The sequence below is a fragment of the Streptococcus sp. SV2 genome (genome assembly GCF_030440175.1).
In the GTDB taxonomy this organism is placed as follows: domain Bacteria; phylum Bacillota; class Bacilli; order Lactobacillales; family Streptococcaceae; genus Streptococcus; species Streptococcus raffinosi.
In genome coordinates, this window is record NZ_JAQFJQ010000003.1 from 57,539 (window position 1) to 115,209 (window position 57,671).

A 57,671-nucleotide genomic window follows, 5' to 3' on the forward strand; every position below is an offset into this window, starting at 1 on the left:
TTCACTTTTTGCTGCTAGTCATGTACATGCTGATGATGTCGCTAATTGGACTGCTCGTTCAGTGGATCAAATCAAAGCCGACATCGCTGTTAGTGATAACCAACAAACTTACACTGTTCAATACGGTGACACTTTGGGTAGTATCGCAGAAGCAATGGGAATCGATGTAAATGTTTTGGCTAATATCAACCAAATCACAAACATTGACTTGATTTTCCCTGGAACAGTCTTGACAACAACTTACAACGCTGATAACCAAGCAGTTTCAGTTAAAGTTGAAACACCAGCTTCAGAAACTTCAAATGCATCTGTTGTTGCAGAGGCTAACTTGACAACTAACGAAGTAACAGTAAACGGACAAGCTGTAGCAACAACAGATTTGTCTGCTCCTGTTGATTCAGTAGACACAACGGCTACAGTTGCTCCTGCTACAGAAGAATCAACACAAGCTGTTTCAGAAGTGACAGAAGCTATCGCTTCAGCATCTGAAGCACCAGCTTACGCAGATACTGAACAACCAGTTGCCGATGCCATTGATCATGTAACGGCATCAGCAGAAGCAAAACCTGCAGAAGCCCCAGCCCCAGCAGCTGAAGAAAAACCAGCACAGCCTGCAGAAGCTCCAGCAGAGCAACCAGCAGCAACATCAGAAGCTCCAGCAGAGCAACCAGCAGCAACATCAGAAGCAGCTTCAGAAGCCCCAGCGGCTTCAGAGGCAGCTTCAGAGGCCCCAGCGGCTTCAGAAGCTCCAGCAGAGCAACCAGCAGCAACATCAGAAGCAGCTTCAGAAGCCCCAGCGGCTTCAGAGGCCCCAGCGGCTTCAGAAGCTCCAGCAGAGCAACCAGCAGCAACATCAGAAGCAGTTTCAGAAGCCCCAGCGGCTTCAGAGGCTCCAGCAGCACAACCTGCTTCAACAAACACACTTCCAACGGATCCACACCTTCAACCACAAGCTGAAGCTTTCCGTCAAGATGTAGCATCAAAATTCGGTCTTACTGATATCGGTGGTTACCGTGAAGGTGATCCTCAAGACCATGGTAAAGGACTTGCCGTTGACGTTATGGTACCAGTTGGTTCAGAAGTTGGTAATCAAGTCGCTCAATATGCTGTAGACAATATCTCAAATGCAGGTATCTCATATGTCATCTACAGACAACAATTCTACGCACCAGTAGATAATATCTACGGACCAGCTAACACATGGAACCAAATGCCAGATCGTGGTAGCGTTACTGAAAACCACTATGATCACGTTCACGTGTCATTTAATGAATAAGTCAGAATGATAAAAAGTCACGCTTGGCGTGATTTTTTTGATATAATGGATAAAAATACTTAAGAAAGAGGAACTCTATTTGCAAGAGTATTCTGTTGAAATTACCCTTAATCACCCAGATGATGTCTTGTCGCTTTTTGGAACCAATGAGCGTCATCTAAAACTCATTGAAGATAACTTGGGCCTTATCATTCATGCTAGAACAGAGCGTGTCCAAATTCTTGGAGACGATCAGGAAAGCGTTGAATTGGCACGTTTAACCATTCAAGCTCTCCTCGTTTTAGTGGAGCGAGGGATGCTGGTTAACACTTCAGATGTTGTGGCAGCTCTAACCATGGCTCAGGATGGTTCGATTGACAAATTTGTTGCCCTTTATGAAGAAGAAATTATCAAGGACAATAGTGGTAAACCAATTCGAGTGAAGACCTTGGGACAAAAGGTCTACGTTGATAGTATTAAAAATCATGATGTGGTCTTTGGGATTGGTCCAGCAGGTACAGGAAAAACCTTTCTAGCAGTTACCCTAGCTGTCACAGCACTTAAGCGTGGTCAGGTGAAACGTATTGTGCTAACCCGTCCGGCTGTTGAGGCAGGCGAAAGTCTTGGTTTCTTACCAGGAGACCTTAAGGAAAAGGTAGACCCTTACCTTCGCCCTGTCTATGATGCCCTTTATCAAATCCTCGGTAAAGAGCAGACGACCCGTCTCATGGAACGTGAAATTATTGAAATTGCGCCACTCGCTTATATGCGTGGTCGGACCCTTGAAGATGCTTTTGTTATCCTTGACGAGGCGCAAAATACGACCATCATGCAGATGAAGATGTTCTTAACGCGTCTTGGCTTTAATTCTAAGATGATTGTCAATGGGGACATGAGCCAGATTGACCTTCCACGTCGTGTTAAGTCAGGTCTTATTGATGCTATGGAAAAATTGAAGGGTATCAAGGCCATTGATTTTGTTCATTTCTCTGCCAGTGATGTCGTCCGTCACCCAGTCGTAGCTGACATCATTAATGCTTATGAAAAAGATGCACCTAAGTTTGATCTTGAGGAAAAATCAGAAGGATCAGACCAGGCTGAAGAAGTAGCATCAGGATTGACTGAATACCCAGTCATTGGTGCTGAGGATGTTAAAAAGTAGATGGTAAGAAAGAGGTTTGAGAGTTGATATTTTCAAGCTCTTTTCCTTTGCAATCCTGTCACTAGCTTTTCCCTTATTTTTGGTAAAATAGTATTGAAGAATAGGCCAATAAGGAGGGGAGAAGTATGACTAAGGCAAAAAAATGGAAGATTGGTATCATCTTATTTCTTGGACTTGTTGCGTCAGTCTTAATCGCCATAGGAGAGAGAGAATTTTGGAAGCATCAAGAGAACCATATTCCGGATGGCACCTATCAGATGGTAAAATACGAGGCTAAATCGGCATATTCCAATGAATTGATAAATTGGACTGAGCGAGGAGAGAATAATGATAGCTTATATGAGGATTTTATAGTTGTTGAGAATATGAAATCTCAATTTTATTATGTTTTTGTGGGGGATGGGGAACCTTTTGTCTCACCATTTGAGCACGATGAAAAGATCCCACAGACTTTTGACCCACGTACTGGGACTTTGAAACAGGATCTAACAGTCTCTGAATATAAAGCTCTAGTGATTTCTCATATTGATAAGATTTCTAAAAAGGGAGAGGAGTATTCAAGAGTAAAGGAAGTATCTGTCCAGAGGTGTGTAGACGATTATAAAAAAATGTTGAAGCAAAAAAGAACTTATGAAAAGCGTCCTAATGGTCTCGTTCTGACTGTTTATGCTGATGATGGACATATTGAGTCGCGTAGAACTTTTAAACGATTAAGCTCAGAGGAAGCCGAAGAACTCAAAAGTGGTTATGATAGGGATTATGAGTATGCCTTGGAGCATCATAAGGGCTGGGATCATTATGGAGATTATGCCATCTGGCGCTGATACCTAAACCGACCAAGCAGTTCTTTACTATCGAGAATCATAGCCTAACGGTTTATTAAAAAACTTACAGGCTTTATGATAATTGTCAAATACTATTTCATCATTAATTTTGGTACAATAGACTTGTAGACCAATAAAAAGGAGATTATTATGAACCAGCAAGAGTGGATTGAGTACTTTGAATTAGTCAACGGTCGCAAACCAAGTCCAGCAGAATTAGCTCAAGCTCAAGCAGCAGGGGAGTTTATTCTTGAGCGACCTAATGTCTTTGGAGCAACTGGACAGGCTAATGAGCCAAGAAAAATTAAACCAGCTGAACCTGTTATTTCTATGACGCAACAGCCTCAGTTTGCCCAAACAACAGCAACCTTCCAACAAGCCATGCCAGTGAAAAAAGGAATGTCAAAAAAAGCTAAGATTATTCTAGCATCAGTCTTGGGTGCTGTGGCAGTGATTTTACTTTCTGTTGGTGGCTATTCATTATGGCGTTATCAGTCAGGAAAAATTGTAGATGGGACCTATGAAGTCGTTTCTCTCTCTCGTTATGATGAAGACAAAGATAAAATGGTTGATGGCTTAGATGAATACAAGGACGAAGGTTTGGACGTGCAGTCTTTTGTAATTGTAAAGAATAATCAATCTAGAACCTACAATTTATTAGAGAGTGACAATAAATCATATGTTAGTTTGATAGACTATGAGATGGATGTTCCTCAGGTATTTGATCCGTGGAATAAAACACAAAGTCAAGTTTTAAATGCGGATCAAGTCGAAGATGCCACAAAAGACTTCATGAAAAAGATGAGAAAAGACTATTCCTTCTATACCAAAGAGGCAGCTGACAAAGTCGTTAAAAAAACAACAAGAGAATATAAAGATACCTTGAAGGAAAAACGTACTTATGTCAAACATGGTGATGAATACACTCTGACTACTTATGATAAAAAAGGAAAGCTTGAGTCACGTATTACCCTTAAACGTTTAAGTAAATCTGATGCAGACAAACGTTGGGATGATTATAAAGACGCTGTCAAGGATTATAAGAAAGAGCTGAAGTCTTATAGCGATCAATACGATGACTTCAAAGACTATTATGGTTATGGTTACGGTAGTGATTATGGAAGTGACTATGGAAGTGACTATGGTTACGGCTATAGTGACGACTATGGTAGCGATTCAAAATCAAACTCTAGCAGTAGCAGTAAAAAGAGCGTTGATAGAATTTAACATTCATAAGTCTAATAAAGCAGTATCAGGCCTAAAGTCAGGTACTGTTTTTCTTTTTATGAAAATAGTCAAATAGATTTTTGGCATTTTTCTGGTAAAATAGGAGTATCAATGAAAAAAGGGGACTTTTATGAACGAAACAGAATGGTTAGATTATTTTGAAACAATCAATAATCGCAAACCAAGCGAGGAAGAAATTCAACAGGCTAAAGCTAACGGTGAATTTGTAACTTCAGAGCCTGTGGCAGAGAACAGCCAGCCACAAGTTCAGGTGAGTGGGCCAGTGACTGGACAAGGGACACCAGTTGTGGCACCTAAAAAAGGCTTATCTAAGAAGGTTAAAATTATTATTGCTTCTGTTATTGGAGCAGTTGTACTACTTGCCCTTTCTTTTGGTGGCTATGCCTATATCCACCTACAGGGAGGTAAGATCTCAGAGGGAACTTATCAAATAGAGACTTATCGATATTATGATAAGGACAAGAAAAAGATGATTGATGGTATGGAATCCTATGAGAAAAGTAAGTTAAAAGACGGTGACTTTGTTAAAGTTAAAGGCGATCAGTTGAAATTTTATAACTACACCTTGGCTGGTGCGGTTAACTTGGTTGACTTTACGGACTATGATACTGAAAAAGCTTTCCGTCTTGATAACTGGTCTAGAACGCTCACACCAACAATGTCTTTGGCCGATTACACAAAAGTCGTTGAGAAGGCTGTAGATAATCGTTATAAAGTGGACGAATATACCACTAAATCTGATATTGACGATAGTAAAAAAGTCTACATTAAGGATTATAAAAAATCTCTTAAAGAGACGGTTCACTATAAGGTTGATGGCGATAAAATTATTGTCCTTATCTATGATAAAAAAGGCAAACTTTCAGAAGAAAAAGTCTTTAAACGCCTAACAAAAGAAGAAGAGAAAAAACTAGATTACGAATATGAGCGTGATGTTAGAGCCGATAAAAAACTCTTTCATTCCTAGTTAAATGTGAAATGAACAAAAACCAGCTCGTCTGGTTTTTTTCTTTTATAAAAATAATCACAGAAATATTTCCATAATTTTTGCTACAATAAAAGATAGTTGTTTTCAGTTAATCATTAAACAGTGGACAATGAAGAGGAAAAAGAAAAATATGTACAAAAAATCAGCTAATGCAGGTTCAAAATTTAGAGGGCATCGTTTTTTAGTCAAAGGCCTTGCCGGAATCCTAATAATTTTAGGTCTAATGGGTGGAGGCTATGTGTTTTGGAGGCATCACACAGGGAAAATAGCTGATGGTCTTTACCAATTGCAAACGTCTAAGTATTATAACAGTACGACCAAGACCTGGATGGACGGTAAACCTGGTTATGAAGGAACAAAGCTAAAGGATTTTATGCGTGTTGAAGACCAAGAAGCTAAAGAGTACACTTACTATACCTTTGAGAGTAGTTATGGGTCATTTGACAATGTGTCTCCTATTGACTTCGAAACGGGAAAAAACTATAAGGTTAGTGCTTGGTCTAGGACTTTTAAGCCCTTAGTGACTCCTAAAGACTACCAAAAGGAAGTTCATAGCATTGTTCAAAAATACTATAAGGCCAGTGCACTTGTCAGCCAAAAGGACATCGATCAAATGGAGAAAAAGCTGATTGATCTTTATAAGCGACGAAGTGAGGGAAAAATCAGTTATGAGGCTAAAGGTAATCAGTTGACGGTAATCATATTTGACAAAAAAGGAAAGGCCATCGAAAAGCGGAGCTATAAGCGTCTTTCAGGCAAGGATGCTAAGCAATTAGATGCCAACTACCAAAAGGCAGTTAAGCGTTATAAGAGAGGTAACAAGTAACTGTCAGATTTTTCTGAATGAATATGCTTTAAAACCAGCTAGTCTGGTTTTTTTAGTGTCCAAAACGTGCTATAATAAGATGTTATATCATCAGTGTTAGCCCATTTGTTAACACATGAAAGGAAATTAAAATGACAAAAACATTCTACATCACAACACCTATCTACTACCCATCTGGTAAATTGCATATTGGTTCTGCCTATACAACCATTGCCTGTGACGTCTTGGCACGTTACAAACGCATGATGAACTACGATGTCTTCTACCTTACTGGGCTTGATGAACACGGCCAAAAGATTCAACAAAAAGCTGAAGAAGCAGGAATCACACCACAAGCCTATGTGGATGGTATGGTAGTTGGAGTCAAAGAACTCTGGAAATTACTTGATATCTCATATGACAAATTCATCCGTACGACTGATGATTACCATGAAAAAGTAGTGGCACAAGTTTTTGAGCGCTTACTTGCTCAAGATGATATTTACTTGGGTGAATACTCTGGTTGGTACTCAGTATCAGATGAGGAATTCTTTACAGAAAGTCAGCTGTCGGAAGTTTTCCGTGACGAAGATGGAAATGTAACGGGAGGTATTGCTCCATCAGGACACCAAGTAGAATGGGTATCTGAAGAATCTTACTTCCTTCGTCTCAGTAAATACCAAGACCGCTTGGTAGAATTTTTCAAATCGCATCCTGATTTTATCACTCCGGATGGTCGCCTTAATGAAATGCTTAAAAACTTCATCGAGCCAGGTTTGGAAGACTTAGCCGTGTCACGCACAACCTTCACTTGGGGGGTTAAAGTCCCATCCAATCCTAAACACGTGGTCTACGTCTGGATGGATGCTCTTCTCAACTATGTGACTGCTCTTGGTTATGGTCAGGATGAGCATGGCAACTTTGACAAGTTCTGGAACGGAACTGTCTTCCACATGGTCGGAAAAGACATCCTTCGCTTCCACTCCATCTACTGGCCAATCCTCCTCATGATGTTGGACATTAAATTGCCAGAACGTTTGATTGCCCACGGTTGGTTTGTCATGAAAGACGGTAAGATGTCTAAGTCTAAAGGAAACGTGATCTATCCAGAAATGTTGGTAGAACGTTTTGGTCTTGATCCACTTCGTTACTACCTCATGCGTAGTCTTCCTGTCGGTTCAGATGGTACCTTCACGCCAGAAGACTATGTGGCTCGTATCAACTATGAGTTGGCTAACGACCTCGGAAACCTCCTCAACCGTACAGTTGCCATGATTAACAAATATTTCGGTGGTAAAGTGCCTGCCTATGTTGAGAACGTTACAGACTTTGATGCTGATTTGGCTAAGGTTGTGGCTGAAAATATCGAAGAATTCCATAAACAAATGAATGCTGTAGATTTCCCACGCGCCTTAGATGCCGTTTGGAATATCATTTCACGTACCAATAAGTATATCGATGAAACAGCTCCTTGGGTACTTGCCAAAGAGGATGGTGACAAGGAACACTTGGCAGCAGTGATGGCTCACTTGGCAGCTAGTCTTCGTGTGGTGGCTCATCTCATCCAACCATTCATGATGACCACTTCAAATGCCATCATGGAACAGCTCGGATTGTCAGGAACGTTTGACCTTGAAAATCTAGAACTTTCAGGCTTACCAGAAAATGTCACAGTCGTTTCAAAAGGAACTCCAATCTTCCCACGTCTTGACATGGACGAAGAAATTGCCTACATCCAATCTCAAATGAACGCAGGCAAACCTCAAGAGAAGGAATGGAACCCAGAAGAGGTTGAACTTAAGTCTGAAAAAGACCAAATCAAATTTGACGACTTTGACAAGGTTGAAATCCGTGTCGCTGAAGTTAAAGAAGTAGAAAAAGTCGAAGGTTCAGACAAATTGCTTCGCTTCCGTCTTGACGCTGGCGACGGTGAAGACCGTCAAATCCTCTCAGGTATCGCTAAATTCTATCCAAATGAACAAGAATTGGTCGGCAAGAAACTCCAAATCGTGGCTAACCTTAAACCACGTAAGATGATGAAGAAATATGTCAGCCAAGGTATGATTCTTTCCGCAGAGTATGATGGCAAACTCACTGTCTTGACAGTGGATCCATCTGTTCCAAATGGAAGTGTGATTGGGTAAAACAATTTAGTTTTTTGCGATTTCCTCAAGAAGAAGTAGGATGACGAAGCGCTTTTGAATAATAAGGCTTCTGTTCCATTCCCTATTTTGAATTTTAAAGGGTGCTCCTACTTACCCAAGGACAATCTAAATAAGACATTTTTAACATTAAAACGAGTTCAGTCGAACTCGTTTTCTTATACACTATATTTCAATAAATGCTTAATACGTTCTACACTTTCATCAGGACCATAGGCATCAGGGTATCGGTCTAGTTTACTGATAGCATCAAGGTCTGCTTGGTCTAGGTGAAAGTCAAAACTATCAAAGTTTTCCTTCATCCGTTCGATATGGGTACTTTTAGGAATGGTCAGAATGCCTTGTTGGGTTTGCCATCTGAGAATGACCTGAGCAACTGTCTTACCATGTTTTTCAGCGATAGCAGTCAGAGTTTGGTCTTGAAAAATACCATCCTCTCCTCTGTGAAAAGGAGCCCAGGCTTGTGTTAGGGTACCAAATTCCTTATCAGCTTTCTGGATAAGTTTGTGTTGTTTATAGGGATGCAACTCGATTTGATTGACTGCTGGAACAACAGGAGTTTGCAAGGCAAAGTCCGCCAAACGTCCTGTTGAGAAGTTAGAAACCCCGATGGCTCTAATAAGTCCTTCATGCTGAAGCTCAATCATAGCACGCCAGGCACCATGTAAGTCGCCAAAAGGTTGATGAATCAAATATAAATCAAGATAGTCAGTATCTAGTTTGCGGAGGGTCTCTTTTAGGGCTAATTTAGTATCTTCGTAGCCAAGCTGACTAATCCAGGCCTTGCTGGTTAGGAAAATATCCTCACGAGGGATGCCAGATGCCTTAATGGCACGTCCCACAGCCTCTTCATTACGGTAAAGACTGGCTGTATCAATCAGACGATAGCCGACAGAAAGAGCATCTTCTACAGCTTTTTGACATTCCTTTTGGTCGAAAATTTGCCAGACGCCAAAACCGAGTACGGGGATTTTGATGCCATTGTTAAGTGTTTGAAATTCCATTTTCATCTCCTTAGTGGTGGGGTAGTAAGCTATCTTGAATTTCTTCGATAAATGCTTGGATAATTGCAGATTTTTTCTGTTTATTATTGGTCACAATTCCCAAAGTGTGCTTGGGACTGTCCTTAAGTGGGATTAGGACGATCTGGTCCTTGATAAAACTGTTGACAATACCAAGGCCAGAAGCATAACTATCAGAGGCACAGAGCAAATTCATGACACTTCCTCGGTCATTGCTGTAGATAACCTGTTGGTCAGGTAGAACCTCCAGAGGGTCCTCATCAAAGTGAATACCAGAACTTTCCTGACGAAAACGGACCTGTGGATAGCCCTCTAAATCCTTGAGATTTAGGGATTTTTTCTTGGCCAAGGGATGTTGACGCCCCAAGAAAATCTTAGTCTCAAACTCCCCAAGCGGAGTAAATGCCAAATCCATGTGTTTGAAACTACGCTCTAGGATGTGGGCGTTGTCTTCATCAAGGTAAATAATCCCCAAGTCACTTTCGAAACTCTCCACACTTTTGAGAATCTTTCTGGTTGTTGTTTCAATTAGTTGAAATTCTTGATAATCACTACGAAAGCGTTTGGCAATATGAGCCATGGGAAGGGATAGAAAATCATAGTGGTGACTGGCAATAGTGAACGATTTCTTGAAGGACTTGCGATAGCGTCCTTCTAGTAGATCTAGCTCTCCAAGGATACGTTTGGCGTATTTGAGAAAATCATGGCCATCATCAGTCAGTTTGGCTCCTGTATTAGAGCGCTCAAAGAGTAGAACTCCCAGTTCTTCCTCTAAATCACGAATGGATGCTGAAAGATTGGGTTGCGTCAAAAAGAGTTTCTTAGCAGCCTTACTAAAAGACCCTGTTTCAGCTATAGTCTGAACATAGCGGCATTGTTGAAAATTCATAAGCATCCCCTTTTTAAAAACATGATTGTGACCTATATTATAACAAAATGAGAAGTCTAATATCAGTAAAATCCTGATAGGAATCAATGAAGACCTGATATGAAATTTTTATGAAGCCAAGTCTTATAGGAAGAGTAAGGATTGAGAGGGTTGGAAGAAGGGATTTCGATAAAAGAAAAGCACTCCAAAAGTTAGTTTTTTGTCTAACTTTTGAAATGCTGTATAAAGTGTCAGTTACTAAGACGTCTAATGACATCCAATTTTTTAGGTCGAATGAGGAAGAGTCCGATGGCAATGAGTGGTAACCAGAGAATGAAATGCCAGATACTTGTAGCTGGAGCAGCCTGCGTTGATTGTGACATCAGGACACTGGTAAAGTCAACCAAAGAGTGCAGAATGATAGTCCACCAGAGGCTACCTGTGCGTAGGTAAATAGCAGCAAAGAATATGCCGATAGCCGAGGCATAGTAAACTTGAAACAGGGTAGCATCCAAAGGTTGGTGGGTGAGATTTCCTAGATGAGCCAATCCAAAAAATAAGGCTGATAAGAGAACGGCCCCCAAAATTTGTTTTGAAGACCTAATACCATCTTGGAAGGCGAGTTTAAGGAAGAGTCCACGAAAAACATATTCTTCAAAAAAACCGGCTCCTAAGGCGACAATCAAGGCGGTACCAATCATATGAGGTGCCTTACTAATACCCAAAGCTCCCCCAGAAATATAGATAAAGTCAGCTAAAATAATCAACCAACAAACACGTAAGGTTTCAGCCAGACCTATCTTTTGAGTGGATTTGATTTTTAAACCTAGTCGCCTATGTACTAGGAAGTAACATCCACACCCAAGAACAAGCGTTTTAATAAGATAGGCTAAATTTTCAGGCAAGGGCCTGAACATCAAACGAAGTGCGAGGTTCGCAAAAATAATACTGATCCCTAAAAGGAGCAGTGTCCTAACTTCTTTCTTTGTCATTGAAAAAATTCCCCAACTTTCTTAACATTTTTTCAAGCATACGACGAAAAGCTATTAAAGTCAAGGCCTTAAAGGTAGTTTTTCTGTTCTTTTATCAAGAAGAATAAGAGCTTTAGATGAGGTTGAGTCTCTAGGGATTCGTTTTGACTCTAATCGTTATCTCTGAGGAGAGCCCGACAACTGTAAAAATTAAATGAAGAAATGGTACTTTCTTCTTATACATATCTAGGATAATTGTAAAGAAATGATTAAATTATAACAAAAATGTGTCATATTTTAAAAGTGTGTAGCAAATACATAAGTTTTTTTTTCATAAATCTATTGCTAAAATTTAAAAATCACGGTAGTATATTAAACGGTTAAGTAAAACTGGTTAATAAAGCATTAACCGAAAAGGAGAAAGTATAAATGAAAGTCAACCCATTTAAAACAACATTATATTCAAGTGTATTGCTTGCAGGACTTGCTGCTACTAGCGTAGCAGCCGCAGATGAAGCTAAAGATGCCACAGTAGCTACAGATACTGATGCCACAGTCTCAAATGCGACTGCAGAATCAAGTGCTAATCTTGTTAAGACAACAGGGGATGCAGCAGTTGTTACAACTGTACCTGGAACAGAGGAAACAACAACAACTGAAACAGATACTACTGTAAAAACAACAACTAAAGCTATTGCTGAAGTCTCAAACCCTGACTTTGATAATGCAGTTGAAGCTGCAAAAACTACTGCAGCTGCATCAAAAGATTCCGCTGATGTTAAGGCTGTTCAAGAACAAGCAGCTAAAGATGCACAAACAGCTTCAACCACAGTCGTTTCTGAAAATAAATTAACACGTGAAGAAGCTGATGCGGCGCTTACATCTGCTCAAGCAAATGTTGTCGCTACAGGAGGATTCACAGCAACTGAAGAAGCTGGTGTTAAACATGCTAGTGTTGAAGCAGCTAACAATGACAACAAAGTGCAAACAAAAGCTTTGACAACGGCTGTTTCTGACTATAAACAAAAACTTGCAGATTACAAGACACAATTGGATAAATACTACCAAGACGTTCTTGCTTATGCTGCTTGGCAAAAATCTTACAAAGAATATACTGGTGGTTCAAATGCTCGTCTTTTGACAAAAGGATTGGCAGAAAATGCGACTGGTTTGATTTATCAAACAGAGGCTAATGCCGCAATGACTGTTGAAAATTCAGCTGGTTCTGTTGACTACTTGGATAAAAACATCCAATCAGGTCATTCAGTAGATGAAATCCTTCAACAGTTCAACACATCTCGTTACCTTCCAAGCGATTTCAGTGCTGCTAATGGTTCACAATATACTATCAATGCTGACGGTGAATATACTGAAGATGTATGGTTGAAGATGGCTACAGGTCAAACATTGACTGTCACATACAACAATCTTAACGGAACGTCATACAATGGTACTCCAGTTAAGAAAATCGTTGCAACATACACTTTGGTAGAAGCACCAAGTACAGATGGTTCAGCTATTGTTAAGTTGTACCACGATCCAACTAAGACCCTTTTCATTGGTTCACAAACTGACGACACTAACAAAAAACTTCATGTTAAGATGAACTTGAACTTCTTTGATTCTGAGTCATCAGTGACACCACTTGACTTGTCTAAGAATGGATCAGTTTTGAGTATCTCATCACTTAACCACTGGAACACTGAACTTGGAAACCACATCGAAAAAGTTGGTTTGAATGGAAACGAATACGTTCAAATCCCTGGTTCATCTATCACTTTGCATGAAGATGGCTATGCTTATGCAAGCAATGATAACGAATTTGTGGCTAATGGTGCTCGTTTTAACAGCGACCCAACAGTAGATCCAACAACTGGTGAAGTGACTGATGAGGGGTGGGATGCTATCAACCCAGATGGAACACCTCGTACGAAGAATGCTTACTATGGTGCAGCTGCAACAATCTTCAAAGGTCAACCAATGGACTTTATCGTAAGCGGAAATAACCTCAACGTTCCAACAGCTTACTGGTTCGCAACAAACTCAACTGTGGTTGTTCCTGAATTGCCAGAAGAACCAAATAAACCAGTTCTTCCAAATACAGTTTCAGTATCAGTTACTTACCACAAGAACTTTGTATCTGTTGAAAAAACAACTGAGAAACCAAAACCACAAGTACCAACAACTCCAACAGAACCAAAATCTGTTAAACCTGTAACACCAACATCAGTTCCTGTAAAAGAAGAGGCTCCAGCTCTTCCATCTACTGGTGAAAAATCAACAGCAGCTTCTGCAGCAGCAGGTGCAGCTATGGTGACATCAGCTTTGGCCTTGTTTGGTATCTCAACTTATAAACGTAAACACTAAGATAAATTATAGAAAACTAGGAAGATGATTTTCCTAGTTTTTTTATGCAAGAAATGATTAGAGAGATTGGCTATAAAAAATATGAAATTTTCTGATAATTACTGAATATCATCCAAACAGATAAAAAAGGTGCAAGAAACAAAAGTTTTCTAATTTTTCAACACCCCCTGTAAATGCTTTTGTTATAGTAGTTTTGGGTATTTTCTTCTCTTTGAATTAGGTGTTTAAAAAATATTTTCAAAAAATATGAAATAAATTAATTGACAAAAAATTATAATACAGTATAATAGATACTGTTAGGAAGAGTTTGTTTTTTGACAGGGTGACTCCCTAGTCAAAAAGGACTATCTTAGAATTCAAAATTCTGAGTTATCAAATTCCAATGTTTCATTATGATGATTTAAAAAGAGAAGATTTGAACAGCAAACAAATTAGATTAATCTATTTAAAGCATCAGCATCATCGTAGCGGGGGCTAGCGGTATTTTTAATCCGTGTAGAGACAAAACGACAGATTCAAAAACAGCAGAATCGGTAGAGGCTATTCTTCGGAAACGAAGAGGGAGAGAAAATAAAGCAGCAACTGCATATACTTATCAGAAGGTGGACTAAGCCTAAGATAGGTAGTATGTTTTGAGAGTGGTTATTTTAGCCAGTACTCATCTAGAGATTAGTATCTTGAAAGCAGGATGACTGCCTGCTATACAGAGCTTGAGGGAAAGCTTTATTAGATTGACTGACTATCAATCTCGAGATACTTTGAAGCTAGAGACCATTTTGGACCAACACGGTTTTGCGTTTGTTGGTATTGAACTGCACCTAGGGAAATGGTGGTTCAATGTTAGTAAATAAGGATTTTGGATGATAAGCATCCAAGTCTAAAAATTGTTTTATCTTATTATTGACTAAAGGGATTAAGTCCTTGATGAGAGTTAGGAACAAAAGGGTGATAAGCATATTAGGATGATGTTCCAGTGGCGGAATTTGACCAGATGTTTGTGAGAGCATCTGTCTGTGCTACATTGGCTATTTTCAATAGTCGTGTGGGATAGAGACTGTTTTCAGCTTCTAATTTCAGGGTAGATTGGGGGATTTACCTCTAGAAATTGAAAGATTGAAAAGAGTTCAAATGGATTGAGCGGCACTTGTAACCTAAGGTAAGCAATACACCTATAAACCTATGTTTCCATGCAGCAGGGAGCAAGTTTCAATTCGAATGGGGGACGCATCTAGAGAAATCTAGATGCTTTTTTTCATTTTATGACATCTTTTGCGAATAAGTAATAGAGTGCATAAAGGAGAGAGTCATGTTAATTGCTAAAAATCAGGAAGGCCTCTTGGTTTCGGCTCTTGAAAATGGGTTGAACCGTGAGAAAATTTATAGGTGCCCTGGCTGTCAAGGGATTGTAATGTTGAGACAGGGACAGGTGATGTGCCCGCATTTTGCCCACAAATCCTTGCAGGGTTGTCAGTTTTTCTCAGAAAACGAATCGGCCCAACATTTATCCCTAAAAGCCGCTTTGTATCAGTCCTTGGACAATCATGGCGAAAAAGTTTGTATTGAAAAGGTGATACCTGAGTTGGGCCAGATTGCAGATTTATTCGTTGGAGATTCCCTGGCTCTGGAAGTCCAATGTTCTCGTTTGTCACAGAAACGTCTCAGAGAGCGAACCTTAGCTTACCATCAAATAGGTTACGAGGTGCGTTGGCTTTTGGGGGAAGAACTGTGGCTAGGACAGCGTTTAACAGACCTACAGCGTGATTTTCTTTATTTTACAGCTAAGATAGGTTTCCACCTCTGGGAGCTCGATTGGAAGCGAGAGGAAATTAGACTCAAGTATCTCATCTATGAGGATATTTTTGGGAAGGTTCATTATTTAACCAAGTCTTGGTCCTTCACCGAAAATCTCATGACCATATTACGTTTTCCCTATCAGGCAAGGAAGGTGGAGACTTATCAAGTGCCTCAACGAAGGAAGGTCTCACGCTTGATTCAAAGAGAGTTGATGGGCAAAAATCCAAGGTGGATGAAAAGACAGGAGACAGCTTACCTTAAGGGAATGAATTTGTTGAACATGTCCGACCAAGATTTCTTTCCACAAGTGCGATTTCCTGAATCCAAGCAAGGATTCGTGCAAATTAGACTAGAGCTTGATGGTTTTGAAAAGGTTTTTAAGCAATATTATCGAAAAAGGGATTTTTCTTACAGGCAAACCCTCTACCCTCCCACCTTTTATGCTAAAATAGTAGAGTATAGACACAATTAAGGAGAATACTATGTCAGACAATCGAAGTCATTTAGAAGAAAAATATACATGGGATTTGACCACCATTTTTGCGACGGACGCTGCTTGGGAAGCTGAATATGAAAGCACTGTTCAGGATCTTAAGAAAGCTAGTACCTTTGCTGGTCACCTCTTGGACTCAGCCAAGAATTTGCTTGAGGCTACAGAACTTTATATGAGTTTGATGCGTCGTTTGGAAAAAATCTACGTTTATGCGTCAATGAAAAATGACCAAGACACAACGGTTGGTCTTTATCAAGAATACCAAGCTAAAGCTTCAAACCTCTATTCACAGTTGAGTGAAGCCTTTGCTTACTTTGAGCCTGAATTTATGGCTTTGGATGGTGAAAAATTAGCAGTCTTCAAAGAACAAGAACCTGGTCTTGGACTTTATGACCATTATTTCGAACGTCTTTTGGCCAACAAAGACCATGTGCTTTCACAAGAAGCAGAAGGTCTTTTGGCAGCAGCCGGCGATATTTTCAATGGCCCAACAGAGACCTTTAATGTCTTGGATAACGCTGATATCCTCTTCCCATGGGTATCAGATGGTCAAGGGGATGTGATTGAGTTGACCCATGGTAACTTTATCACGCTCATGGAGTCTAAAGACCGTGACATTCGTAAGGGGGCTTATGAAGCGATGTATGGAACCTACGAACAGTTCCAACATACCTATGCACAAACCCTCCAAGGCGTGGTCAAGGTTCACAATTACCAAGCTAAAGTACGTCACTATAACTCAGCACGTCATGCAGCGCTTGCGGCTAACTTTATTCCAGAAAGTGTTTATGACTCACTCTTGGAGTCAGTGCACAAACATTTACCACTTTTACACCGCTACCTAGATTTGCGTAAGAAGGTCTTGGGACTTGATGAGCTTAAGATGTATGATGTCTATACGCCACTCTCTGAGACTGAGACTGCTCTCACTTATGAAGAATCCCTCAAGAAAGCAGAAGAAGTCTTGGCTATCTTTGGTGAAGAGTATAGTGAAGGGGTTCATGCAGCCTTTACGGAACGTTGGATTGATGTTCACCCTAACAAAGGGAAACGCTCTGGTGCCTACTCAGGTGGTGCCTATGATACCAATGCCTTCATGCTTTTGAACTGGCAAGATACTTTGGACAATCTCTTTACCTTGGTTCACGAGACTGGTCATAGCTTGCACTCAACCTTCACACGTAAAACCCAACCATATGTTTATGGGGATTACCCAATTTTCTTGGCGGAAATTGCGTCAACAACTAATGAAAATATCTTAACAGAAACACTTCTTAAAGAAGTTAAAGATGACAAGACACGATTTGCCATCCTCAACCACTTCTTGGATGGCTTTAAGGGAACTGTTTTCCGTCAAACTCAATTTGCTGAGTTTGAACATGCTATTCACGAAGCGGATGCATCAGGTCAAATTTTGACAGCAGACTTTATGAACAAGCTTTATGCAGACCTCAATGAGAAATACTATAACCTTAAAGCTGAAGATAACTACGAGATTCAGTTTGAGTGGGAACGTATTCCGCATTTCTACATGAATTACTATGTCTACCAATATGCTACAGGATTTGCGGCGGCAAGCTACTTGGCTGAGAAAATCGTTCACGGTACTGAAGAAGATAAGGAAGCTTACCTCACTTACCTTAAGGCAGGTAGCTCAGATTATCCTTTGGAAGTCATCAAGAAAGCTGGTGTTGATATGACCAATACCGACTACTTGGATGCTGCCTTCAAGGTCTTTGAAGACCGCTTAGTGGAATTAGAAGCCTTGGTTGAAAAAGGTGTTCACCTTTCTTAAAGAGAAGTTCCAATAAGAGAAAATCATTCTGATCAGGATGATCTTTCTTGAACAAACAGGTATAGGCCTTGAAGGAGTCTTATGACCTTTATGGCTGAGGAAAGTCTTAAAAAGACTTGGTCTTCAATCAAAATCTCTAGCACTCGCTAGGGATTTTTTATATAATAAGACACATGGTTAAATCATATAGTAAAAATGCAAATCACAATATGCGTCGCCCAGTAGTTAACAAGGATATCGTAGACTACATGCGAACGCATCTTCAGGAAAATACAGGACATTTGGCTGAATTAGAAGCTTTTGCTCGTAAGGAGAACATTCCTATCATTCAGCCTGAGGTTGTCGCCTACTTCCGATTTTTGTTGCAGACCTTGCAGCCTAAGAAAATCCTAGAGGTCGGCACAGCTATCGGTTTTTCAGCCCTTCTTATGGCAGAACATGCACCGAATGCTCAGATTACAACCGTTGATCGAAATGAAGAAATGATTGGCTTTGCCAAGGACAATCTAGCCAAGTATGACAGCCGCCAACAAATTACCTTGGTTGAAGGGGATGCTGCTGAGGTGTTGCAAGACTTAGACACCGATTATGATTTTGTCTTTATGGACTCAGCCAAGTCTAAATACATCGTCTTTCTACCAGAAATCCTCAAGCGCCTCAAGGTAGGAGGGATTATCGTTTTTGATGATATTTTCCAAGGAGGGGACATCGCTAAAGACATCATGGAAGTCCGTCGTGGTCAGCGCACCATCTACCGTGGTCTGCATCGTCTTTTTGATGCGACTTTAGATAACCCTGGTTTGACTGCTAGTTTGGTACCCATGAGTGACGGACTTCTTATGCTTAGGAAAAATTCTGAAAATATTATCTTGCCAGATTAAGCAATATTTAAGTAAGTGTGGTATAATAACAAAGATATTGACAATTTAAGGAGTAGATAGAATGACTAAAGAAAATGAAAACCTTGAGTCAACTGAAGAAACTGTTGAAGAGGTTGTAGCAGACAAAGACGCAGAACAAGAGGAGCTTGATCGCCAAAAGGAAGAAGAGGAAAGCATCGCCCTCGCTAGTGAAAAAGCAAAAGAAAAAGCTAAACGTGCTAAGACTAAGAAAACACGTGATGCTGGCAAACCAAGCTCAGGTGGCCGCTTCCTTGGAGGACTTGCCCTTGTAGCTGTCTCAGCTCTTGTTGGTGCAGGGATTACATATGTTTCTCTTGGGAACAAAACAACTGAAGAAACAACTTTGGTATCTATGAAGGGTGATACTGTCACTGTTGGTGATGTGTTTGATTCACTTAAAGGTAGCAGCCAAACGCAACAAAGTGTTTTGAGTGCAACCTTGCAAAAAGCTCTTGAAAAAGAATACGGTAGCAAGGTCAGCAAAGAAGACGTTGATAAGGCCTACAAACAAGCTTCAGAACAGTATGGAGAACAATTCTCACAAGTTCTTGCAGCTTATGGTCAAACAGAAGAGTCATATCGTACACAAATCCGTACGCAAAAATTGGTTGAGTATGCTGTTAACCAAGCAGCTCAAAAAGATTTGACAGAAGCAAACTACAAGGCTGCTTATGACAACTACACACCAAATACAGAAGTTCAAGTCGTTTCAACAACTGATAAGGCAGTAGCTGATAAGGTTGACTCTGAAGCTAAAGCAGAAGGCGCAGACTTCTCAAAAGTCGCTAAAGATAATAGCTTGGAAGTGAACTCTAAGACAGTTAACTCAGCATCTCAAGACTTCCCAACAGACGTTTTGACAGCAGCTTTCAAACAAGATGCCAATGCTGTTTCTGATGTAGTCACAGTTTCAAACAGTTCAACAGGTGCAGCTACTTATTACATCGTTAAGACTGTTTCAAAATCTGATAAAAATGCAGATTGGAAAAACTACAAGGATGATTTGACTAAGGTTATCATCAATGGTAAGAAAGCTGATACTAACTTCACTAACTCAGTCATTGCCAAGGTTCTTAAAAAATACAATGTTAAGGTTGTCGATAAGTCCTTTAGTGCAATTCTTGACCAGTATGTGACTGGTTCTGGAGCTTCATCAAGTTCAACTTCAAGCTCTAGCAAATAAATCACAAGTTAGAGTTGATAATGTTGCTATCAACTTGACCTAAGACCTAAAACACGTTAAAATGGAAAGTAACGAGGAGTTTTAATATTAGGAAACTCTGAGTCTTCCCTTTGAGAAAGGTAATCATTACTTCGGATACAGAAAAATGGCGGTTGCTGCGAGCCATGGACGGATGGGATTATTTGCTACTCAAAGTTTACAATTTAAGAAAAATAAGAATGACAAGGTCATTGAATGAAGGTGGTACCGCGGTTCACGTCGCCCTTCGTTTAGTGGTCTTGTCTTTTATTCTTTTAGTATTTTTTGAATGAATGTATGTATGACATTATTGGAGGTAGCTTATGAAAACCTATTTTGTCAAACAGAAGTTTCGATTGGGTGGTGAACGCTTTGATATCAAGGATGATCAAGGTAGAGTTGCCTACCAGGTCGAAGGATCCTTTTTTAAGGTTCCAAAGACCTTTACGATTTTTGGCGAGGATGGTCGTGAGATCAGTCATATCACCAAGGAGCCTATTAGTCTCTTACCCAAATTTACGGTGGATTTACAGGGTGGTTCGAGTTTTTACATTCGTAAAAAATTAACCTTTCTTCGTGATAAGTATGATGTCGATAATCTTGGCTTGCGAATAGAGGGGAATATTTGGGACCTGGATTTTCAACTGCTTAATAGTCAAGATCAGGTAGTTGCTAGGATTCAAAAGGAACTCTTCCATCTAACATCGACCTATACTGTTACCGTTTATGAAAATACTTATGCCGATTTAGCCATTTCCCTATGTGTCGCTATTGACTATGTGGAAATGCTCGAGAATAGCTCAAAATAAGAAACAATTGATTAAGGAGAAACAATGAAACAACTTACTTCAGCACAAATTCGTCAAATGTGGCTTGATTTCTGGAAATCAAAAGGTCACGCTGTTGAACCATCAGCTAACTTGATTCCAGTTAACGACCCAACCCTTCTTTGGATTAACTCAGGGGTTGCCACTTTGAAAAAATACTTTGATGGTTCAGTGATTCCTGAAAATCCACGTATCACCAACTCACAAAAAGCTATTCGTACCAACGATATTGAAAACGTTGGTAAGACAGCTCGTCACCACACGATGTTCGAAATGCTTGGTAACTTCTCAGTTGGTGACTACTTCCGTGATGAAGCCATCACATGGGGTTATGAGCTTTTGACAAGCCCAGAGTGGTTTGATTTTCCAAAAGACAAACTTTACATGACTTACTACCCAGATGATAAAGATTCATACAACCGTTGGATTGCTTGTGGTGTTGAACCAAGTCACTTGATTCCAATTGAGGATAACTTCTGGGAAATTGGTGCTGGACCTTCAGGACCAGATACTGAAATCTTCTTTGACCGTGGAGAAGACTTTGACCCTGATAATATTGGTATCCGTTTGCTTGAAGAAGATATTGAAAACGACCGTTACATTGAAATTTGGAACATCGTTTTGTCACAATTTAACGCAGACCCAGCTGTCCCACGTTCAGAATACAAGGAACTTCCTAATAAAAACATTGATACGGGCGCAGGTCTTGAACGTCTTGTAGCCGTAATGCAAGGGGCTAAAACAAACTTTGAAACTGACCTTTTCATGCCTATCATTCGTGAAATCGAAAAAATGTCTGGCAAGACTTACGATCCTGATGGGGATAATATGAGCTTCAAGGTCATCGCTGACCACATTCGTTCATTGGCCTTTGCCATCGGTGATGGCGCTCTTCCAGGTAATGAAGGTCGTGGTTATGTCCTTCGTCGTCTTCTCCGTCGTGCTGTAATGCATGGTCGTCGTCTCGGTATTTCTGATGCTTTCTTGTACAAACTTGTTCCAACAGTTGGTAAAATCATGGAAAGCTATTACCCAGAAGTTCTTGAGAAGAAAGACTTTATCGAAAAAATCGTTAAACGTGAAGAAGAAACCTTTGCACGTACTATTGATGCAGGTTCGAGCATGCTTGATGAACTTCTTGCTAACCTTAAGAAATCTGGTAAAGATACGCTTGAAGGTAAAGACATCTTCAAACTTTACGATACTTACGGATTCCCAGTGGAATTGACAGAAGAATTGGCTGAAGACGAAGGCTTCAAGATTGACCATGAAGGTTTCAAAGCTGCCATGAAAGAACAACAAGACCGTGCGCGTGCTAGCGTCGTTAAAGGTGGTTCTATGGGTATGCAAAATGAAACCCTCGCTAATATTACTGAACCATCTGAGTTCTTGTATGAAGATGAAGCTGCAGAAAGTCGTTTGAGCGTTATCGTTGCTGATGATGCCCGTCATGATACTGTAAATTCTGGTCAAGCTCTCCTTGTCTTTGAACAAACACCATTCTACGCTGAAATGGGTGGACAAGTAGCTGACCACGGTACGATCTCAGATGCAGCTGGTACTGTCGTGGCACGTGTTGTTGATGTTCAACGTGCACCAAATGGTCAACCTCTTCATACCGTTGAGGTTGAAGGTGAACTTGTAGTCGGTGCTAACTATAAACTTGAAATTGACCATACACGTCGTCATCGTGTCATGAAGAACCACACAGCAACTCACCTCTTGCACGCTGCCCTTCATAATATTATCGGCAACCATGCGGTCCAAGCTGGTTCACTTAACGAACAAGAATTCTTGCGTTTCGACTTCACTCACTTTGAGGCTGTAACTCCAGAAGAATTGCGTGCTATCGAAGAACAAGTCAACGAAGAAATCTGGAAAGCTACTCCAGTAACAACGATTGAAACAGATATTGACACTGCTAAGTCAATGGGAGCTATGGCCCTCTTTGGTGAAAAATATGGTAAGAATGTACGTGTCGTTTCAATCGGTGATTACTCTGTTGAGCTTTGTGGTGGTACACACGTTGCCAACACTGCTGAAATTGGTATGTTCAAGATTGTCAAAGAAGAAGGTATCGGTTCAGGAACACGTCGTATCTTGGCAGTGACATCACGTGAAGCTTACCTTGCTTACCGTGAAGAAGAAGATGCCCTCAAAGCAATCGCAGCAACACTTAAAGCACCACAATTGAAAGAAGTGCCTAACAAGGTTGCTAGTCTTCAAGAGCAGTTGCATGCCCTTCAAAAAGAAAATGCTGCGCTTAAAGAAAAAGCAGCTGCAGCTGCAGCTGGTGACGTCTTCAAAGACGTTAAAGAAGCTAACGGTGTTCGTTACATTGCTAGCCAAGTGGAAGTTTCTGACGCTGGTGCCCTTCGTACCTTTGCAGACCAATGGAAACAAGCAGACTACTCTGATGTCCTTGTCCTTGCAGCTCACATTGGCGAAAAAGTTAATGTCCTCGTAGCAAGCAAGTCTAAAGACGTTCACGCAGGTAATGTTATCAAGGTTCTCGCACCAATCGTATCAGGTCGTGGTGGTGGTAAACCAGATATGGCCATGGCCGGTGGTAGCGATGCCAATGGTATCCAAGATCTTCTTTCAGCAGTAGCAGAACAGCTCTAAGATGTGATACAATGAAAGTAACTTGAAAAGGTAGGATGGAAATCCTATCTTTTTTCTTTGTAAGTGGTATTGAAAGTAATGATTATTTTCGTTTCAAAATTGAAATAGTGAATACTGGGTGGTATACTATTACAAATCATAAAAATTATAATAGTTTCAAGTAAAAGGGAGCTAGCGATGTTTGGACAAGACTTTGGTCATCGGTTAAGAGAATTGAGATTAGCACAAGGATTCACTAAAGAAAAATTTTGTGAAGGGGATGAGGTTTTATCAGTACGACAATTGACACGTATAGAAACAGGGAAGTCTCAACCTAAATTAGAGACCTTAGAGCACTTGGCAAGACGTCTGAATATATCTTTATCGGAATTGCTTGGAGAGAGGGCTATAGGTTCAAAGTTGCCGGTAGAATACCTCAATCTCAAATATCAATTGATGCATGCGACTAGTCTAGGTAAGCCAAATAACCTAATGAAACTAGACGAAAAGCTGGGTAAAATTATTGATATTTATTATGATGATTTGCCAGCTGATGAACAGAGGGTTGTTGATATCTTACAGTCAAAACTTTACTCATATACTTCAAAGACACACCAAAAATTTGGCATGAGCATTTTGGAGAAGAGTTTATCATCATTATGTGAGAAAAGGGTATACACTATCAATGATCTACTACTTATAGAACTATATCAAATTTCGTTAGGAGATGGTGATAGTATGCGGTCAGATGGGTTTAGTGAAGAGACTTTTTATGCCATTTGTAGAAATCTTATAAATAGTTATGATAATATTCCCACGGAGTATTTATTTTTACTTAGGGATGCCTTATTAATGGTTCCAATAGTTGAATATGAACGAAAAAAGTTTCATTTATCGGAGATAGCATTCAATCAACTGCATCGTATTATGGAGGAAACTCAAGATTATCAGAAAAAACCAATTTTGAGAATGCTAGAGGGACAGTATCTATATGTTGTAAAGAATGATATTTTTGAGGCTAAAAAGGCCTACCAAGAAGGGATAATCTTGGCTAGATTATTAGGAGATACCTCTTTAGCAGATATCATATCAGAGAAAATGAGAGATGCCATGAAAGAATAGAGCAGGACATACGTGTCCTGTTCTTTTTTTCTAATATGGAGTATATTATATTCATAAGAAGAACTAAAGAATATAACTTATTTCATCGAGATTTTTGAAATGACACAGTCTAAAATAGAGTATTAAGGAGAATTATTATGAAACCTGCTACAAAACGTTTCACAACTTTAACCGCACTCGCTTTAACTTCCGTTCTATTACTTGGTGCATGTGGTAATAACAAGAAGGAAGCCACATTAACATCGAGCTCTAGTAAGGTTAGTCAGAAAGTGAAATCGACAAAACCATCCTCAAAAGAAAAAGCGAAGAAGTCTGAGAAAAAGACAAAATCTTCTAGTTCAGAAGAAGTATCAAAAGCGACCTCTGGAGAAAAGGATTCACAACCATCAGCCGGAAATGTTGCTGGATCTGCTCAACAAGAAGTTGCCCCAACAAATCCTAGTGAAGAAACAGCTGGAGTAAATCAAGGAACTCCTACAGAACAACCATCTGCTTCAGCGGAACAAACACCAGCTACCACAGTAGTTGATGCTACGGCAATGGCTAATGGTGATTTCTCTAGTGTTGCTGGTACCTATCAAAATGACCTAGGGGACACAATTACAGTATCCCCATCCGGTAGTGTAACCCGTGTTGGTGCTGAAAGTGGTTATAGTGATACAAGTAGTCAGCTGTTTAATGGTTTTGCTCAAGATGGCGGTTATGTAGCAGGATTTGCTCATAATGATGGACCAACCAGTGACCCAATTTTCTTTGATAGTAATGGACAGATTCGTTTCGGTTCTGATGCGATATATGGTCGGATGCATGTTTACAATAAATTAGATTGATGGTATTGTCCCTCAGTACTTAAGAAAAGGAAATAACAAGTAGTAGAAGGAGCATACTTTAAAAATGTCTCAAAAAGAACATGGAGAAGTGAGAAGTACTAGTGGTACCTTAAAGGGTACCTATCACTATTTGAATTCTCCCAGTCCTCATTTGTTTCCGTTTGTCTTTATTAGTAACGTAACAGATAGCCTTCAGATGTTTCGCGTTTGTAAGAATGGTAAGCCATTTGCCTTTCCATTACTTCTACCAAATCAATATAAAATTGTTTACATTAAGGATTTTCAAAATGTTAGCTCCTGTGATGAGATTACAGTGACTGAACATTTAGAGGAATACATCTATGATGAATCAGACTTAGACTAGAATGATATCTATAGTCAATTTAACTCGGAATGAATTGATTAATCTATTCAGATTTGCTTAATGTGTCAAGAAATTAGATGTAGGAAAAGTCCTTAGATATAGCTAAGGACTTTTCTTCATTATAATAGATAATAGTTATCGAAAAGATTGTCGATCAATTTTCTACAAAATAAAGTTTAGTAATATTAATGAAATACTTGTAAAATATTTTTAAAAGAAGTATACTATAGGCGTAAAAAACGGTTCCATTATTTTATGAAACAGCCTAGAAAGTGAGAGTGATTACAATGAGAAAGGCAAATGTTATCAAGGAACGTCAACGTTATTCTATTCGTAAATATTCTTTTGGAGCTGCATCAGTCTTGATTGTTGCGAGCTTGTTGCTTGGTGGACATGCTTTGGCTCAGGAACAAGCCAATAGCACAGGTCCAAGTACGGATTATGAAGTTTATGTGAATCATTCTGAAGCACCTCAAATAGATCAAGCTACCTCAGAAGCTATTAACGATGCTCTCAATGAACCTGCGTCAAGATCAGAAGCGCCAAGACCTAAGCTTGTTAGCAGTGAAGTTGCTTCCTCTGAAGCTAGTAGTGTAGTGGTCAGCGAGGCTGCTTCTTTGGAAGTACCAGCAGAGGTTGCTCAATCTGCATCTGCTGTTGCTTCTGTTGCGAGCTCAGAGGTGGCTAGCCCACGTTATGAAGTGTCATCAGTAGCTAGCTCTGAAGTAGCTAGTGAAACGGACCGTTCAGCAACTTCAGAAGTAGCGGAAACCATAGGTGCTGACCGTGAAGCTGTGGATACTCCTCAACCTGGTGTGGATGGTCCTGTGACTGCTGATGGTTCTCTTGATATTCCATCAAACGGTACCTATTATTTCCGTCGCACTACTGAAATTCGTACAGCTCCAGTCATGGATATCAAACCTACTTTCGTCTTTAGTGCAGGTGACCATGTTATTTATGATAAGGTCTTGAAGAGAGATAATCACCAATGGATTTCTTACATTGGTTACGATTATGAACGCTACTACGCTGATATCGCAGCTTTGAAGGCTGAAAATACTAGTAGCAACACTGAGGCGGCTAGAGATGAAACCATCCCTGAACGTGGTACTTATTATTTCACTAAACCTGCAGATGTGAAGAACCAACCTAGCTTGACTGCTAAGACTGAGTTCAATTTTGATCCTGGTATGTCAGTTAACTACGATAGATCTTTGCTTGCGGATAACCACCGTTGGATTTCTTATGTGTCATACAATGGTACTCGTCGTTACGTCGACCTAGGTGCTACTGTAGAGGCTGTAGCTAAACCAAGAGGCGATATCGCTATTGAAAGCCATGACAATGGTGATTTTAGTGTCGTTATCAGTAATGTTTCAGACCAAAACGGTGTCCTCGGGGTATCCGTTCCAATCTGGTCTGAAAAGAATGGTCAAGATGATATCATCTGGTACAATGCGACTCGTCTTAACAATGGTAACTACAAGGTTAACGTTAGTCTAACTGACCACAAGAATGAACGTGGTCTCTACAATGTTCATCTTTACTATGTTGAAACTAATGGTAAATTAGTTGGTGTGGGTGGCACCACTTACACAGTTCCTGCCAAGGTTGAAGAAACGCATACAACAACTAGTTATAGCCTTCCTGACTCAGGAACTTATACTTTTAAAGAACGCTCTAGCATCAAGGCAGAACCTCGTGTAGCAAGCCCAGAGTTGGCCTACTACGATGCTGGTATGTCAGTTAACTATGACAAGATTGTCAGTGGTGATGGTTATCAATGGCTTTCTTACCTCAGCTTTAATGGTAACCGCCGTTATGTAGCTGTGGCAAAACTTGCTCAACAAGAAAGCAAACCAAGCGGTACTATCAATATTGAAAATCTCTCTAACCTTGGTTTTGATGTTCATATCACCAATGTTTCTGGTGGCGACAAGGCTATCCAAGGCGTGAGTGTTCCAGTTTGGACAGCTAAGGACGGCCAAGACGATTTGGTATGGCACCAAGCTGACAGACAAAGTGATGGTAGCTACAAGGTTCGTATCAATATTAATGACCATAAGGCTGAAGCGGGTGAATACATTGTCCATCTCTACTATGTTCAAGATGGTAAGATGGTAGGTATCGGAGGCACTAGCACAACTGTTCCGGTTCAAAATGCAACTCGCCATAATCTTCCAGCTTCAGGTTCATATACCTTTACCGCTCGTACTGGAATTAAGACTCAACCTTTGGTAGCCAACCCAGATGTTAGCTACTACGATGCTGGCATGTCAGTCAACTATGACAAGGTTGTCAATAATGACGGCTATACATGGCTTTCTTATCTCAGCTATTCAGGAAATCGTTTCTATGTGGCTATTGCACCAACAAGTGTGACTAAACCAGTAGAACAACCAGTGCAACCAAGTACACCATCTTCTGGTACCTATACTTTCAAGGAACGCTCTAGCATTAAAGCAGAACCAAGTGTGGCAAGTCCAGAGTTGGCCTACTATGATGCTGGTATGTCAGTTAACTATGACAAGATTGTCAGTGGTGATGGTTATCAATGGCTTTCTTACCTCAGCTTTAATGGTAACCGCCGTTATGTAGCTGTGGCAAAACTTGCTCAACAAGAAAGCAAACCAAGCGGTACTATCAATATTGAAAATCTCTCTAACCTTGGTTTTGATGTTCATATCACCAATGTTTCTGGTGGCGACAAGGCTATCCAAGGCGTCAGTGTTCCAGTTTGGACAGTTAAAGACGGCCAAGACGATTTGGTATGGCACCAAGCTGACAGACAAAGTGATGGTAGCTACAAGGTTCGTATCAATGTTGGTGACCATAAGTCTGAAGCAGGCGAATACATTGTTCATCTCTACTATGTCCAAGACGGTAAGATGGTAGGTATCGGAGGCACTAGCACAACTGTTCCAGTTCAAAATGCAACCCGCCACAACCTTCCAGCTTCAGGTTCATATACCTTTACGGCTCGTTCTGGCATCAAGACTCAACCTTTGGTAGCTAACCCAGATGTTAGTTACTACGATGCTGGTATGTCAGTCAACTATGACAAGGTTGTCAATAATGACGGCTATACATGGCTTTCTTATCTCAGCTATTCAGGAAATCGTTTCTATGTGGCTATCACACCAACAAGTGTGACTAAACCAGTAGAACAACCAGTTCAACCAAGTACACCATCTTCTGGTACCTATACTTTCAAGGAACGCTCTAGCATTAAAGCAGAACCAAGTGTGGCAAGTCCAGAGTTGGCCTACTATGCTGCTGGCATGTCCGTTAACTATGACAGATTGGTGACTGCAGATGGTCATACATGGCTCTCTTACCTTAGTCGTGGAGGTAGCCGTCGTTACATTTCTATTGATGGTAAGGCAACAGCAGTTGCTCAACCAACAAGTCCAAGCCTAGCAGCAACCGGCACTTATACCTTTACCCAACCTAGCTCTATCAAGACTCAACCAAGTGTTGCAAGTCCAGAGTTAGCCTACTATGATAAAGGTATGTCCGTTCGCTATGACAAGGTCCTTACAGCTGATGGCCACACCTGGTTGTCTTATGTAACCTATAGCGGTGCAAGACGCTATGTGGATATTTCTTAAGAGTTGTAACATCACTCTCTTTTGAGGGTGGTGTTTTTTTAGTTTCAAGAGTTGAATAAATATATTGTTCAATATGTTTTGGAAATATTTGCCGTAAATTAGCGAAAGTTGTAAAATCAAGGTGAAAGTATAGGATTCGTTCTATACGTAGCTAATTCATCAAGTTATTGAAAGAAAATGATATAAAACGGAGGTACTGAGCATGTTAGATATTTTTGTTTTAGAAGAAGATTATTTTCAACAAGCTCGTCTTGAGGATGCTATCCACAAGTCCAAACAAATATATATTTTAAGAATTGGGAAGGTTGATTTATATGATAAACCCGATCAATTATTAGAGCGTATTACGGAAAGGGGTTCGCATTTACTGTTTTTTCTAGATATTGGATCTGACAGTGATGTCGAAGGGGGAATATTGGTTGCTCAACAGATTCGTGAGCGAGATCCGTATGCAAGTATTGTTTTCATCACAGCACATCCCGAACTCCTACCTTCAACCTTTCAGTATCGCTTAGCTGCACTTGATTTTATTGATGAGAATTTGCCTGATAATGAATATGAAGATAGGCTTATTTCTGATATTGGATTAGCACTTTCTAAAAATGGTTTGAGCCAAATAGAGTGTGCTTTTACGGTAGATACAAAGAATGCAACTATACAAGTTCCTTTTCATAAGATTCTTTATTTTGAAACATCTCCAACAGTTCATAAGGTGATTCTTCATACAACAGAAGAGCAAATCGAGTTCTATGGTCAATTGTCAAAAATTGTGAAACAAGATTGCAGACTATATAAATGTCATAAATCATTTGTTGTAAATCCCGAAAACATTGTGAGATTGGACAAAGAGTTAGGTATTATTTATTTTGAAAACGGAGAGTCATGCTTGGTTTCAAAAGCTAAACAAAAAGAGATTGTTGCTAAGATGCTTGTTCCAAAAAACATGGCAGTTTGATGTATATAGTATTTTTGTTTTAAAATGTTATTTTCTGATTATGACGAAATTTGAGTATTTTATGACAAGTATGAAAAAACTTAATTTTTGATGCTATACTTTTTGATGTAAAAAATTTAAGGAGATTTTTCTATTATGAAGTATAGTTATTTCAACTTTACTAGTCAACGTTTCTCAATTCGTAAGTACTCTTTTGGTGCTGCTTCTGTGCTTTTAGGGGCTTTACTACTTTCTTGGTGTACAGACTGCTCATGCTGATGAGCAAACGGCTGTTTCTGAATCAACTGCAAGTATTACTAGCGATAATGGAGTTGTATCAGAGAAAGTAACTTCTTCAAATACTGAGATTGTTCTTTCTGAAGCTACTGTTTCAGTTCCAAAGGATAGTTTGGAACCTGCTAAAGCATCTTCAAGTGCTGTGACTCCAGAAAAGACAAGTGAAAGTTCTCAGCATGTTGAAACAGTTACTACGAATGAAACTCACAAAGTTGAAAATACTACTGAAGCGATATCAACAGTAGAAGAAAAGGTTAACGTAGCGACAAATACTGATAAGTCATCTGATAAAAAAATTACTATTCCAAGCATTTCAAATGAGGCAAATAAAAAAATTAAGTCCGAGGTACGTGAAGATAAGGAGACTGAAAAAGTTACTGTAACAGAGAAAATTTCTGAACCAAAAGTTCCTGAAATTATAACTGATAATAAGCCATCAACACCAAGTACTGGTTATTCGAGATTATTTAGTGTTGGAAATATTAGACGACCAATGTCGACTAATCCTAGAATTGGAGATGATTACCCAGCAGCTTGAAGGTTTGCTGAAGGATACGACCAATGGGGCTATGCGATGGGTAATTGTACATCTTTTGTTGCTTATAGATTAAAAAATGTAAATCATATTGAACCACCTCGAGCATTGGGAAATGGAGCTCGATGGGGTGCTACTGCTAGAGGGTATGGCTATCGTGTAGATAAGACTCCAGCTAGAGGATCTGTAGCCTATTTCGATGATGGCGGGTATGGACATGTTGCATGGGTAGCGGATGTCCGTGGTAATAATGTTATTATTGAGGAGTACAATTGGTATATCAATGGTGTATGTGATCATAGTTACCATACTCAAACATTACCTATTTCCCATTATACAGGTTACATCCATTTTAAAGACTTAAAAGGTGGGAATACAAGTATTCCTGATGCTCCGATGCCAACAAATAATACGGTAAGTAGTCTAGCATCGTCTGGAACTTATCAATTTACTGAGCGAGTAAGTATTAAATCCGAACCAAAAATGTCTGCCCCAGAACTAGCCTATTATGAAGCGGGAAATACTGTCAATTATGATAAAACACTTCAGTCAGATGGTTATGTCTGGATTTCTTATCTATCATATTCAGGAAACCGTCGCTATATTCCAGTACAAAAGCTTTCAACTGTAGAAAGTGCTTCAACTATATCTAATCCTTCTAAACCATCAATTCCTAATAGTGGTGTTTATACTTTTAAAGGCTATGCAAGTATCAAAGCAGAACCAAAGATTTCTGCACCTGAGTTGGCATACTATGATGCTGGAAATACCGTGAATTATGATAGTCTTATTCAGGCAGATGGTCACTATTGGATTTCTTACTTATCATATTCAGGTGCACGTCGCTATATTGCTATTAGCTAAGACATAGGGGTCACCCTATTATAGAAGATCGCAGGAAATATTTTTATATTATTTTATGAAATTGTATTGAAATATAGAAATAAAGATGTTATATTTGTAACGGAAAACAAATAAAAGGAATATTAATCATGAAAAATACAAGTAAACTTATTGGTTTAGTATTAGCCCTTATCGTAGTTACCCTCGCTATCTTTTTGGTGACTAAATTTAACAGCCATGAATCAGCGCGTGTTGGCACAAGTAGCAGTTCAGTCCAAACGGTTAAAAAGTCATCTTCAAGCTCAAGTAAGGTCGTTAAGAAGGATAAAAAATCAACTCGATCATCATCTTCGGCAGTCACAAATGAAGAAAATGACAATCAGGCCTCAGCAGTAGCACCTAAGGCTTCTTCTCAAGAACAAGCTCAAGCAGGTACTACAGATGGCGGACAAGTGGCTGAAGCAACAACACCAGCTTCTCAAGTTGGAGGAGTTGAGGGTGGTCGAGGTGCTTGGAAAGCTACTTCTGGAACATTGACACTTGATGAGGAAACCCCTGTCTATGCTGCACCAGATAAAGACAGTGGGGTTGTTTCTAAAATGCCTGCAGGTGATGTTGATTGGGATAAATATGAAATTTTACCTGATGGAAACTGGTATAGTTTTGTCAAAGATGGGCAACGTTATTACATTTCATATTCAGATGTAGGACATTGATATAAGGTTCAAAAATGAAACATGATGGCATTTAAAGCTATCGTGTTTTTACTTTATTTTCCATTTTTTTGGAAAAACAACGAATATATAAGTATAATCAGTCATTTTTTTCGATTATGACGAAAATCGGACAGTTTATGATTTAAGTGGGAACAAGTCAAAAAATTTGGTATACTAGTGGACAAGTGAGAAATATAAAGTAATTTTTGTAAAACACTTGTAATATTTGTCACCTAATGTTACAATCAATCGGTAATAACAATTTGATAGAGAGAAATAATAATATGAAACGAGAAAAATTTTTACACGAACAACAACGTTTTTCAATTCGTAAATATTCTTTTGGGGCTGCGTCAGTTCTTTTAGGAGCTAGTTTGGTCTTTGCGGGCCAAGCTTTGGCTGACGAACACCACGAAGTCGCAACGACTTCAGATGCCACTTTGCGTGCGACTTCAGATAGTGATGCCTTAACAGCGGCTGATATTTTCAGTGGCGTAGCAACGAATGGAGTGACATCAAGTGAGAAAGCTAGCGAAACTTCAACAACAAGTCAAACAGCTAGTGAAACTGCTACTAGCGAAGCGACAAGTGAAGTCAGTGCCTCACAAACAGCTGATAAAGCATCTGAAACTGCAGTTGCCCCTTCAGCTGTGACAAATCGCTCAAATCTAGCTGAAAAAGATGCTAACCTTGATGTATCTAGTATGGTGAGAGCGGCTGTTAATACTAGCTTGGTGAGCGCACCAACAGCAACTACTGACAGCGACCTTCCAAGCCAAGGAACTTATGTCTACAAGGAACGTACAGAAATCAAGAATCAACCTAAGGTTTCTGCCAAGGCTGAATTTTATGTGAATCCAGGGGATAGCGTCTTCTACGACCAAGTCGTGACAGCTGACGGCTACCAATGGATTAGTTACAAATCATACTCTGGCGTGCGTCGTTATGCTCCAGTGAAACCAGTGGCAGCTGGTAGTGGCAGTGGTAATAGTGGTAGTGGGGATGGTAAGCCTTCTAATGGCGCTCAAGTTACAACAGGGGCTTTGAACATCCCAGCGACAGGAACTTTCTACTTTACACGTGACACAGATATTAAGAAAGAGCCAAAAGCAGACCTCAAACCTACTTTTGTTTTCAGTAAGGGTGATCATGTCATCTATGACAAAGTTTTGACTGCGGATAATCACCAATGGATTTCTTACATTGGTTATGACTATGTTCGCTACTATGCCGATATTGCGACTTTGACACCTGCTAAAGCTGAAACACCAGCTGCTAAACCAACAGAGACTAATCAAGCAAAACCAGAAACTACTGGTGCTGAAAAACTTCCAGCAAGTGGTACTTATAATGTGACACGTAGCTTGAATGTTAAAAACGAACCTAAGGCCTCTGCAGAAACACTTTATACCTTGGAAAAAGGCTACAAAGTGAACTATGACAAGGTCTTGACTGCGGATAACCACCAATGGATTTCTTACATTAGTTACAGTGGTACACGTCGTTATGTGGATATTGCGACTTTGAAAACTACTGAGTCTAAGCCACAAGAAAACCGTGTTTCAGGTGACCTTACTATAAGCAACCAAACGTCTAACGGCTTTGATGTTGTGGTTACCAATGTTTCAGGTGGTGGCAAGACAGTTCAAGAAGTGCGTGTCCCAATTTGGTCAGATAAGAATGGTCAAGACGATCTCACTTGGTACCATGCCGACAAACAATCAGACGGTAGCTATAAGGTTCATGTAGATAAAGCCAGCCACAAGGGTGACGCTGGTACTTATTCTGTGCATCTTTACTATATGTTGGATGGTAAACGAACTTATATTACAGAAACCACAGCTACAGTTCCTGAATCTCAAGTAGCAGGAAAATTAACGATTACCAACCAAACGTCTAACGGCTTCGATGTTGTGGTTACCGATGTTTCAGGTGGTGGCAAGACAGTTCAAGAAGTTCGTGTTCCAATTTGGTCAGATAAGAATGGTCAAGATGACCTCACTTGGTACCATGCTGATAAACAATCAGACGGTAGCTACAAGGTTCATGTAGATAAAGCCAGCCACAAGGGCGATGCTGGTACCTATGCTGTGCATCTTTACTATATGTTGGATGGTAAACGAACTTATATTACCGAAACTACAGCCACAGTCCCTGAAACTCAAGTAACAGGAAAATTGACGATTACCAACCAAACGTCTAATGGCTTTGATGTTGTCGTAACTGATGTTTCAGGTGGCGGCAAGACAGTCCAAGAAGTGCGTGTTCCAATCTGGTCAGATAAGAATGGTCAAGATGATCTTACTTGGTACCATGCCGACAAACAATTAGACGGTAGCTACAAGGTTCATGTAGATAAAGCCAGCCACAAGGGCGATGCTGGTACCTATGCCGTGCATCTTTACTATATGTTAGATGGTAAGCGAACTTATATTACCGAAACTACAGCCACAGTCCCTGAATCTCAAGTAGCAGGGGAATTGACGATCACCAACCAAACGTCTAACGGCTTTGATGTTGTCGTAACTAATGTTTCAGGTGGTGGCAAGACAGTTCAAGAAGTTCGTGTTCCAATTTGGTCAGATAAGAATGGTCAAGATGACCTTACATGGTACCATGCTGATAAACAATCAGACGGTAGCTACAAGGTTCATGTCGATACAGCCAGCCACAAGGGCGATGCTGGTAGCTATTCTGTTCATCTTTACTATATGTTGGATGGTAAACGAACTTATATTACCGAAACTACAGCCACAGTCCCTCAATCTAATGAATCCCATGTAACAGGGAAATTGACCAATAACGGTTCTTATTACAGTGTTCGTGGTAAATACGATGATATTATTATTGTCAATAAAAAACACGGTCTTTCTAAGGACTATAACCCAGGTGAAAATCCTACAGCTAAAGCAGCCTTTGTTCGTCTTCGTGACGATATGATTAACCAAGGTTTGAATGTTGGACGTTCATACAGTGGTTTCCGTTCTTACGATTATCAAAAGACTCTTTACGACAACTACGTAAGCCGTGATGGTCAAGCAGCTGCGGACCGTTACTCAGCTCGTCCTGGATTTAGCGAACACCAAACTGGTTTGGTCTTTGACTTGACTGATAAATCTGGTAACTTGCTTGAGGATGCACGAGCTAGTCAATGGCTTAAAGATAATGCACATAACTATGGCTTTATCGTGCGTTTCCAAGCAGGTAAAGAAGCTTCAACTGGCTACATGCCAGAAGCATGGCACATCCGCTATGTGGGTAAAGAAGCTAAAGATATTCACGATTCAGGCTTGAGTTTGGAAGAATACTTCGGTATCGAAGGTGGCGATTATGCTACTAGCAGCAAACCTGCTGAAAGCAAACCAGCCACTACAGGTGCCATTAACCTTCCAGCGACAGGAACTTATACTTTCACAGGTCGTGCGTCAATTAAGGCAGAAGCCAAAGTTTCAAGCCCAGAATTGGCCTACTATGATAAAGGTATGAGCGTTAACTACGATAAGGTTTTGACAGCTGATGGTCATCAATGGCTTTCATACATGACAGCAAGCGGTGCCCGTCGTTACGTTGATATTGCAACAGTTAAAGCTACAGAAACTAAACCAGAAGTTAAACCGGTTGCTAAGCCAGCGGATAAACCAAGTCTCCCAGAATCAGGCACTTATACTTTCACAGGTCGTGCGTCAATTAAGGCAGAAGCCAAAGTTTCAAGCCCAGAATTGGCCTACTATGATAAGGGTATGACTGTAAACTACGACAAGGTTTTGACAGCCGATGGTCATCAATGGCTTTCATACATGACAGCAAGCGGTGCCCGTCGTTACGTTGATATTGCAGCAGCCAAGGCTGAAGCAAGTCAACCAACTGCTAAACCAAGTCTTCCAGAATCAGGCACTTATACCTTTACAGGTCGTGCGTCAATCAAGGCAGAAGCTAAGGTTTCAAGCCCAGAGTTGGCCTACTATGATAAGGGTATGAGCGTTAACTACGATAAGGTTTTGACAGCCGATGGTCATCAATGGCTTTCATACATGACAACAAGCGGTGCCCGTCGTTACGTTGATATTGCAACAGTTAAAGCTACAGAAACTAAACCAGAAGCCAAACCGGTTGCGAAACCCGTAGACCAACCAAGTCTTCCAGCGACAGGAACTTATACTTTCACAGGTCGTGCGTCAATCAAGGCAGAAGCTAAGGTTTCAAGTCCAGAGTTGGCCTACTATGACAAGGGTATGAGCGTTAACTATGACAAAGTTTTGACAGCCGATGGTCATCAATGGCTTTCATACATGACAGCAAGCGGTGCCCGTCGTTACGTTGATATTGCCGCAGCCAAGGCTGAAGCAAGTCAACCAACTGCGAAACCAAGTCTCCCAGAGTCAGGTCGTTATACCTTCACAGGTCGTGCGTCAATAAAGGCAGAGGCCAAGGTTTCAAGTCCAGAGTTGGCCTACTATGATAAGGGTATGAGCGTTAACTACGATAAGGTTTTGACAGCCGATGGTCACACATGGCTCTCATACATGACAGCAAGTGGTGCTCGTCGTTACGTCGATATTGCTTAATGAGATAAAGAATCAGGTTGGACAACGTGTCCAGCCTTTTTTGATAGCCTCTCTTTATCAGGAGATTGAATTTTTCAATTTTTGTGACGTCTTTTGGAGTGCTATAATGGTTAATATAGAATCGAGGTTACTATGAAAATCGCATTAGTACAGATGGATGTTGCTCACGGACAGCCTGCTGAAAATGTAAAACACGTGAAAGAGATGTTGGAAAGGGCGCTTGATGACAATCCCGATGTTATTGTGCTTCCTGAAATGTGGAATACAGGCTATGCTTTAGATGAACTTGACGGGCTTGCGGATAAGGATGGACTGGAATCTCAAGCTCTCTTATCTCATTTTGCCAGAGAACATGCTGTGGCTATTCTCGGAGGGTCTGTTGCCATTGAGAAAGATGGCAAATTCTACAATACAACCTATGTCTACAATAAGTCTGGGGACTTAATCAATACCTACAGTAAGGTCCATCTTTTTGGATTGATGGCGGAGGATCAGTATATGTCGGCTGGGGCTACGGAGTCTGTTTTTGAGCTTGATGGTGTGACAGCGGCTAGTGTCATTTGTTACGACATTCGTTTTCCTGAATGGGTGAGAACACAGATGGCGCAAGGTGTCAAGGTGCTTTTTGTGGTAGCTCAGTGGCCTGAGCCTCGTGTGCAACAATGGGAGATTTTACTCAAGGCGCGTGCGGTTGAAAACCAAGCCTTTGTGGTAGCTGTTAACCGTGTCGGAGCAGGACCAGACGATGTCTTTTCGGGACATTCCATGGTTATAGATCCTCTAGGAAATGTAGTCTTGCAGGCCAAGGAACATGAGGAGGGCATTTTTACGGCTGATATTAATCTTGAAGAGGTGGACCGAGTTCGAGGTCAAATTCCCGTTTTTGAGGACCGTCGCACAGACTTGTATCATTAAGGAGTGTTTATGTTATTTGAAGAATCTGATTTATTGAAAGAATTGCCAAAACAGTTTTTTGCAGGGTTGGTAGCCAAGGTGAATGCCAAGGTAGCGGAAGGAGCAGATGTTATCAATCTCGGTCAAGGCAATCCCGACCAACCGACTTATGACCATATTGTTGAGGCGCTGTGCGTCTCAGCGAAAAATCCTGCTAGCCATAAGTATTCACAGTTTCGAGGCAATCGTCCCTTTAAGGAAGCAGCTACTAGTTTTTACAAGAAACATTATGGGGTCAATTTGGACGCAGAGCGTGAGATTTGTGTCATGGGTGGAGCTAAAATTGGACTAGTGGAATTACCCCTAGCTTTGATGAATCCTGGTGACCTCCTGCTCTTGCCTGACCCAGGTTATCCAGATTACTTGTCAGGAGTGAGTTTAGGCCGTGTGACCTATGAAACCTTTCCTTTGACGGCTGAAAATAATTTCTTGCCAGATCTGGATGCCATTCCTGAGGAGACAGCTCGCCGTGCTAAGTTTATCTATATCAATTATCCGAATAATCCTACGGGGGCTGTGGCGACTAAGGCTTTTTATGAAAAGTTAGTTGCTTGGGCTAAGACCTACGAAGTAGGAGTGGTGAGTGATTTGGCCTACGGGGCTTTGGGTTATCAGGGTTATGAGAATCCTAGCTTTTTATCGGTACCCGGCGCCAAGGATGTGGGAATTGAATTTTATACCTTCTCAAAAACCTTTAATATGGCAGGTTGGCGCTTGGCCTTTGCGGCTGGAAATGCTGAGATGGTTGAAGCCTTAAACCTCATTCAGGACCACCTTTTTGTGGGAATTTTTCCCGCTTTGCAGGATGCTGGGATTGCTGCTCTCTTAGATCCTAAATCTGAGGAGGCAGTGGCCAAACTAAATGCGGTTTATGATAGCCGTCGAGATGCTTTTACGCAAGCAGCAGCTAAGATTGGCTGGCAGGCCTTTCCATCTAAAGGTTCCTTCTATGCTTGGATGCCTGTACCTGAGGGCTACACCAGTGAAAGTTTTGCAGATCTTTTGCTTGAGAAGGCCCATGTTGCTGTGGCACCAGGCAAAGGATTTGGACCAGCGGGTGATGGTTATGTTCGTATCGGACTGCTAGTAAAGCCTGAACGTCTTGTCGAGGCCGTCAATCGTATTGCAGATTTGCATTTATTTGATCATTAAATAGCATTTATGAAACAAGTGGTTGGAAAATACTGCTTGTTTTTTCATATTTTTGCATTTTTCTCTTGACAAATGAATAAAAATACAATAAACTAATCACATATTTATTCAAAAGGAGTGCATAAATGAAAATTTCAATCGTTGGTATCACTGGTTATAGTGGTTTAGAGTTAGTTAAAATTTTGAATAATCATAAAAAAGCAGAACTTGTTTCTATTCACGCAACCAAGGAAGTAGGCCGACGATTGTCTGAAGTGTATCCCTATTTGACAGGTGTTTGTGATTTAGAAATAGAAGCTTTCGATGCCCAAAAGATTATGGAAAAGGCAGACTTAGTCTTCTTTGCCACACCTTCTGGTGTTGCTAGTTCATTGGCAGAAGAATTTGTTCAGGCTGGCTTTCCTATTATTGATTTATCTGGGGATCATCGCTTGCCGGGTTCCATTTATGAAAAATGGTATAAAAAATCACCTGCTAAGGAAATGATTTTGAATAAATTTACATACGCATTGTCAGAATATACAGATGTAAAGGATAAAAAATTTATTGCCAATCCTGGATGTTACGCGACGGCGACAGAATTGGCCTTGATTCCTTTGGTTGCTGCTGGTTTGATTGAGACAGATAGCGTCATTGTGGATGCTAAGTCTGGTTTAACTGGTGCGGGTAAGGCTCTGAGTGAGTCTAGCCATTTTGTCAATGTTCACGATAATTATGTGACCTATAAGCTCAATCATCATCAGCATATTCCAGAGATTGTCCAGACTTTGAGGGCTTTTGATGCTGATATGCCGGAGATTCAGTTTTCAACGTCGCTTTTACCGGTTAATCGTGGGATTATGGCTACGGTTTATTGCAAATTGAAGAAGGGCGTAGCTATCTCTGATGTCGCTTCAGCCTTTGCAAAAGCTTATGATGATAAACCTTTTGTACGTGTGCAAGATAATTTACCAGAGCTCCATAATGTCATTGGATCGAATTTTACAGACATCGGCTTTGCCTATAATGAAAAAACTAATGTTCTGACGGTTATTTCAGTCATTGATAATTTGATTAAGGGGGCTGCTGGTCAAGCGGTTCAAAATCTCAACCTCATGCAGGGGTGGGATGAGACAGAAGGTTTGCTTATGACACCGTCATACTTGTAGCGATAAGAACAGAAATAGGAGAAAAAATATGAAAGTCATAGATGGAACGATTGCCAGCCCGCTTGGATTTTCAGCAGATGGGCTACATGCAGGATTTAAAAAGAGAAAAATGGATTTTGGTTGGATTGTCTCTGAAAAGCCAGCCAGTGTGGCAGGGGTTTACACGACTAATAAGGTTATCGCAGCTCCTTTGATTGTGACCAAGACCTCGGTAAAAAAGGTTGGGAAAATGAAGGCTATCGTTGTTAACTCAGGTGTGGCTAATTCTTGTACAGGGACCCAAGGATTGGAGGATGCTTACACCATGCAGGAGTGGACCGCTGAAAAGCTAGGTGTTGAACCTGATATGGTTGGTGTGGCTTCTACAGGGATTATTGGTGAGTTGCTACCAATGGATACCTTGAAAAATGGACTTTCCAAGATAGTGGTTAATGGTAATGCTGATGATTTCGCCAAGGCAATTTTGACGACAGATACAGCGACTAAGACCATTGCTGTGACGGAGACTTTTGGACGTGATGTTGTGACTATGGCTGGTGTTGCTAAGGGCTCAGGTATGATTCACCCTAATATGGCGACCATGCTCGGTTTTATTACTTGTGATGCCAATATTTCCAGTGAGACTCTCCAATTAGCCTTGAGTCAAAATGTAGAAAAGACTTTTAATCAGATTACGGTTGACGGAGATACTTCGACTAATGATATGGTGCTTGTCATGTCAAATGGTTGCACGCTCAACGAAGAGATTCTGCCAGATACACCCGAGTTCGATAAATTTTCAAAAATGCTGAATTTTGTGATGCAAGAACTGGCTAAAAAGATTGCCAAGGACGGTGAAGGTGCCAATAAGCTCATCCAGGTTGATGTGGTTAATGCTCCGAATGCCCTTGATGCCCGTATGATGGCAAAATCTGTTGTCGGTTCCAGTCTGGTCAAAACAGCCATTTTTGGTGAAGATCCTAACTGGGGACGTATTTTAGCTGCTGTTGGCTATGCTGGTGTGGATGTACCTGTGGATAATGTAGATATTATGATTGGCGGACTGCCAGTCATGCTAGCTTCTAGTCCTGTTGCCTTTGATGATGAGGAAATGAAAGACATCATGCATGTTGATGAAGTGACCATTACGGTAGATCTTCATGCTGGACGTGAAAAAGGAACCGCTTGGGGTTGTGATCTTTCTTACGATTACGTTAAGATTAATGCCCTCTATCACACTTAGACTGTCTAAGGAAAAGGAGTTAACTGATGACTACTGAATATATTGTAATTAAGATTGGTGGAGTAGCCAGTAAACAGCTAACTCCTGAGATACTGACTAAACTGTCAGAATGGCAGCAGGCTGGTCAAAAAATAATCATCGTCCATGGGGGTGGCTTTGCGATCAATCAACTCATGGAGGAACATGATATCCCAATCCACAAGATCAATGGTCTGCGTGTGACGAGTCAGTCAGATATGGGTCTAATCAAAGAAGCCTTAGTTGATATGGTTGGGAAAAATTTAGGAGGTCAGTTGAGACAGGCAGGTTTGCCAGCCTATCAGGTCATAGATGAGCTTCCAGACCTTGTCCATGCTGATTTCTTAGATCAAGAGACTTATGGCTTTGTGGGTGAGGTCAGCCATATCACTAATCAGACCCTAGTAGCACTCCTTGCTCAAAGCAAGCTTCCTTTGATTCCTAGCTTGGGTTACAGTGAGCAGGGTGATTTGCTCAATATCAATGCGGATTACCTTGCTAGAGCTGTGGCAATTAGTCTAGGTGCCAAAAAACTTATCCTTATGACAGATGTCAAGGGTGTTTTAGAGAATAGACAAGTTTTGGAGCATCTTAATCTTGTGGACGTTCAGAAAAAAATAGATTCAGGTGTGATTACTGGGGGCATGATTCCTAAAATTCAAAGTGCTGTTCAGACAGTTGAATCTGGTGTTGAGCAGGTCATTATTGGTGATAACCTGACAGATGGTACCATAATCAAGGAGTAAACGATGACAAAACTATTTTCAAATTATAAACGGGCAGCGATTGATTTTGCTTCGGCCCATGGTAATTACCTGACAGATACAACTGGCAAGACCTACTTGGATTTTTCATCTGGTATCGGGGTAACTAATCTGGGCTATCATCCCTCTGTCAATCAGGCTCTAACAGAGCAGGTGGGCAAGATTTTGCACCAGCCTAACCTTTATGACAATCAGTTGCAAGAAGATGTTGCTAGCCTTTTAATTGCTGACAAGGATTATCTGGCCTTTTTCTGTAACAGTGGTGCAGAGGCCAATGAGGCAGCCATTAAAATCGCCCGTAAGGCATCGGGTAAACAAGAAATCATTACCTTCCAAAATTCCTTCCATGGTCGAACCTTTGGATCTATGTCTGCTACAGGTCAGGATAAAATTAAACAAGGTTTTGGTGAAGGTGTACCCCACTTTAGCTATGCTATTTTCAATGACATAGACAGTGTCAAGGCCCTAGCTAGTGACGAAACAGCGGCTATTATGCTAGAGTTGGTCCAAGGGGAATCAGGCGTGCAACCTGCGGATAAGGACTTTGTTAAGGCTTTGTCTGATTTTTGTAAGGAAACGGGTATTTATCTCATCGTAGATGAGGTTCAGACTGGTATCGGTCGTACTGGTAAGCTTTATGCTTATGAACACTACGATATTGAACCAGATATCTTTACCCTAGCTAAAGGTTTGGCAAATGGGGTGCCAGTTGGTGCCATGCTTGCTAAGTCATCTCTTGGAGAAGCCTTCTCTTACGGAAGTCACGGCTCTACCTTTGGAGGCAATAAGCTGGCTATGGCGGCTGCTAAGGCCACGCTTGAAGTTATGTTAGCACCTGGTTTTCTTGACACTGCTCTTGAAAGTGGAAATAAGCTACAAGCAAAATTGCAGACAGCTTTATCTGATAAAGAGACGGTTACCACTGTCCGTGGCTTGGGTTATATGATTGGAATCGAGACTACTGGCAATCTAGGAGAATTGGTTCAAGCAGCCAGAGATAAGGGGCTGATTGTCTTAATTGCAGGAACCAATGTGATCCGTCTTTTGCCACCAATCACACTAAGTGATGCTGAAATTGAAAAGGGTGTGACCATTCTATCAGAAATATTTGACTAGACAATAGAAAAATCACTTGACCGTTAATCAAGTGATTTCTTTTACTTATTGTCAGTAGCAATCTCGCTGAGAAGTCCTTTAGAGGTTGTTGTTGGTAGGATGCGGACACGATTAAGTGAGAGGAGGCCATCCTTAGCACTAGCCAGTCCTTCGTTGGTAGTCAGTCCTAACTTGTAAGTTTTCTTAGCCAAGTCCAAGGTCGTTTGGTTGTAGCGGCCTGACGGATAAGCAATGGTATTAACCTTGGTATTGAGTTTATCCTCAAGAAAGTCAATAGAATCCGTTAATTCAACCTTTTGCGTCGCCTTGTCATTGACAGACAAATCAGGGTGGTTGACCGTATGAGATTGGAAGCTCATGCCGTGTGCCATCATTTCTTTCATCTGTTTAACAGTCAGATTTCCAGCGTTTCCTTTCTTGACAAAGCCAGTGATAATATTATTGGTTGCCTTAGCCTTGTATTTTTTGAGAATAGGATAGGCAATCGTATAGAAGTCTTCGTTACCATCGTCAAAGGTCAGCCAGACAACCTTCTTAGCAGGTAGGGCGTTTTCAGTGAAGGCTTTGTAGGCTTCTTCAGGAGTTAGGAAATAGTAACCTGCATCTACCATGGCCTTGATTTGTGCTTCGAAGTTGTCCGGAGCAACAATCAGGTTGGCGTTAGAAGCCTCAGATGGATCCATAACGTGAACAGCATGGTACATGAGGATAGGAATTTGAACAGGATCGTCATAGGTCTTCCAATTGGCTGTACTCTTAGACTGACTCGTCTGGGCATGTTTTTGATTGGTTTTCGACTGGTTTGGACGGTTTAACATAAAAACGGCCAAGATACCGAGAAGTGCCAGATTTATGACAAGTAGAAGAAAATTCATCTTCTTTCGTTTAGGTTTGGTTGATTTTTGAGCTTGAAAAGTCATTGTATCCCCTTTCAAATAGGTCTAACTATTATTTTAACAAAAATAAGGTGGAATTGCACAGAATTTTCAGTAAAAAAGGATACTTGCCACCTTAAATGGCAACAATATTCTGTCAATTCCGACAGAAATATGGTACAATTAAAAAAATGTATGTTTTTAAGGAGAAATCGTAAATGTCTATTAAAATTGGATTACTTGGCTTTGGTACAGTAGCTAGTGGTATTCCTTTCCTCTTGCAGGAAAATGGTGAAAAGGTTCTTGCAGCCTCACGTGATCAGCTTGAAATTGCAAAAGTTTTGGTTAAAGATGACGAGGAAAAAAATCGACTTCTTGCTGCTGGTAACGACTACAATTTTGTCACAAATGTTGACGAAATCCTTAACGACGATGACATTCAAATCGTGGTCGAATTGATGGGACGTATCGAGCCAGCCCGCACCTTCATCACTAAAGCGCTCGAAGCTGGTAAAAACGTTGTTTCTGCCAATAAAGACTTGATTGCCACTCATGGAAAAGAGTTGATTACCCTTGCTCAAGATAAGGGTGTGGCTTTCTACTACGAAGCTGCCGTAGCTGGTGGTATTCCAATTTTGCGTACTTTGGCTAACTCTTTGACATCTGACAAGGTGACACGTATCCTTGGTGTGCTCAACGGAACATCTAACTTTATGATGACTAAGATGGTTGACGAAGGTTGGTCATACGAAGATGCCCTCAAGACTGCTCAAGAACTTGGTTATGCTGAAAGTGATCCAACCAACGACGTTGAAGGTATTGACGCTGCTTATAAAGCCGTTATCCTAAGCCAATTTGGATTTGGTGCTACAATTGATTTTGACGATGTGTCTCACAAGGGAATTACGAACATCTCTACTGATGATGTAGCTGTCGCTCAAGAATTGGGTTATGTCATCAAATTGGTTGGTGATGTGCGTGAAGTAGAATCAGGAATTTCAGCAGAAGTATCACCAACATTCTTGCCAAAAAATCACCCACTTGCTAGTGTCAACGATGTTATGAATGCAGTCTTTGTTGAATCTATCGGTATTGGCGAATCAATGTATTATGGTCCAGGTGCTGGTCAAAAACCAACAGCAACATCTGTTTTGGCAGACATTATCCGTATTGCTCGTCGTCTTTCAGATGGCAATGTTGGGAAACCATTCAACGAGTTCCGTCGTGACTTGCCGTTGGCTAATCCAGCGGACGTTAAGAGCAACTATTACTTTGCCCTTGATACGCCAGACGAAAAAGGAAAAATCCTTCACTTGTCTCAAATCTTCAACTCAGAAGATATTTCATTTGAACAAGTTTTGCAACAAAAAGCAAATGGCACAACAGCTCGTATTGTTGTGATTACACATGCTATGTCTAAGACACAACTCCAAGCGGTTACTGAGAAACTTGAAGCAGCAGAAGACTTCACTGTTGTTAACACATTGAAAGTTTTGTCTAACTAATTGATAAGCCCGTATTGGTGCGTATAAGAAAGGTATCAAGGAGAAAAGTCGCTGATGGCTTTCCTCCTTTTGGTGTGTTATTATGAAAATTACTGTTCCAGCAACATCTGCCAATATTGGTCCAGGCTTTGACTCTGTGGGTGTTGCCGTTTCTAAATATTTGACAATTGAGGTGCTTGAACCGGCAGATTCATGGCATATTGAACATGATTTGGGAGATATTCCGTCAGATGAAAACAATCTCCTCATTTCAACAGCCTTGCAAGTTAAGTCTGATTTGCAACCTCATAAATTGGTGATGACGTCGGATATTCCCTTGGCGCGTGGGCTTGGTTCTTCAAGCTCTGTTATTGTCGCAGGGATTGAGTTGGCCAATCAGTTGGCAGATCTGAAGCTATCAGATGATGATAAACTTGATATTGCAACCAAGATTGAAGGCCACCCAGACAATGTTGCCCCAGCTATCTTTGGAAATCTTGTTGTAGCCTCTTATGTGGATGAACATGTTAATAGCATCGTGGCAGATTTTCCAGAGTGTGCCTTTGTGGCCTTTATTCCGAGCTATGAACTCAAGACCTCTGATTCACGTGGGGTGCTTCCAAGTGACTTGCCTTACAAAGAAGCTGTAGCTGCATCATCCATTGCCAATGTTGCTATTGCTGCGCTCTTTGCAGGGGATTTGATTAAAGCGGGACGTGCCATTCAAGGAGACATGTTCCACGAACGCTACCGCCAAAAATTGGTCAAGGAATTTGCGACCATTAAGGAATTGTCAGGCCAATACGGTGCCTATGCAACCTATCTATCAGGAGCTGGTCCAACAGTAATGACTCTGACACCCAAGGACAAGTCTGAAGCCTTCAAAGCAGCTATCGATGGTCTTGGATTAGACGGTGAAACCTTCATCCTATCTGTGGATAAAGCAGGTGTTGTCGTTGACTAGAAAGAATCAAGGGTTGCTCTTTGGACTAGCAACCTATATTCAATGGGGATTTTTATCCCTTTTTTGGAAGCTTTTAGCAGGTGTTTCAGCCTATAACACCTTCTCATGGCGGATTGTCTTTACTGTAGTGACCATGCTGGGTTATGCGCTAATAGCTAAACAAAATACACGTTTTAAAGTCGAACTTGTAGAACTTTGGCAAGATAAGAAGGCCTTGCTTCGTATGTTGCTTGCCAGCTTTCTCATAGCAGCCAACTGGTTGATTTATATCTATGCTGTGGGTCATGGGCAAGCGACACAAGCTAGTTTAGGTTATTATATTATGCCTATTATTTCTATCCTATTTGCTCTTATTTTTCTTCGAGAATCTCTGAGCAGAACCATGTGGGCAGCAGTATTTTTAGCTTTTATAGGAGTATTGGTTCTTGTTCTTAATACAGGAAAACTTCCCATGGTTTCTTTAGGATTAGCCCTGAGTTTTGGTTTTTATGGCTTGATCAAGAAGGGGGTCAAGTTGTCTAGTGATGTGGCTATGTTAGTGGAAAGTGGTTTTCTTCTTCCTTTTGTAGTAGTCTATTTGGCCTTCTTTTCACCAGAGTCATTTTCCTCATACTCGAGCATGGAAATGTTTCTCCTAGCCATCTCAGGTGTGGTGACGGCTGTTCCCCTTCTCTGCTTCTCTGAGGCAGTTAAAAGGGCACCGCTTAACCTTATCGGCTTTATCCAGTACCTTAATCCTACCATTCAACTGCTTGTGGCTATTCTCATTTTTGGTGAGACTGTTACTATGGGAGAATTGAAGGGGTTCATCTTTATTTGGATAGCTATCTTGGTCTTCGTGACCGGTCAATTAGCGACTATTCGTAGAAGTTCCTGATGTCTGTCAGGGACTTTTTATGAGTTTGTTATAAAAAAAGGCCAAGTTTATCTGACAATTTTAGAACTTTAAGATATAATAGTAGTATTAGATTAAAATAGCGGAGAATTTTATGCGAAAAATGAAAAAGCTTGTGGGCTATGTGTTCCTACTTGCTATCCCAGTTGTCATCGCTGCAGCCCTGTTTATCTATAACGGTTCAGGTTATCGCTTGTCAGAACAAGATGCAGCAGATGTTGCCTACAAAAATGCGGGTGTTAAAACCTCTGAGATTTCCCAATCAACAGTCTCAAAAATACGTACAGGCTTGCATGGCAGTTATAAGATTAGTTTCACAACACCAGACAATCACTTTGATTACACTATTGATGGTCAATCTGGGTCTATTTTGAATCAGAAGAGCGATCATCCAACTTCTAATGATGAAGATGATGCTCAAAAGACTGATGACAATAAAGACAAGACACAACCTAGCGAAGATAAAGATACCCCACCGGTATCTAAAGACGCCGCTCAAACGACAGCCCTTAATCATGCCGGCTTAGCTGCAGGTTCTGTTACTAACATAACGACAGATTTGAAGACTGAAGGAGACGGTAAGGTTTATAATATCAGTTTTGATTACGCAGCTAGTGGTCTACGTTATAAATACGCAGTTAATGCCGAGTCAGGAGCTATCGTCGCCTACACAACAGAGTACATCTCAGGAAGCGCTGCAACCCCAGTCCAATAGCTTTTTAGTTGTCTGAAAACCTTCCGTAGTTGTTAGCAAAAGTCCTTGCATTTTCTCTGAAATGGTGTAAACTTAAGGTGAAAACGGTAACAGCATTTTCGAAAGTTACCCGAAATCAAGGAGGCTTTGACCATGAAAGAATTTCAAGCATTTAAAGACACGCTTAGCAACAAGGCTCTCAAAGCCATTTACGAGGAAAGTAAACTGGAAGTTCAAGATGAAACGACCGAAGGCACCGAAGCCTTCTCGCTAGCCTTAGCCACTCAAATGGCTATTAATCTACTCGAAAGCTATGAAAAATGGCTTGAAGAAGAAAGAGCTAAGGAAGAAAAATAAGATGAAATCCTTGTTGAAAGACAGGGATTTTTCTAATGAGAATAAAATGAGGGATTGGATTCCTATTAAAAGGTGAAATCTGTAGTCTGACTTATTTGCAACTTCAGGGCCCCACAATTTCATTTGTCTTGGTCTTAAAATTGTGATAAAATAAGACCATTCAGAGGTGCTTTGAAGCCCATTTGTCACAGGAAGCGGTGGTACTGAGAAATCCGCACAAATGTCAAAGCTGGTTGCTGATGATCAAATTGAATCAAGAAAGCTGTGAGTGGTTGCCACTCAAAACTGGGTGGTACCGCGGATACATATTCGTCCCTGTCATGGTTATGGCAGGGATTTTCTATAGCTTTTAAAGAACCAAGACCGAAGGTCGCAGGTGAATTTAGAGATATTGATGCAGACGGAGCGAAAGCGAGGTCTACGTTCCTATCAGAGGAGGGTGACATGAAGCAATCTTTTGAGACCAGTAAATTGTACTATGGTTTTCCCATTTTTATCTTGGGTTACCAGGACCAGACCTATGGCTATAATGTAACGACTTGTAGTTCTTCTTATAGTCTAGGAGATTGGCTCGTAATAGGGGTCGGTAGTGAGGAAAATGCTGCAGACCAGATTAAACATTATCAGAAGTTCACAGTAAATATTCCTGATGAAAGTTTTATGCTGGAGATGGAGCAGGCTGGATTTATTAGTCACCGTGAAAAGATTGCTAAACTCGGCATAGATTTTCAACCTTCTGATTTGACACAAGCACCTATCCTGAATGCCTGTCCAGTCATTCTAGATTGTAAGGTTGACAGAATTATCGAGGAAGATGGTATCTGCCATATCTTTGCTAAGATTCTAGACCGCCTTGCTGAGTCTGATTTGTTAGATGATAAGGGCCATTTCCGTAATGATTCTTTTGCACCGACTTACTTTATGGGTGATGGTCATAAGCGTGTCTATCGCTATCTAGATAATCGTGTCGACCCCATGGGAAGCTTTATCAAGAAAGCGAGGAGGAAGGATGACTAGTGCTGAATTGCCAGAACGAATCGCTGAGAAGCTTAGCTTTACTCTTGAAGCCCGCATCCGAAATCGGAAAGATACCTAAGGCAAGCGCTGTGATGAGTTGAGGTATGGGTTACTGAATAGTGAGTGGGAGAGATGAAAATGAATAATCAGATTATTGAGTTAGATAAAGATACTCTAGAGTACTTTTTAAATACTAGTGGAGTTATTGATGAAAATAATGAGATTTTTAAATTTTTGGTGACAATTTTTGCTTCAAGTGTATCAGAGAATATCCAAATTGAATTACCGAATCTATTTTCAAAATTCAAACGTCCTTCTCTTCAAACTAAGGGGAATCAAATTATTGGACAAAATTTGGAGGAACTACATTTTTTAGAGTTAGATATATCAAAAACTTTTACATTGAGTAACAGTGGGATTAAACAATTAATCAATTGTGTTAGAAAAGAAATCATGATGAAAATAAGAAACAGTCTATCGTTATATGATAGGAGTTACATGATTATTCAAATGAGTTTGTTAGCAAGCGTGTTAAGCAAAATTACAATATATTTAGATACAGATTTTATCCAAGAAGATTGTGATTGTATTGATTTGCTTATTAAGCAGTTTAAAAGAATAAGCTCATACATCTTTTTTGATCCCAGAGTATTTTTAGGAGAATTAAAAACATGTTTAGAACTGATTGTTAATGAACTTTTAAAAATGGAATTAGCGGAAGATATTCAATCTAAGAAAATTTCATCTATAAATTTTCAAGATATGTTTGATTTATTCGGGTTAACTTTTTCAATAATTCAGTTAGATAATTATATTGATATTTTGCCTTTTCTAAAAGAACAAGAAAGAGATGAAATTCAATTCACTAGAGGAGAAGGGATTGTATTTCCACGTCGAATATTTGAACAATTTTCTAAATATATTAGCGAAACGAGGGATGAGATAGTTGTAATTGGAGATAAAAAAATTGATATTATCATGAGATACCTTGAAAAAGTTAAAAAGGTATCCCCTTCAATCATAGAAAATTATTTGAGTGTTACGGATGATGAAAGAGCTTTTAAGCTGGGTAACAACTATGTTAGTGTTGCTGAAAGGAACTTACTTGTTAATGATTTAGCTTTAAATCAGGGAATATCTGTAGATACCGCCAAATTGATGATTGAAAATTTAACTCTTAATAATCTAGAGTTTTATAGAAATAAAATTGAAAGTTTAGTAGGTGAGCCAAATAAAAGAATGTTTCGTTCCCCTTTAATAAACTTTTCGAATTTCGATTTAGTTCCAGTCTTTTCTTTTAGAGAATCTGCTAGATACTTTTCATACAGAATATTACGAACAGATATTTTGAATAAAAAAAATGGAAAAGAATGGGCACGATTAATTAAAGAAAATTTTGATGAGCGGTTATTACCCGAACTCAAAGATATAGCTTTAAAATTTGATATTAATGCTAAGACAAATTATTATTTAAATCAATCAAAACATAAAGAAATAAAAAAATTAATAAAATCAAAAAAAATAATGGAAGAGATTGATTTATTCTTTATATATGATTCCACTTTATATATTTACGATTTAAAAAATTATGGTTTAGCAAGAAATATGAGACAATGTAAAAGCATCATTAACACTTCAATCTATAAAGAGTTTTCAAAATTACGAAAACTGAAGACTGAGATTGAGGCACATAAGGAACTATTTGAGGTAGAGTTTGGCAGGTTTATCCATATAGAAATTGGAATAGTTACTGTCAATACGACGCCCTATAAATATTTTTTTAATGGTAGAGTCATATCTATGCCAGAACTGCAAAAAAATCATAAACTGTTGATTTAAATACAATACACTAAGGAGAACACACATGTCTAAAGAACTTTCACCAAAATACAATCCAGCCGAGGTTGAGGCTGGTCGTTACCAAAAATGGCTTGACGAAGATGTTTTCAAGCCTTCAGGCGATAAAAAGGCTAAGCCTTATTCAATCGTAATTCCCCCACCAAACGTAACTGGGAAACTTCACCTTGGTCACGCTTGGGATACAACCTTACAAGATATCATTATCCGTCAAAAACGGATGCAAGGTTTCGATACACTTTGGCTTCCTGGTATGGACCATGCAGGTATTGCTACTCAAGCCAAAGTTGAAGCCCGTTTGGCTGAAAGTGGCACTTCTCGTTATGACCTGGGTCGTGAAAAATTCCTTGATAAAGTCTGGGAATGGAAAGACGAGTATGCTTCAACCATCAAGCAACAATGGGGCAAGATGGGGATTTCAGTGGATTACTCTCGTGAACGTTTCACTCTTGACGAAGGTTTGTCAAAAGCAGTTCGTAAGGTCTTTGTAGAGCTTTACAAAAAAGGTTGGATCTACCGTGGTGAATTTATCATCAACTGGGATCCAAAAGCTCGTACAGCCCTTTCTGATATCGAGGTTATTCACAAGGATGTCGAAGGTGCCTTCTACCACATGAACTACATGTTGGAAGATGGTTCACGTGCACTTGAAGTGGCAACAACACGTCCTGAAACTATGTTTGGGGATACTGCCGTAGCGGTTAACCCAAATGATGACCGTTATAAAGATTTGATTGGTAAAAATGTTATCTTGCCAATCTTGAACAAGCCAATCCCAATCGTTGGAGATGAACACGCAGACCCTGAATTCGGTACTGGTGTGGTTAAAATCACTCCTGCCCACGACCCTAACGACTTCTTAGTTGGTCAACGTCACAACTTGCCACAAGTCAACGTCATGAACGATGATGGTACCATGAATGAATTGGCTGGTGAATTCAACGGCATGGACCGCTTTGAAGCTCGTAAGGCTGTTGTTAAGAAATTGGAAGAAATCGGTGCCCTTGTTGAAATTGAGAAAATGACTCACTCAGTTGGTCACTCAGAGCGTACAGGTGTGCCTGTTGAGCCACGTTTGTCAACACAATGGTTTGTTAAGATGGACCAATTGGCTAAAAATGCTATTGCCAACCAAGATACAGAGGACAAGGTAGAATTCTACCCACCTCGTTTCAATGATACCTTCCTTCAATGGATGGAAAATGTCCACGATTGGGTTATTTCTCGTCAGCTCTGGTGGGGTCACCAAATCCCTGCTTGGTACAATGCCGAGGGTGAAATGTACGTTGGCGAAGAAGCACCTGAAGGCGACGGATGGAAACAGGATGAAGATGTCTTGGATACTTGGTTCAGTTCTGCCCTCTGGCCATTCTCAACTATGGGTTGGCCTGATGTGGAAGCAGAAGACTTCAAACGTTACTTCCCAACTTCAACTTTGGTAACAGGTTACGATATCATCTTCTTCTGGGTGTCTCGTATGATCTTCCAATCATTGGAATTCACAGGACGCCAACCATTTAAGAACGTCTTGATTCACGGTTTGATCCGTGACGAGCAAGGACGTAAGATGTCTAAGTCACTCGGTAACGGGATTGACCCAATGGATGTTATCGAGAAATACGGTGCCGATGCCCTTCGTTGGTTCCTTTCAAACGGTTCTGCACCAGGGCAAGACGTGCGTTTCTCTTACGAGAAAATGGATGCGTCTTGGAACTTCATTAACAAGATTTGGAACATCTCTCGTTACATCCTCATGAACAATGAAGGATTGACCTTGGATGCGGCACGTGAAAATGTAGCTAAAGTGGCTGCTGGTCAAGCAGGTAATGTCACAGACCGTTGGATTCTCCATAACCTCAACGAAACTATTGGAAAAGTCACTGAAAACTTTGACAAGTTCGAATTTGGTGTGGCTGGTCACATCCTCTACAACTTCATCTGGGATGAGTTTGCGGACTGGTATGTTGAGTTGACTAAGGAAGTGCTATACAGCGACAATGAGGACGAAAAAGTCATCACTCGTTCGGTTCTTCTTTACACCTTGGATCAAATCTTGCGTCTCCTTCACCCAATCATGCCATTCGTGACTGAGGAAATCTACGGTCAAATCTCTGAAGGAACAATCGTGACTGCTGAATATCCAGTGGTTCGTCCAGAATTTGAAAACGAAGAAGCGGCAGCTGGCGTCGAAGCTCTTAAAGATGTGATTCGCTCCGTTCGTAACTCACGTGCAGAAGTGAACGTAGCGCCAAGTAAACCAATCACTATCTTGATCAAGACAAGCGACAGCAAGCTCGACGCTTTCTTTAATGATAATGTCAACTACATCAAACGCTTCACAAACCCAGAACATTTGGAAATTGCAGCAGATGTCGAAGTACCTGACTTGGTTATGTCAAGCATCATTACAGGTGCAGAAATCTACTTGCCACTCGCTGACCTTCTTAATGTCGAAGAAGAATTGGCTCGCCTTGAAAAAGAATTAGCCAAATGGCAAAAAGAACTCGACATGGTTGGTAAGAAACTTAGCAACGAACGCTTCGTAGCCAATGCCAAACCAGAAGTCGTCCAAAAAGAACGCGACAAACAAGAAGATTACCAAGCTAAATACGATGCAACAGTCGTACGTATTGAAGAAATGAAGAAATTGGTGAAATAAACATAGAAACACGGCGGAATGCCGTGTTTCTTCGATGAGGATAAATAAAGAATCTTTATTTTTTCAGCTTTCTTTAAGTAACTCAAGCTATACTATGACCATCCTAATAAGTATTGCTGAACTTGGTTCGGTAGCACTCGCGACCTCTAACACTGAGTCAGACAGTGAAACTTTCTTTTTTTCATAAATTTCCCAAACAAGTCTAACCTACCATAGTTAGGCTTGTTTTTTTTGTAATAAGCAGACTAGTTTTTCATTAAAAGTAAACGCTTACGTAAAATTAGTGAAAACGTTAGGTAAAGTCAGTGAAAACGTCTAAAAAACCATCAATTCGTTGACTTTCGTGAAAAATAGGACTAAAATAACAGGGTAAAAAAAATTAAAAGGAGAATTCTACTATGAATTTAACTATCTTAGCCCTCGGTTTGGCCGTTATGGGTGTATCTATTGGTGAGGGTATCCTCGTTGCCAATATCGCTAAATCTGCAGCTCGCCAACCTGAGATGTTTAGCAAACTTCAAACATTGATGTTTACTGGTGTTGCCTTTATCGAAGGTACCTTCTTCGTATTGTTTGCCCTTAGCTACATTGTCTAATAGACAAATAAAAAGATGAAGGAGGGATGAGCAGTGGAAACTACAAGTAATCCAACCGTCTCATTATTTGGGATTGATTTTGACTTGACTGTCCTTGCCATGTCTCTCTTGACAGTAATTATCGTTTTTGGAGTGGTTTTCTGGTCAAGTCGTAAGATGACCATTAAACCAAAGGGAAAACAAAATGTGCTTGAGTTCATCTATGAGTTTGTGAACAGTACCATTTCTCAAAGTCTTGGGAAATTCACGAAGAATTATAGTTTGCTCTTGTTTGTAATTTTCACCTTTGTTTTTACAGCAAACAACTTAGGTTTGCTTGTGTCTGTAAAAAGTGAGCATTACAATTTTTGGACTTCTCCAACATCGAACTTCGGTGTTACTATCACTCTTTCTTTGATTATTACCCTCATTAGTCATATTGAGGGGATCCGTAAAAAAGGGTTTAAAGGCTATCTAAAGGGCTACCTTTCACCATACCCAGCTATGCTCCCAATGAACATTTTGGAACAATTAACCAACCTTGCTTCATTGGCCTTGCGTTTGTTTGGTAACATTTATTCTGGTGAGGTACTTACTGGCTTGATTCTTCAATTGGTGACCTGGTCTGCTTTTGCAGCACCTGTATCCTTTGCTTTGAACCTTGTCTGGGTTGCCTTTTCAGCCTTTATCGGCTTTATCCAAGCCTATGTCTTTATTATCCTAAGTTCAAACTATATTGGTGATAAAGTCAACGAAGAATAATTAAGAAAGGGAGAAATGAAATGTCAATACTTATTAATAGTACGACACTTGGTAATATCATTATCACACTCGGCTCAGTTTTTCTCTTGTATTACCTCATCCGTAAATTCGCATGGGATCAAATTACAGGAATCTTTGCTGCTCGTGAAAAGAAAATTGCCACAGATATTGATAGTGCTGAAAATGCTCGTCAAGAAGCAGAACGCTTGGCACAAAAACGTCAAGATGAGTTGGCAGGTGCTCGCACTGAGGCAGCTCAAATTATTGATGGGGCCAAGGAAACTGGTAAAACTCAAGAATCTAAAATCATTGCAGAAGCACATGATGAAGCTAAACGCTTGAAAGAAAAAGCAAATCAAGACATCGCCCAAAGCCGTGTGGAAGCACTTGCTGGCGTTAAAGGTGAAGTTGCAGACTTGACTGTCCTCTTGGCGGAAAAAGTTATGAAACAAAACCTTGATGCTAAAGCGCAATCTGACTTGATTGATAGCTATCTTGATCAATTAGGAGATGCTTAATGGATAAGAAAACACAAGCTCTTGTTGAGCAGTATGCCAGAAGCCTGGTAGAAGTCGCTTTTGAACAAGACGCCGTGTCAACAATCCAAGAAGAAGTAAGGCAAATCCTAACAGTTTTTGCTGAAACAAAACTAAAAACCTTCTTGTCGCAGGAAAATGTGACAAGTGAAGCTAAAAAAGAAAGTTTGAGCTTGTTTCAAGAGTCTTGTTCAGTGTATATGAACAATTTTCTTGAGGTAATCTTACTCAATGACCGTGCCAACATTCTCTATGATGTGTTGAAATTGGTCCTTGAGCTCTTTGATCAAGAAGACAATACTTACGATGTCACTGTGACATCAGCGAGTCCCTTGTCTGAGGAACAAAAAGCCCGACTTTTGGCGATTGTTTCACAAAAATTTGAGATTAAGACACGTCGTTTAGCAGAAAAAATTGATGAGGATCTCATCGGAGGATTCGTCATCAAAGCAAAAAATAAGGTTATTGACACGTCAATTCGCAGTCAATTGCAAACCTTTAAAACGAATTTGAAATAGAAAGTGGTGTGACTTTTGGCAATTAACGCACAAGAAATTAGCGCTTTAATTAAAAAGCAAATTGAAAACTTCCAGCCAAACTTTGACGTCACTGAAACTGGTGTCGTTACCTATATCGGTGACGGTATCGCACGTGCTCGTGGTCTTGATAACGCTATGAGTGGTGAGTTGCTCGAATTTGAAAATGGTGCCTATGGTATGGCCCAAAACCTTGAAACTAATGATGTCGGTATCATTATCTTGGGGGATTTCGTAGCAATTCGTGAAGGCGATATTGTTAAACGTACTGGAAAAATCATGGAAGTTCCAGTTGGTGAAGCCCTTATTGGTCGTGTAGTAAACCCACTTGGGCAACCAGTTGATGGTCTTGGTGACATCGAAACAACAGGTTTCCGTCCAGTTGAAACACCTGCTCCAGGTGTTATGCAACGTAAATCAGTTTCTGAGCCATTGCAAACTGGTCTTAAGGCCATTGATGCCTTGGTTCCAATTGGACGTGGTCAACGTGAGTTGGTCATCGGAGACCGCCAAACTGGTAAAACTTCAGTAGCCATTGATGCTATCTTGAACCAAAAAGGACAAGATATGATCTGTATTTATGTGGCTATTGGTCAAAAAGAATCAACCGTTCGTACACAAGTAGAAACTCTCCGTAAACATGGTGCTCTTGATTACACAATCGTTGTGACTGCCTCAGCATCACAACCATCACCATTGCTTTACATCGCACCTTACGCTGGTGTTGCAATGGCTGAAGAGTTCATGTATAACGGAAAACACGTCTTGATTGTTTATGATGATTTGTCTAAACAAGCCGTGGCCTACCGTGAACTTTCATTGCTTCTCCGTCGTCCACCAGGTCGTGAAGCCTACCCAGGGGATGTCTTCTATCTCCACTCACGTCTTTTGGAACGTTCAGCTAAAGTTTCAGATGATCTTGGGGGTGGTTCAATTACTGCCTTGCCAATCATCCAAACGCAAGCCGGAGATATCTCA

General features: G+C 40.4%; 47 protein-coding genes and 1 pseudogene (2 of these 48 running past the window's edge). 44 read left to right on the top strand and 4 right to left on the bottom strand.

The features are described 5' to 3' along the window. The 7 genes from PCY14_RS02515 to metG all read left to right on the top strand — a co-directional run. Nucleotides 1-1,276 carry the 3' portion of a LysM peptidoglycan-binding domain-containing protein gene (locus PCY14_RS02515; RefSeq protein WP_301363154.1) on the top strand. 53 nt of this gene lie to the left of the window's left edge, so only the last 1,276 of its 1,329 coding nucleotides appear in the window; its start codon lies off the left edge, out of view; its stop codon occupies nucleotides 1,274-1,276. Nucleotides 1,277-1,355: 79 nt separating this feature from the next. Beyond that, entirely contained in the window at nucleotides 1,356-2,417 is a 1,062-nt protein-coding gene (locus PCY14_RS02520; protein WP_021152270.1) for a PhoH family protein, read from the top strand. Between the two features lie 125 nt (nucleotides 2,418-2,542). Then, nucleotides 2,543-3,241 (top strand): hypothetical protein, encoded by a 699-nt coding sequence (locus PCY14_RS02525; RefSeq protein WP_293919708.1) that lies wholly within the window; start codon nucleotides 2,543-2,545, stop codon nucleotides 3,239-3,241. Between the two features lie 150 nt (nucleotides 3,242-3,391). After that, on the top strand, nucleotides 3,392-4,468 hold the full coding sequence (locus PCY14_RS02530; protein WP_021152268.1) for a hypothetical protein: 1,077 nt from the start codon (nucleotides 3,392-3,394) through the stop codon (nucleotides 4,466-4,468). Between the two features lie 130 nt (nucleotides 4,469-4,598). Further along, a complete protein-coding gene (locus PCY14_RS02535) occupies nucleotides 4,599-5,456 on the top strand; it encodes a hypothetical protein (protein WP_021145940.1) in 858 nt (285 codons plus the stop codon). A gap of 151 nt (nucleotides 5,457-5,607) precedes the next feature. Further along, nucleotides 5,608-6,303, top strand: coding sequence for a hypothetical protein (locus tag PCY14_RS02540; RefSeq protein ID WP_293919710.1), 696 nt, complete (start codon nucleotides 5,608-5,610; stop codon nucleotides 6,301-6,303). Between the two features lie 131 nt (nucleotides 6,304-6,434). Further along, nucleotides 6,435-8,426: a methionine--tRNA ligase gene (gene metG, locus PCY14_RS02545; protein WP_021152265.1), complete on the top strand. Its 1,992-nt coding sequence runs from the start codon at nucleotides 6,435-6,437 to the stop codon at nucleotides 8,424-8,426. Between the two features lie 176 nt (nucleotides 8,427-8,602). Here the strand turns inward: metG and PCY14_RS02550 are convergent, their stop codons facing one another. From PCY14_RS02550 to PCY14_RS02560, 3 genes are all read right to left on the bottom strand, one after another. Further along, nucleotides 8,603-9,448 carry an aldo/keto reductase gene (locus PCY14_RS02550; RefSeq protein WP_021145935.1) on the bottom strand — a complete coding sequence of 282 codons (846 nt, stop codon included), beginning with the start codon at nucleotides 9,446-9,448 and terminating at the stop codon, nucleotides 8,603-8,605. 10 nt (nucleotides 9,449-9,458) lie between these two features. After that, complete coding sequence (locus PCY14_RS02555) at nucleotides 9,459-10,355, bottom strand: LysR family transcriptional regulator (protein ID WP_021145934.1); 897 nt, start codon at nucleotides 10,353-10,355, stop codon at nucleotides 9,459-9,461. Nucleotides 10,356-10,585: 230 nt separating this feature from the next. Next, the gene (locus PCY14_RS02560) at nucleotides 10,586-11,326 is read right to left on the bottom strand and encodes a CPBP family intramembrane glutamic endopeptidase (protein ID WP_301363117.1); all 741 of its coding nucleotides are present in this window, start codon (nucleotides 11,324-11,326) and stop codon (nucleotides 10,586-10,588) included. 408 nt (nucleotides 11,327-11,734) lie between these two features. Between PCY14_RS02560 and PCY14_RS02565 the strand changes: the two genes are divergently transcribed. From PCY14_RS02565 to PCY14_RS02675, 23 genes are all read left to right on the top strand, one after another. Beyond that, a complete protein-coding gene (locus PCY14_RS02565) occupies nucleotides 11,735-13,672 on the top strand; it encodes a GbpC/Spa domain-containing protein (RefSeq protein ID WP_021152264.1) in 1,938 nt (645 codons plus the stop codon). Nucleotides 13,673-14,978: 1,306 nt separating this feature from the next. Beyond that, nucleotides 14,979-15,938 carry a competence protein CoiA gene (locus tag PCY14_RS02570; protein ID WP_293937297.1) on the top strand — a complete coding sequence of 320 codons (960 nt, stop codon included), beginning with the start codon at nucleotides 14,979-14,981 and terminating at the stop codon, nucleotides 15,936-15,938. Nucleotides 15,939-15,948: 10 nt separating this feature from the next. Then, nucleotides 15,949-17,754: an oligoendopeptidase F gene (gene pepF / locus PCY14_RS02575; protein ID WP_301363118.1), complete on the top strand. Its 1,806-nt coding sequence runs from the start codon at nucleotides 15,949-15,951 to the stop codon at nucleotides 17,752-17,754. Nucleotides 17,755-17,927: 173 nt separating this feature from the next. Next, on the top strand, nucleotides 17,928-18,635 hold the full coding sequence (locus tag PCY14_RS02580) for an O-methyltransferase (RefSeq protein ID WP_002888773.1): 708 nt from the start codon (nucleotides 17,928-17,930) through the stop codon (nucleotides 18,633-18,635). 61 nt (nucleotides 18,636-18,696) lie between these two features. After that, nucleotides 18,697-19,839 carry a peptidyl-prolyl cis-trans isomerase gene (locus PCY14_RS02585; RefSeq protein WP_008533914.1) on the top strand — a complete coding sequence of 381 codons (1,143 nt, stop codon included), beginning with the start codon at nucleotides 18,697-18,699 and terminating at the stop codon, nucleotides 19,837-19,839. A 341-nt stretch (nucleotides 19,840-20,180) separates the two neighbouring features. Next, the gene (locus PCY14_RS02590; RefSeq protein WP_008533915.1) at nucleotides 20,181-20,666 is read left to right on the top strand and encodes an LURP-one-related family protein; all 486 of its coding nucleotides are present in this window, start codon (nucleotides 20,181-20,183) and stop codon (nucleotides 20,664-20,666) included. A 24-nt stretch (nucleotides 20,667-20,690) separates the two neighbouring features. Beyond that, nucleotides 20,691-23,309, top strand: coding sequence for an alanine--tRNA ligase (gene alaS / locus PCY14_RS02595; protein ID WP_021145924.1), 2,619 nt, complete (start codon nucleotides 20,691-20,693; stop codon nucleotides 23,307-23,309). A 177-nt stretch (nucleotides 23,310-23,486) separates the two neighbouring features. Then, nucleotides 23,487-24,410 carry an XRE family transcriptional regulator gene (locus PCY14_RS02600; RefSeq protein WP_293937303.1) on the top strand — a complete coding sequence of 308 codons (924 nt, stop codon included), beginning with the start codon at nucleotides 23,487-23,489 and terminating at the stop codon, nucleotides 24,408-24,410. A gap of 137 nt (nucleotides 24,411-24,547) precedes the next feature. Continuing rightward, the gene (locus PCY14_RS02605) at nucleotides 24,548-25,240 is read left to right on the top strand and encodes a DUF6287 domain-containing protein (protein WP_201709309.1); all 693 of its coding nucleotides are present in this window, start codon (nucleotides 24,548-24,550) and stop codon (nucleotides 25,238-25,240) included. 196 nt (nucleotides 25,241-25,436) lie between these two features. Beyond that, the gene (locus tag PCY14_RS02610) at nucleotides 25,437-25,604 is read left to right on the top strand and encodes a hypothetical protein (RefSeq protein WP_021145921.1); all 168 of its coding nucleotides are present in this window, start codon (nucleotides 25,437-25,439) and stop codon (nucleotides 25,602-25,604) included. Between the two features lie 287 nt (nucleotides 25,605-25,891). Continuing rightward, a complete protein-coding gene (locus PCY14_RS02615; protein WP_301363119.1) occupies nucleotides 25,892-29,218 on the top strand; it encodes an SH3 domain-containing protein in 3,327 nt (1,108 codons plus the stop codon). A gap of 202 nt (nucleotides 29,219-29,420) precedes the next feature. Beyond that, on the top strand, nucleotides 29,421-30,173 hold the full coding sequence (locus PCY14_RS02620) for a LytTR family DNA-binding domain-containing protein (RefSeq protein WP_008533927.1): 753 nt from the start codon (nucleotides 29,421-29,423) through the stop codon (nucleotides 30,171-30,173). 135 nt (nucleotides 30,174-30,308) lie between these two features. Next, a complete protein-coding gene (locus PCY14_RS02625) occupies nucleotides 30,309-30,431 on the top strand; it encodes a YSIRK-type signal peptide-containing protein (RefSeq protein WP_239499747.1) in 123 nt (40 codons plus the stop codon). A 130-nt stretch (nucleotides 30,432-30,561) separates the two neighbouring features. Further along, nucleotides 30,562-30,987 (top strand): hypothetical protein, encoded by a 426-nt coding sequence (locus tag PCY14_RS02630; RefSeq protein ID WP_301363120.1) that lies wholly within the window; start codon nucleotides 30,562-30,564, stop codon nucleotides 30,985-30,987. A 36-nt stretch (nucleotides 30,988-31,023) separates the two neighbouring features. Next, on the top strand, nucleotides 31,024-31,848 hold the full coding sequence (locus PCY14_RS02635) for an SH3 domain-containing protein (protein ID WP_301363121.1): 825 nt from the start codon (nucleotides 31,024-31,026) through the stop codon (nucleotides 31,846-31,848). Nucleotides 31,849-31,976: 128 nt separating this feature from the next. Beyond that, a complete protein-coding gene (locus PCY14_RS02640) occupies nucleotides 31,977-32,543 on the top strand; it encodes a hypothetical protein (RefSeq protein ID WP_021145917.1) in 567 nt (188 codons plus the stop codon). 284 nt (nucleotides 32,544-32,827) lie between these two features. Beyond that, nucleotides 32,828-37,108: an LD-carboxypeptidase LdcB/DacB gene (ldcB, locus tag PCY14_RS02645; protein WP_301363122.1), complete on the top strand. Its 4,281-nt coding sequence runs from the start codon at nucleotides 32,828-32,830 to the stop codon at nucleotides 37,106-37,108. A gap of 132 nt (nucleotides 37,109-37,240) precedes the next feature. After that, the gene (locus tag PCY14_RS02650) at nucleotides 37,241-38,023 is read left to right on the top strand and encodes a carbon-nitrogen family hydrolase (RefSeq protein WP_301363123.1); all 783 of its coding nucleotides are present in this window, start codon (nucleotides 37,241-37,243) and stop codon (nucleotides 38,021-38,023) included. Between the two features lie 9 nt (nucleotides 38,024-38,032). After that, entirely contained in the window at nucleotides 38,033-39,214 is a 1,182-nt protein-coding gene (locus tag PCY14_RS02655) for a pyridoxal phosphate-dependent aminotransferase (protein WP_301363124.1), read from the top strand. Nucleotides 39,215-39,339: 125 nt separating this feature from the next. Continuing rightward, nucleotides 39,340-40,362: an N-acetyl-gamma-glutamyl-phosphate reductase gene (argC, locus tag PCY14_RS02660; RefSeq protein WP_301363125.1), complete on the top strand. Its 1,023-nt coding sequence runs from the start codon at nucleotides 39,340-39,342 to the stop codon at nucleotides 40,360-40,362. A 28-nt stretch (nucleotides 40,363-40,390) separates the two neighbouring features. Beyond that, complete coding sequence (gene argJ, locus PCY14_RS02665; protein WP_301363126.1) at nucleotides 40,391-41,584, top strand: bifunctional glutamate N-acetyltransferase/amino-acid acetyltransferase ArgJ; 1,194 nt, start codon at nucleotides 40,391-40,393, stop codon at nucleotides 41,582-41,584. Nucleotides 41,585-41,610: 26 nt separating this feature from the next. Beyond that, complete coding sequence (gene argB / locus PCY14_RS02670) at nucleotides 41,611-42,348, top strand: acetylglutamate kinase (protein ID WP_301363127.1); 738 nt, start codon at nucleotides 41,611-41,613, stop codon at nucleotides 42,346-42,348. 3 nt (nucleotides 42,349-42,351) lie between these two features. Beyond that, on the top strand, nucleotides 42,352-43,482 hold the full coding sequence (locus PCY14_RS02675; RefSeq protein WP_301363128.1) for an acetylornithine transaminase: 1,131 nt from the start codon (nucleotides 42,352-42,354) through the stop codon (nucleotides 43,480-43,482). Nucleotides 43,483-43,523: 41 nt separating this feature from the next. Here the strand turns inward: PCY14_RS02675 and PCY14_RS02680 are convergent, their stop codons facing one another. Next, the gene (locus tag PCY14_RS02680) at nucleotides 43,524-44,402 is read right to left on the bottom strand and encodes a polysaccharide deacetylase family protein (protein WP_301363129.1); all 879 of its coding nucleotides are present in this window, start codon (nucleotides 44,400-44,402) and stop codon (nucleotides 43,524-43,526) included. 173 nt (nucleotides 44,403-44,575) lie between these two features. Between PCY14_RS02680 and PCY14_RS02685 the strand changes: the two genes are divergently transcribed. From PCY14_RS02685 to atpA, 14 genes and pseudogenes are all read left to right on the top strand, one after another. Beyond that, entirely contained in the window at nucleotides 44,576-45,862 is a 1,287-nt protein-coding gene (locus PCY14_RS02685) for a homoserine dehydrogenase (protein ID WP_008533947.1), read from the top strand. Nucleotides 45,863-45,944: 82 nt separating this feature from the next. Next, nucleotides 45,945-46,805, top strand: coding sequence for a homoserine kinase (gene thrB / locus PCY14_RS02690; protein WP_008533949.1), 861 nt, complete (start codon nucleotides 45,945-45,947; stop codon nucleotides 46,803-46,805). Next, nucleotides 46,798-47,682 (top strand): EamA family transporter RarD, encoded by an 885-nt coding sequence (gene rarD / locus PCY14_RS02695; RefSeq protein ID WP_060933931.1) that lies wholly within the window; start codon nucleotides 46,798-46,800, stop codon nucleotides 47,680-47,682. The genes thrB and rarD overlap by 8 nt, the downstream gene beginning before the upstream one ends. 112 nt (nucleotides 47,683-47,794) lie before the next feature. After that, a complete protein-coding gene (locus tag PCY14_RS02700) occupies nucleotides 47,795-48,415 on the top strand; it encodes a PepSY domain-containing protein (protein WP_301363130.1) in 621 nt (206 codons plus the stop codon). A gap of 132 nt (nucleotides 48,416-48,547) precedes the next feature. Next, nucleotides 48,548-48,751, top strand: coding sequence for a hypothetical protein (locus PCY14_RS02705; protein WP_021152244.1), 204 nt, complete (start codon nucleotides 48,548-48,550; stop codon nucleotides 48,749-48,751). 444 nt (nucleotides 48,752-49,195) lie between these two features. Next, nucleotides 49,196-49,768: a flavin reductase family protein gene (locus tag PCY14_RS02710; protein ID WP_301363131.1), complete on the top strand. Its 573-nt coding sequence runs from the start codon at nucleotides 49,196-49,198 to the stop codon at nucleotides 49,766-49,768. A 13-nt stretch (nucleotides 49,769-49,781) separates the two neighbouring features. Then, nucleotides 49,782-49,844: pseudogene (locus PCY14_RS09865) on the top strand (GNAT family N-acetyltransferase); the annotation flags it as partial. Between the two features lie 62 nt (nucleotides 49,845-49,906). After that, nucleotides 49,907-51,607 (top strand): hypothetical protein, encoded by a 1,701-nt coding sequence (locus PCY14_RS02720; protein ID WP_301363132.1) that lies wholly within the window; start codon nucleotides 49,907-49,909, stop codon nucleotides 51,605-51,607. A 25-nt stretch (nucleotides 51,608-51,632) separates the two neighbouring features. Further along, nucleotides 51,633-54,284, top strand: coding sequence for a valine--tRNA ligase (locus tag PCY14_RS02725; RefSeq protein ID WP_301363133.1), 2,652 nt, complete (start codon nucleotides 51,633-51,635; stop codon nucleotides 54,282-54,284). A 398-nt stretch (nucleotides 54,285-54,682) separates the two neighbouring features. Continuing rightward, a complete protein-coding gene (locus PCY14_RS02730; protein WP_022496075.1) occupies nucleotides 54,683-54,880 on the top strand; it encodes a F0F1 ATP synthase subunit C in 198 nt (65 codons plus the stop codon). Between the two features lie 33 nt (nucleotides 54,881-54,913). Further along, nucleotides 54,914-55,621 (top strand): F0F1 ATP synthase subunit A, encoded by a 708-nt coding sequence (atpB, locus tag PCY14_RS02735; RefSeq protein WP_002885921.1) that lies wholly within the window; start codon nucleotides 54,914-54,916, stop codon nucleotides 55,619-55,621. Between the two features lie 20 nt (nucleotides 55,622-55,641). After that, nucleotides 55,642-56,139, top strand: coding sequence for a F0F1 ATP synthase subunit B (gene atpF / locus PCY14_RS02740; RefSeq protein ID WP_073685607.1), 498 nt, complete (start codon nucleotides 55,642-55,644; stop codon nucleotides 56,137-56,139). Further along, on the top strand, nucleotides 56,139-56,675 hold the full coding sequence (locus PCY14_RS02745; RefSeq protein WP_293920302.1) for a F0F1 ATP synthase subunit delta: 537 nt from the start codon (nucleotides 56,139-56,141) through the stop codon (nucleotides 56,673-56,675). The genes atpF and PCY14_RS02745 overlap by 1 nt, the downstream gene beginning before the upstream one ends. Before the next feature lie 15 nt (nucleotides 56,676-56,690). Further along, on the top strand, nucleotides 56,691-57,671 hold the 5' portion of the coding sequence (atpA, locus tag PCY14_RS02750; protein WP_002885972.1) for a F0F1 ATP synthase subunit alpha. It continues 525 nt past the right edge of the window; only the first 981 of its 1,506 coding nucleotides appear in the window; the start codon lies at nucleotides 56,691-56,693; the stop codon falls past the right edge of the window.

Excerpts from the sequence above, each read along its gene's own strand:
- PCY14_RS02525 (WP_293919708.1), top strand. The coding sequence starts at position 2,543 with ATGACTAAGGCAAAAAAATGGAAGATTGGTATCATCTTATTTCTTGGA.
- PCY14_RS02530 (WP_021152268.1), top strand. The coding sequence starts at position 3,392 with ATGAACCAGCAAGAGTGGATTGAGTACTTTGAATTAGTCAACGGTCGC.
- PCY14_RS02535 (WP_021145940.1), top strand. The coding sequence starts at position 4,599 with ATGAACGAAACAGAATGGTTAGATTATTTTGAAACAATCAATAATCGC.
- PCY14_RS02540 (WP_293919710.1), top strand. The coding sequence starts at position 5,608 with ATGTACAAAAAATCAGCTAATGCAGGTTCAAAATTTAGAGGGCATCGT.
- metG (WP_021152265.1), top strand. The coding sequence starts at position 6,435 with ATGACAAAAACATTCTACATCACAACACCTATCTACTACCCATCTGGT.
- PCY14_RS02550 (WP_021145935.1), bottom strand. The coding sequence starts at position 9,448 with ATGGAATTTCAAACACTTAACAATGGCATCAAAATCCCCGTACTCGGT.
- PCY14_RS02555 (WP_021145934.1), bottom strand. The coding sequence starts at position 10,355 with ATGAATTTTCAACAATGCCGCTATGTTCAGACTATAGCTGAAACAGGG.
- PCY14_RS02560 (WP_301363117.1), bottom strand. The coding sequence starts at position 11,326 with ATGACAAAGAAAGAAGTTAGGACACTGCTCCTTTTAGGGATCAGTATT.
- PCY14_RS02565 (WP_021152264.1), top strand. The coding sequence starts at position 11,735 with ATGAAAGTCAACCCATTTAAAACAACATTATATTCAAGTGTATTGCTT.
- PCY14_RS02570 (WP_293937297.1), top strand. The coding sequence starts at position 14,979 with ATGTTAATTGCTAAAAATCAGGAAGGCCTCTTGGTTTCGGCTCTTGAA.
- pepF (WP_301363118.1), top strand. The coding sequence starts at position 15,949 with ATGTCAGACAATCGAAGTCATTTAGAAGAAAAATATACATGGGATTTG.
- PCY14_RS02580 (WP_002888773.1), top strand. The coding sequence starts at position 17,928 with ATGGTTAAATCATATAGTAAAAATGCAAATCACAATATGCGTCGCCCA.
- PCY14_RS02585 (WP_008533914.1), top strand. The coding sequence starts at position 18,697 with ATGACTAAAGAAAATGAAAACCTTGAGTCAACTGAAGAAACTGTTGAA.
- PCY14_RS02590 (WP_008533915.1), top strand. The coding sequence starts at position 20,181 with ATGAAAACCTATTTTGTCAAACAGAAGTTTCGATTGGGTGGTGAACGC.
- alaS (WP_021145924.1), top strand. The coding sequence starts at position 20,691 with ATGAAACAACTTACTTCAGCACAAATTCGTCAAATGTGGCTTGATTTC.
- PCY14_RS02600 (WP_293937303.1), top strand. The coding sequence starts at position 23,487 with ATGTTTGGACAAGACTTTGGTCATCGGTTAAGAGAATTGAGATTAGCA.
- PCY14_RS02605 (WP_201709309.1), top strand. The coding sequence starts at position 24,548 with ATGAAACCTGCTACAAAACGTTTCACAACTTTAACCGCACTCGCTTTA.
- PCY14_RS02610 (WP_021145921.1), top strand. The coding sequence starts at position 25,437 with ATGTTTCGCGTTTGTAAGAATGGTAAGCCATTTGCCTTTCCATTACTT.
- PCY14_RS02615 (WP_301363119.1), top strand. The coding sequence starts at position 25,892 with ATGAGAAAGGCAAATGTTATCAAGGAACGTCAACGTTATTCTATTCGT.
- PCY14_RS02620 (WP_008533927.1), top strand. The coding sequence starts at position 29,421 with ATGTTAGATATTTTTGTTTTAGAAGAAGATTATTTTCAACAAGCTCGT.
- PCY14_RS02625 (WP_239499747.1), top strand. The coding sequence starts at position 30,309 with ATGAAGTATAGTTATTTCAACTTTACTAGTCAACGTTTCTCAATTCGT.
- PCY14_RS02635 (WP_301363121.1), top strand. The coding sequence starts at position 31,024 with ATGGGTAATTGTACATCTTTTGTTGCTTATAGATTAAAAAATGTAAAT.
- PCY14_RS02640 (WP_021145917.1), top strand. The coding sequence starts at position 31,977 with ATGAAAAATACAAGTAAACTTATTGGTTTAGTATTAGCCCTTATCGTA.
- ldcB (WP_301363122.1), top strand. The coding sequence starts at position 32,828 with ATGAAACGAGAAAAATTTTTACACGAACAACAACGTTTTTCAATTCGT.
- PCY14_RS02650 (WP_301363123.1), top strand. The coding sequence starts at position 37,241 with ATGAAAATCGCATTAGTACAGATGGATGTTGCTCACGGACAGCCTGCT.
- PCY14_RS02655 (WP_301363124.1), top strand. The coding sequence starts at position 38,033 with ATGTTATTTGAAGAATCTGATTTATTGAAAGAATTGCCAAAACAGTTT.
- argC (WP_301363125.1), top strand. The coding sequence starts at position 39,340 with ATGAAAATTTCAATCGTTGGTATCACTGGTTATAGTGGTTTAGAGTTA.
- argJ (WP_301363126.1), top strand. The coding sequence starts at position 40,391 with ATGAAAGTCATAGATGGAACGATTGCCAGCCCGCTTGGATTTTCAGCA.
- argB (WP_301363127.1), top strand. The coding sequence starts at position 41,611 with ATGACTACTGAATATATTGTAATTAAGATTGGTGGAGTAGCCAGTAAA.
- PCY14_RS02675 (WP_301363128.1), top strand. The coding sequence starts at position 42,352 with ATGACAAAACTATTTTCAAATTATAAACGGGCAGCGATTGATTTTGCT.
- PCY14_RS02680 (WP_301363129.1), bottom strand. The coding sequence starts at position 44,402 with ATGACTTTTCAAGCTCAAAAATCAACCAAACCTAAACGAAAGAAGATG.
- PCY14_RS02685 (WP_008533947.1), top strand. The coding sequence starts at position 44,576 with ATGTCTATTAAAATTGGATTACTTGGCTTTGGTACAGTAGCTAGTGGT.
- thrB (WP_008533949.1), top strand. The coding sequence starts at position 45,945 with ATGAAAATTACTGTTCCAGCAACATCTGCCAATATTGGTCCAGGCTTT.
- PCY14_RS02700 (WP_301363130.1), top strand. The coding sequence starts at position 47,795 with ATGCGAAAAATGAAAAAGCTTGTGGGCTATGTGTTCCTACTTGCTATC.
- PCY14_RS02705 (WP_021152244.1), top strand. The coding sequence starts at position 48,548 with ATGAAAGAATTTCAAGCATTTAAAGACACGCTTAGCAACAAGGCTCTC.
- PCY14_RS02710 (WP_301363131.1), top strand. The coding sequence starts at position 49,196 with ATGAAGCAATCTTTTGAGACCAGTAAATTGTACTATGGTTTTCCCATT.
- PCY14_RS02720 (WP_301363132.1), top strand. The coding sequence starts at position 49,907 with ATGAATAATCAGATTATTGAGTTAGATAAAGATACTCTAGAGTACTTT.
- PCY14_RS02725 (WP_301363133.1), top strand. The coding sequence starts at position 51,633 with ATGTCTAAAGAACTTTCACCAAAATACAATCCAGCCGAGGTTGAGGCT.
- PCY14_RS02730 (WP_022496075.1), top strand. The coding sequence starts at position 54,683 with ATGAATTTAACTATCTTAGCCCTCGGTTTGGCCGTTATGGGTGTATCT.
- atpF (WP_073685607.1), top strand. The coding sequence starts at position 55,642 with ATGTCAATACTTATTAATAGTACGACACTTGGTAATATCATTATCACA.
- PCY14_RS02745 (WP_293920302.1), top strand. The coding sequence starts at position 56,139 with ATGGATAAGAAAACACAAGCTCTTGTTGAGCAGTATGCCAGAAGCCTG.